General features: G+C 69.8%; 45 protein-coding genes and 1 pseudogene. 21 read left to right on the top strand and 25 right to left on the bottom strand.

All coding sequences use genetic code 11. The features are described from left to right. Positions 1-13: 13 nt before the first annotated feature. Both P3T34_RS00230 and P3T34_RS00225 read right to left on the bottom strand, forming a co-directional pair. Positions 14-451 (bottom strand): helix-turn-helix domain-containing protein, encoded by a 438-nt coding sequence (locus P3T34_RS00230; RefSeq protein WP_280663872.1) that lies wholly within the window; start codon positions 449-451, stop codon positions 14-16. Next, positions 448-978 carry a MarR family transcriptional regulator gene (locus tag P3T34_RS00225; RefSeq protein WP_280663871.1) on the bottom strand — a complete coding sequence of 177 codons (531 nt, stop codon included), beginning with the start codon at positions 976-978 and terminating at the stop codon, positions 448-450. The genes P3T34_RS00230 and P3T34_RS00225 overlap by 4 nt, the downstream gene beginning before the upstream one ends. Positions 979-1,813: 835 nt before the next feature. On the opposite strand from P3T34_RS00225, the gene P3T34_RS00220 reads away from it, so the two are divergent. Then, entirely contained in the window at positions 1,814-2,908 is a 1,095-nt protein-coding gene (locus tag P3T34_RS00220; protein WP_280663870.1) for a hypothetical protein, read from the top strand. Positions 2,909-3,090: 182 nt separating this feature from the next. On the opposite strand, the gene P3T34_RS00215 is transcribed toward P3T34_RS00220, so the two are convergent. From P3T34_RS00215 to P3T34_RS00200, 4 genes are all read right to left on the bottom strand, one after another. Next, complete coding sequence (locus P3T34_RS00215; protein WP_280663869.1) at positions 3,091-3,651, bottom strand: hypothetical protein; 561 nt, start codon at positions 3,649-3,651, stop codon at positions 3,091-3,093. A 567-nt stretch (positions 3,652-4,218) separates the two neighbouring features. Then, positions 4,219-6,366 (bottom strand): M48 family metalloprotease, encoded by a 2,148-nt coding sequence (locus P3T34_RS00210; protein ID WP_280663868.1) that lies wholly within the window; start codon positions 6,364-6,366, stop codon positions 4,219-4,221. After that, complete coding sequence (locus P3T34_RS00205; RefSeq protein ID WP_280663867.1) at positions 6,363-7,211, bottom strand: sigma-70 family RNA polymerase sigma factor; 849 nt, start codon at positions 7,209-7,211, stop codon at positions 6,363-6,365. The genes P3T34_RS00210 and P3T34_RS00205 overlap by 4 nt, the downstream gene beginning before the upstream one ends. Next, a complete protein-coding gene (locus P3T34_RS00200; RefSeq protein ID WP_280663866.1) occupies positions 7,208-7,429 on the bottom strand; it encodes a hypothetical protein in 222 nt (73 codons plus the stop codon). Before P3T34_RS00200 ends, P3T34_RS00205 begins: the two co-directional genes overlap by 4 nt. A 500-nt stretch (positions 7,430-7,929) precedes the next feature. Between P3T34_RS00200 and P3T34_RS00195 the strand changes: the two genes are divergently transcribed. Continuing rightward, complete coding sequence (locus P3T34_RS00195) at positions 7,930-8,322, top strand: hypothetical protein (RefSeq protein ID WP_280663865.1); 393 nt, start codon at positions 7,930-7,932, stop codon at positions 8,320-8,322. Further along, on the top strand, positions 8,286-8,564 hold the full coding sequence (locus tag P3T34_RS00190; protein WP_280663864.1) for a hypothetical protein: 279 nt from the start codon (positions 8,286-8,288) through the stop codon (positions 8,562-8,564). Before P3T34_RS00195 ends, P3T34_RS00190 begins: the two co-directional genes overlap by 37 nt. A gap of 13 nt (positions 8,565-8,577) precedes the next feature. On the opposite strand, the gene P3T34_RS00185 is transcribed toward P3T34_RS00190, so the two are convergent. From P3T34_RS00185 to P3T34_RS00140, 10 genes are all read right to left on the bottom strand, one after another. Next, entirely contained in the window at positions 8,578-8,748 is a 171-nt protein-coding gene (locus P3T34_RS00185) for a hypothetical protein (protein ID WP_280663863.1), read from the bottom strand. 545 nt (positions 8,749-9,293) lie between these two features. Next, positions 9,294-9,812 (bottom strand): ion channel, encoded by a 519-nt coding sequence (locus tag P3T34_RS00180; RefSeq protein ID WP_280663862.1) that lies wholly within the window; start codon positions 9,810-9,812, stop codon positions 9,294-9,296. Positions 9,813-9,868: 56 nt separating this feature from the next. After that, a complete protein-coding gene (locus P3T34_RS00175) occupies positions 9,869-10,450 on the bottom strand; it encodes a hypothetical protein (RefSeq protein ID WP_280663861.1) in 582 nt (193 codons plus the stop codon). Between the two features lie 50 nt (positions 10,451-10,500). Next, a complete protein-coding gene (istB, locus tag P3T34_RS00170) occupies positions 10,501-11,346 on the bottom strand; it encodes an IS21-like element helper ATPase IstB (protein WP_348534602.1) in 846 nt (281 codons plus the stop codon). After that, the gene (gene istA / locus P3T34_RS00165) at positions 11,343-12,992 is read right to left on the bottom strand and encodes an IS21 family transposase (protein WP_280663887.1); all 1,650 of its coding nucleotides are present in this window, start codon (positions 12,990-12,992) and stop codon (positions 11,343-11,345) included. The genes istB and istA overlap by 4 nt, the downstream gene beginning before the upstream one ends. A gap of 551 nt (positions 12,993-13,543) precedes the next feature. After that, the gene (locus tag P3T34_RS00160; protein ID WP_280663860.1) at positions 13,544-13,948 is read right to left on the bottom strand and encodes a DUF6009 family protein; all 405 of its coding nucleotides are present in this window, start codon (positions 13,946-13,948) and stop codon (positions 13,544-13,546) included. Next, on the bottom strand, positions 13,945-15,393 hold the full coding sequence (locus P3T34_RS00155) for a phage/plasmid primase, P4 family (RefSeq protein WP_280663886.1): 1,449 nt from the start codon (positions 15,391-15,393) through the stop codon (positions 13,945-13,947). The genes P3T34_RS00160 and P3T34_RS00155 overlap by 4 nt, the downstream gene beginning before the upstream one ends. Positions 15,394-15,440: 47 nt before the next feature. Then, a complete protein-coding gene (locus tag P3T34_RS00150; protein WP_280663859.1) occupies positions 15,441-16,529 on the bottom strand; it encodes a bifunctional DNA primase/polymerase in 1,089 nt (362 codons plus the stop codon). A gap of 986 nt (positions 16,530-17,515) precedes the next feature. Next, positions 17,516-17,974, bottom strand: coding sequence for a class F sortase (locus tag P3T34_RS00145; RefSeq protein WP_280663858.1), 459 nt, complete (start codon positions 17,972-17,974; stop codon positions 17,516-17,518). A gap of 220 nt (positions 17,975-18,194) precedes the next feature. Next, complete coding sequence (locus tag P3T34_RS00140) at positions 18,195-19,103, bottom strand: ice-binding family protein (RefSeq protein ID WP_280663857.1); 909 nt, start codon at positions 19,101-19,103, stop codon at positions 18,195-18,197. Positions 19,104-20,334: 1,231 nt separating this feature from the next. Here P3T34_RS00140 and P3T34_RS00135 point away from each other — a divergent pair. Together P3T34_RS00135 and P3T34_RS00130 are read left to right on the top strand one after the other, a co-directional pair. Then, positions 20,335-20,583, top strand: a complete 249-nt coding sequence (locus P3T34_RS00135) for a hypothetical protein (protein ID WP_280663856.1) — start codon at positions 20,335-20,337, stop codon at positions 20,581-20,583. 154 nt (positions 20,584-20,737) lie between these two features. After that, the gene (locus P3T34_RS00130) at positions 20,738-22,570 is read left to right on the top strand and encodes an IPT/TIG domain-containing protein (protein ID WP_280663855.1); all 1,833 of its coding nucleotides are present in this window, start codon (positions 20,738-20,740) and stop codon (positions 22,568-22,570) included. A gap of 225 nt (positions 22,571-22,795) precedes the next feature. Here P3T34_RS00130 and P3T34_RS00125 read toward each other — a convergent pair whose 3' ends face one another. Beyond that, entirely contained in the window at positions 22,796-23,296 is a 501-nt protein-coding gene (locus tag P3T34_RS00125) for an IPT/TIG domain-containing protein (RefSeq protein ID WP_280663854.1), read from the bottom strand. A 752-nt stretch (positions 23,297-24,048) separates the two neighbouring features. On the opposite strand from P3T34_RS00125, the gene P3T34_RS00120 reads away from it, so the two are divergent. From P3T34_RS00120 to P3T34_RS00105, 4 genes are all read left to right on the top strand, one after another. Then, positions 24,049-24,318, top strand: a complete 270-nt coding sequence (locus P3T34_RS00120; protein ID WP_348534600.1) for a DUF5988 family protein — start codon at positions 24,049-24,051, stop codon at positions 24,316-24,318. Between the two features lie 260 nt (positions 24,319-24,578). Beyond that, positions 24,579-25,865: a beta-ketoacyl synthase N-terminal-like domain-containing protein gene (locus P3T34_RS00115; protein WP_280663884.1), complete on the top strand. Its 1,287-nt coding sequence runs from the start codon at positions 24,579-24,581 to the stop codon at positions 25,863-25,865. A gap of 92 nt (positions 25,866-25,957) precedes the next feature. Then, complete coding sequence (locus tag P3T34_RS00110; RefSeq protein ID WP_280663853.1) at positions 25,958-32,467, top strand: type I polyketide synthase; 6,510 nt, start codon at positions 25,958-25,960, stop codon at positions 32,465-32,467. A 106-nt stretch (positions 32,468-32,573) separates the two neighbouring features. After that, positions 32,574-33,101: an ATP-binding protein gene (locus P3T34_RS00105; RefSeq protein WP_280663852.1), complete on the top strand. Its 528-nt coding sequence runs from the start codon at positions 32,574-32,576 to the stop codon at positions 33,099-33,101. 59 nt (positions 33,102-33,160) lie between these two features. Here the strand turns inward: P3T34_RS00105 and P3T34_RS00100 are convergent, their stop codons facing one another. Then, positions 33,161-33,937 carry a DUF2637 domain-containing protein gene (locus P3T34_RS00100; protein ID WP_280663851.1) on the bottom strand — a complete coding sequence of 259 codons (777 nt, stop codon included), beginning with the start codon at positions 33,935-33,937 and terminating at the stop codon, positions 33,161-33,163. A gap of 647 nt (positions 33,938-34,584) precedes the next feature. On the opposite strand from P3T34_RS00100, the gene P3T34_RS00095 reads away from it, so the two are divergent. The 4 genes and pseudogenes from P3T34_RS00095 to P3T34_RS00080 all read left to right on the top strand — a co-directional run bounded on the left by P3T34_RS00095 (position 34,585) and on the right by P3T34_RS00080 (position 39,758). Then, positions 34,585-35,973, top strand: coding sequence for an IS21 family transposase (locus P3T34_RS00095; RefSeq protein WP_280663850.1), 1,389 nt, complete (start codon positions 34,585-34,587; stop codon positions 35,971-35,973). 179 nt (positions 35,974-36,152) lie between these two features. Next, positions 36,153-37,343, top strand: a complete 1,191-nt coding sequence (locus P3T34_RS00090) for a hypothetical protein (RefSeq protein ID WP_280663849.1) — start codon at positions 36,153-36,155, stop codon at positions 37,341-37,343. A gap of 215 nt (positions 37,344-37,558) precedes the next feature. Beyond that, positions 37,559-38,876: pseudogene (gene dnaB / locus P3T34_RS00085) on the top strand (replicative DNA helicase); the annotation flags it as partial. Between the two features lie 252 nt (positions 38,877-39,128). Then, positions 39,129-39,758 (top strand): hypothetical protein, encoded by a 630-nt coding sequence (locus P3T34_RS00080; protein ID WP_280663848.1) that lies wholly within the window; start codon positions 39,129-39,131, stop codon positions 39,756-39,758. A 28-nt stretch (positions 39,759-39,786) separates the two neighbouring features. Here P3T34_RS00080 and P3T34_RS00075 read toward each other — a convergent pair whose 3' ends face one another. Continuing rightward, entirely contained in the window at positions 39,787-40,350 is a 564-nt protein-coding gene (locus tag P3T34_RS00075) for an NAD-dependent epimerase/dehydratase family protein (RefSeq protein WP_280663847.1), read from the bottom strand. A gap of 893 nt (positions 40,351-41,243) precedes the next feature. On the opposite strand from P3T34_RS00075, the gene P3T34_RS00070 reads away from it, so the two are divergent. The 3 genes from P3T34_RS00070 to P3T34_RS00060 all read left to right on the top strand — a co-directional run bounded on the left by P3T34_RS00070 (position 41,244) and on the right by P3T34_RS00060 (position 44,410). Further along, the gene (locus tag P3T34_RS00070) at positions 41,244-41,852 is read left to right on the top strand and encodes a hypothetical protein (RefSeq protein WP_280663846.1); all 609 of its coding nucleotides are present in this window, start codon (positions 41,244-41,246) and stop codon (positions 41,850-41,852) included. Positions 41,853-41,982: 130 nt separating this feature from the next. Continuing rightward, positions 41,983-42,726, top strand: a complete 744-nt coding sequence (locus tag P3T34_RS00065; protein WP_280663845.1) for an IPT/TIG domain-containing protein — start codon at positions 41,983-41,985, stop codon at positions 42,724-42,726. A 163-nt stretch (positions 42,727-42,889) separates the two neighbouring features. Continuing rightward, on the top strand, positions 42,890-44,410 hold the full coding sequence (locus tag P3T34_RS00060) for an IPT/TIG domain-containing protein (protein WP_280663844.1): 1,521 nt from the start codon (positions 42,890-42,892) through the stop codon (positions 44,408-44,410). A 456-nt stretch (positions 44,411-44,866) separates the two neighbouring features. Here P3T34_RS00060 and P3T34_RS00055 read toward each other — a convergent pair whose 3' ends face one another. The 4 genes from P3T34_RS00055 to P3T34_RS00040 all read right to left on the bottom strand — a co-directional run bounded on the left by P3T34_RS00055 (position 44,867) and on the right by P3T34_RS00040 (position 47,409). Then, positions 44,867-45,436 (bottom strand): hypothetical protein, encoded by a 570-nt coding sequence (locus P3T34_RS00055; RefSeq protein WP_280663843.1) that lies wholly within the window; start codon positions 45,434-45,436, stop codon positions 44,867-44,869. A gap of 15 nt (positions 45,437-45,451) precedes the next feature. Beyond that, entirely contained in the window at positions 45,452-45,910 is a 459-nt protein-coding gene (locus P3T34_RS00050; protein ID WP_280663842.1) for a hypothetical protein, read from the bottom strand. Positions 45,911-46,116: 206 nt separating this feature from the next. Continuing rightward, the gene (locus tag P3T34_RS00045) at positions 46,117-46,452 is read right to left on the bottom strand and encodes a hypothetical protein (protein ID WP_280663841.1); all 336 of its coding nucleotides are present in this window, start codon (positions 46,450-46,452) and stop codon (positions 46,117-46,119) included. A gap of 156 nt (positions 46,453-46,608) precedes the next feature. Beyond that, the gene (locus P3T34_RS00040) at positions 46,609-47,409 is read right to left on the bottom strand and encodes a hypothetical protein (protein ID WP_280663840.1); all 801 of its coding nucleotides are present in this window, start codon (positions 47,407-47,409) and stop codon (positions 46,609-46,611) included. A 438-nt stretch (positions 47,410-47,847) separates the two neighbouring features. Here P3T34_RS00040 and P3T34_RS00035 point away from each other — a divergent pair, with 438 nt between their 5' ends. Next, positions 47,848-49,002 (top strand): ParA family protein, encoded by a 1,155-nt coding sequence (locus tag P3T34_RS00035; RefSeq protein ID WP_280663839.1) that lies wholly within the window; start codon positions 47,848-47,850, stop codon positions 49,000-49,002. After that, complete coding sequence (locus P3T34_RS00030; protein ID WP_280663838.1) at positions 48,999-50,024, top strand: ParB/RepB/Spo0J family partition protein; 1,026 nt, start codon at positions 48,999-49,001, stop codon at positions 50,022-50,024. Before P3T34_RS00035 ends, P3T34_RS00030 begins: the two co-directional genes overlap by 4 nt. A 1,021-nt stretch (positions 50,025-51,045) precedes the next feature. On the opposite strand, the gene P3T34_RS00025 is transcribed toward P3T34_RS00030, so the two are convergent. Continuing rightward, positions 51,046-52,152: a helicase associated domain-containing protein gene (locus tag P3T34_RS00025; RefSeq protein WP_280663837.1), complete on the bottom strand. Its 1,107-nt coding sequence runs from the start codon at positions 52,150-52,152 to the stop codon at positions 51,046-51,048. A gap of 224 nt (positions 52,153-52,376) precedes the next feature. On the opposite strand from P3T34_RS00025, the gene P3T34_RS00020 reads away from it, so the two are divergent. The 3 genes from P3T34_RS00020 to P3T34_RS00010 are packed head-to-tail and all read left to right on the top strand — an operon-like array spanning position 52,377 to position 56,658. Next, on the top strand, positions 52,377-53,534 hold the full coding sequence (locus tag P3T34_RS00020) for a tyrosine-type recombinase/integrase (RefSeq protein ID WP_280663836.1): 1,158 nt from the start codon (positions 52,377-52,379) through the stop codon (positions 53,532-53,534). Continuing rightward, positions 53,531-56,089 carry a tyrosine-type recombinase/integrase gene (locus tag P3T34_RS00015; RefSeq protein WP_280663835.1) on the top strand — a complete coding sequence of 853 codons (2,559 nt, stop codon included), beginning with the start codon at positions 53,531-53,533 and terminating at the stop codon, positions 56,087-56,089. Before P3T34_RS00020 ends, P3T34_RS00015 begins: the two co-directional genes overlap by 4 nt. Beyond that, on the top strand, positions 56,086-56,658 hold the full coding sequence (locus tag P3T34_RS00010) for a hypothetical protein (protein WP_280663834.1): 573 nt from the start codon (positions 56,086-56,088) through the stop codon (positions 56,656-56,658). Before P3T34_RS00015 ends, P3T34_RS00010 begins: the two co-directional genes overlap by 4 nt. 160 nt (positions 56,659-56,818) lie before the next feature. On the opposite strand, the gene P3T34_RS00005 is transcribed toward P3T34_RS00010, so the two are convergent. Then, on the bottom strand, positions 56,819-57,671 hold an 853-nt coding region (locus P3T34_RS00005), incomplete at its 5' end, for a helicase associated domain-containing protein (protein ID WP_280663833.1).

Here is a 57,671-nt window from a genome sequence, read left to right as displayed (position 1 = left end):
CACCTGAGCCCCCCTACTCCTGATCGGGGACGGCCTGGATCGTGCGCCGGCGGCGGGCGTCGACGTTGCCGACCTTCCGGGGTGCCTCAGCGCGAGCGTCCGGGGTGATCTCGGGTGCCTCCAGCGCCTCTGCGACAAGACGACGGATCTCGGGGTTGGAGGCGAAGAAGTAGCGGGGGTTGACCCGGTAGCGGGTCGGGTCGGGGTTCTCCACCAGGTGGAGGGCCTCCAGGCGGGCCAGGGCGTCGTAGACGGTCGATGTGGACATGCCGCAGTCGTGCGCGATCTCCTCCACATCGGCGGCGATCAGATCGAACACCGCGCCCTGAATGGTCAACCACTCCAGGACGCTGCGCTGGGCCGCGGACAGGTTCAGGGTGTAGACCGGCGGCATACCGAGGGTCTCCGGGTCGAATGGCCCGTGGCCGTATCCGTGGGTGGCGGCGCTCATCGGCTCGTCCCTCCGGTCATGGTGCTGCTGGCGACGCGGCGCGGGCCGAGCGTCTTGGCCGCAGACTTCTCTGCGGCCTTCTTTGCCGCATCGACGGCCTTCTTGTCCGGTGTGATGGCCGGTGGGTCCAGTCTGCGACACGCCTGGACCTGGGCCTCGCCGCTGCCCTCCCAGAACCGGCGCGGGTTCAGCTGGTAGGTGGAGCTGCGAGGCGAGGTCTTCAGCAGGATGTTGAGCTTCACCAGGCGGGCCAGCGCCGTCTTCGCGGTCGTCTCGGTAACGTGGATGGCTGCGGCGGCGGCAGCCGCAGTCGCCTTGACGGCGCCCCCCGCCCCGCCGTTGGAGCGCACCCAGTCGATGGTCGCCCACTCCGCCCCGGACAGCGCCAGCGAGTACAGCGGGGCATCGTCGGTGTAGGCGTTGAGGGTGTAGGAGCCGTCCATGGAGTGCGGCGTCCTGACCTTGGGCGCAGGTAGTACCGCCCCCGTGTCCAGGTTCACCAGGGCGATGTTGCCCCTGCGAGCCATCCCTGCTCCTCACCGTGCTGGTCGCTGTCCGACAACCGGTTCAACGACCGGTCCGCCGTCGGGTCCCTAGCGGCGGCTTTTTCAGACGCTAGCTCCGAAAAACCCGACCTTAGGGGCATGAACGTACAGCATGACCGCCGAAAAACTCAGGTGATTGGCACCATGTCGAGGACCAGCCGTCTCGCTGGTCCCTGCCGTAACGTCTGGTTTTCTGGCCCTAGCGTCTGGTTTTCCAGCCGTTAGCGAGAGCATCACCGCAGGTCAGGGCATATGTCCCTTTCTTTAGTAAAGGCGCGCGTTCGCGACAGGGATCCGACAGCGGGTGTCACGCGAGCCAGGGACTCGGCGCAACTGACCGCTGACCTCAACCAGCTTCACGGCCAGCCACCCACTACTTGCGAGAGCACTCAATGCCTGCCAGCGGACATCAGCCACCGCGCAGCAGCCATCCTTGAGCGGCAGGTGAACCCGCTGCAGGACCCCCATCATTCAGGTGGCGACCCCAGGACCATGTAGCGGGGATCTTTGACACCAAGTCAGGTCTACCGTTATCACCTTCACCGTCGCTCCGGAGTCACCGAGCTGGGTACGGTCCGCAGTTCGGCCGCGCCAGCACCGTCGGAGGGGCCGCCCCAGGACCCCCTGCCCCTACGGCGAGATCGACGGCGCCGCGTGCCATGGACTGAGGGCACTGTCGAACAATGTGACGATCCGATTCCGGACAGTGACGATCCGAATCGAGTCACCTGCTGCCGACTACCCACCAGGCGATCAGCCCGGCCCCCACGCTTGACCCCGCACGGTCAGCGCCGTGCCCACACCAAGGGGGAGGCAGATGATGGGCACCACCCGGCAGGTCGAGCTGCTGCGCACCGAAGTCGGGCAGATCCTGCAGAAGGGACTCCAGGAGCTGCGCGCCGACAACGCGGCTCTGCGCGGCGACAACGCCGCCTTGCGCAGCGAACTCGCGGCCGCCGTCGCCGAAGGCCTGCGGGAGAACCGTGAGGAGCTTCGTCGCACCCTGGGCCGGGAGCAGAAGGAACTGATCGAGGCCCGCAAAGAGATCCGGGACCTACGCCGTCAGCTTGACGAGGCCCGCGCCGGCCGCACCGACCCGTCGGTCGAGGCTGCCTTCGACGGGGACCCGGATCGGGATCCGCTGTCTGCCGACCGCGAAAGCAGCACGGCCTGGGAGCCCGCCACCGGGGCAGCCCCCGACCCGTTGCCGCAGGACGACAACGACCCGATCAGCCCGGAGTCGGCCGCGCCCACCACCGACGTTCGGGACATCGCCCTGGCCAGCCAGACGGCGTCCACTGACCGCACCGCCCAGCCAGCCACACTCGTGAAGGAGACCACTGTGCCCGAGCCGACCAAAGAGCCGACCGACACCGCCGCGGAGGCCGACATGGTCGCCGAACTCGCCGGAGCCGTGAGCGACCTGCTGCCCACCGCCGAGGCCTCCCACATCCAGCTGGCCCCTGCCGAAACGCCTACGCCGGACACCGTGACCGGCAAGGCCCGGCTGGAAGCCGACCTCTTCCGCACCCTGGCAAACGCGGCGTGCGTCAGCGCCGCCGAACTGGTCTGCCACCCTGCCGCCTGGCAGTTCATCGGCTCCCGCACCGCGGCCGCCAGCCCGCACTTCCAGTTCCCTGCCGCCGTCGCCCAGGACAAGACCGACATGGTCACGGTCCTGCTGCCCGGCCCCAGCCTCATGGCCGTCATCAAGGCCCTCTACAGCGCCTACTGGGCCGCCGGCAGCGACCTGACCCACATCGAGGACCGCGCCCTGGCCCTGGCCTACTACACCGCCATCGCCCACGAGGTCCGCAGGACCCAGCCGGTCATCGCCACCACCGAAACCACGGACGCCGCCCGGCCACGCACCCGCATCATCATCGACCAGCGCCCCCACCTCAGCGCCTGAGCCGCAGCCAACGGACACGCCGCCCCCAGGCCCAGTTGCTCGACCGACAGCGGCGGGGGTGGCCTCACCCTGGCTCTGGAGCCAGGTCGCTGCGCTTCTCCTGGACGGCCGTAAGCCCCTGACGGGTGGCCTACGCGCGCGAGGCCGGCGCCGAGCGGCTGCGCCTTCTGACCGGGACGAATTCATTGCTGTCCAGCTTCGGTCGCCGCGGCCGCCTCCAGCTGCTCCAGGTAGTACAGCGCCGAGGTCAGCTGGTCCCGGGTGAACGGCAGGGTGCGGCTGTGGGGGTCCTTGACCCGAGGCGCGAGTAGGCTGGCGGCGGCTTCCGCAGCATCCCGCGCAGCCCAGATTCTGCCGTCCACGCACTCGTCCGGGTCGAGCTGGAACGGCACCAGGTCCTGATGGGCGGCGAGGTTGTCGTTGTCGGCGCCGGTGAGTCCGATCAACCGGTCAGCTGCGAAGCGGATCTCGTAGTAGGCGCGGCGCACCTGGTCCTCGCCGAGGTCGAGTTCGTTCGGGCCGGCCATGTAGGCGCCGTCCTGCTGGTCGGTCCGCTCGATCTCGGCGTCGCGGGCCTGGCCGACCGTACGCCACAGCAAGCCGAGCAGGAACGCCAGGCGCAGCTCTGGGCTCCAACGGCTCAGCTCCTTGACTCTCTCGGGCACCTCGATGCCCAGGGCGTCCAGGGCGGCCCGCACCTGGTGCTCCGTCAGCCGGGGACTTCCTTCATGCCGGTCTGTCATATTTCCATCCTCGGAGATGAATTCAGCCATGGACGAAGACCGTAGATCGTCTTCTGCTAGTCGATCATGACCCCGCCTGCCGATCGGACGCGGGCGGGGGCGAACGGCCGTCAGAACGGCGCCTGGAGGCCCTGCTGGGCATAGACGGGGGCAGATCCGCCCCGCCGCCCCCGACCCTGTGACGCGCGGCAGCCGGGCGGGGACGGCTGCGAGCCGTGTCACCCCGGCTGACCTGCGGCGCGCGATTTCGTCCCCGAGCCGAAATGACCGGCAGGCGCAGTTAGGAATCTTGGACCCCTCGGTGTTCAAGCGGTACGCGGAGACGGTGACATCGAGGCCGAACGCCGACAGCAGTACCTGGACCGGGTGCTGCACCCGGACACCCCGGCCGACTGGGACGACTGATGCAGCCCATCCGTGGGCTGACACAAGCGTGCCAGCCCACGGCACTTGGCCAGCCCCGCGCGGACGCGGACACCATCGCGTGGCCGCCCCTCATCGAAGGCACCTGACCTGCACGAGAACGCTCTATTTCCGGTCAGACCCAGGTTGTCGGCAGTCGCACCGTCAGCAGTCCGTCGCCGGGTGGGCTATGACCGGGACTGTCAGATGTTGTCCGACGTCGATGCGGGTGGTTTCGAGGAAATTGACGGCCTGGAGTTCCGTGACCGTCGTCCGGTAGCGGCAGGCGAGCAGGCTCAAGCTGTCGCCCTGTTTGACGACGATCCGGGTCGACACCGGGAAGGACGGCCAGATAAAGCGCGGGATCGCACCGTACGTCAGATACGGGTTTGTTGTCGGCAGGGTGTACGGCTTGTACGTCGGGGGCGTCCGGTCTGTACCTCCGGGATCATTGGAGTTGTACAACGAGTTCGAGCTGTTGTAGGCGGGAGTCTCGTTCGACCTGTAGACGCCGACGATCCCGATGACGCCCGTGACCACCGCGACCACCACCGTGACGGCACGGATGGTCTCCTGGCGCCGGAGCGCGGCCTCGTCGAGCAGAGGCTTGATGCTCACACCGGTTGTGGCTCCCGGGCCCTGGGCAGTGCCGGCGGCGCCCGCAGTCGCCGCGGCCTGATTGGGGGACCGCAGTAGTGCCGTTGCCGGAGTCTCGGCGGCCGGATCAAGCCCGAGCGACGCGAGGTGCAGTCGCAGCCGGGGCACCTCGGTGGCCGGGTGGTCGATTGCCGCGCTGATCAGGCCCGGTAACTCCTCGGCCGCGGAGTCGGCCGCGATCAGTCGGCTGGGCCCGTTCCACTGGGTTGCCCACCAGGCCCGCCCAGCCTCGGTCAGGTAGTGGCCGATCAAGGCGAGAACGGCGGTAGCCAGTACGGTCTCGTCGGCGGCCGCACCCGATGGCCGTGTTTCGCTGTGGTCGCTCGCCAGCAACTCGACCAGTCGGTGGCCGCAACCGGCTTCCAGGAGGTCGAGGACCGTGCACAGGGTCACGGCCTGCACGTCCGTCAGCTTGCCGGCGGCACGAACCAGGCTCTTCGCCGGGGCGGTGGCTTGCAGCCGGGCCGCTCTGCCCAGCCATTCCTGCCATCCGAGATCCGGTTCGGTCTCGGTCGGGAACATCTCCCGGCGGAGCGCGCGGGACACGCAGTCGCGCTCCTCATCGGTGAACAGCTCTATCGCGGGGGCGTTGTCCATGGTCCGGCCCGTGACACGGCGGACCGGGCGGGTGCGCAGGACGTTCAGGCGCTGTTCAAGCGTCGGGTGCGAGTCGAGCCGGGAGGTCGGCCGTGCGGGCGGGTTGCGCCGCAGTTCGGCGAGCACGTCCCGGTAGTCCGGGTCGCACAGCATCGCCTCGAAGGCGGCGAATGGTTCGTCGGGCACGAATCCGGCGCGGTGCATCGGCTCCAGGCAGCCGATAGAGAACCGGTCCCACGCTGTGGGCAGGGCGTGCGCCGACCGCAGTGCGCTGGCCGTGACCCGGCGGCCGAAGTTCTCCGCCGCGCAGGCGTCGGCGTCAAGCTCCTGGCGGCGCCGGGCCGCGTACGAGACGTTGTCGTAGAACTCCGAGTACGCGGACAGCACGCCGAAAGCCGCCAGGGCGTACAGGGACTGGATCCGGAACAGGCGTCTGATGCTCCGCCTCTGGCTGCCCGATTCGCGGACGGCGCTGAGCCCCAGGCAGGCGTTGTGCAGCGCGACGGAACCGAGGTAGACCCGGGCGCCTAGGCGGGTGTGCCCCCGTGCATAGTGGCCCATCTCGTGTGCGAGCACCGCCCGCAGTTCGTCCACGGACACGCCGAGCAGCAGCGGCAGCCCGAGGTTCAGTCGGCGCTCCCCGGTGGCGAAGCCGAACAGCCTGGTCTCCTCGGACACTGAGGCGCTTGCCGTCGCGAGCAGGCGCAGGGTGGTCGGCGGGCGTGTGCCGACGGCCTCGGCGACCTCGCGCACCGCCTCCCATAGCCGGGGCGCCTGCTCGGGCGTGACCTCGACCGCGGGCCGGGAATCCGGGGCGAGCTTGAGCGTGAACACGCCGTAGTAGATCACCAGCAGGCCGGGGACGCTGCCCGCCGCCACGAACTGCGTCAATATCAGGAGGGCGAAGTTGACGCGGCTCCTGACCGCCAGGATCACCGGGACGAACAGCGCGGCGTCGAGCAGCACCACGAGCAGGATCACTACGTAGATGCCAACCAGCAGCGCGACGGCGCGCAGCGTACCGGCCCGCAGCCCGGTGGGCGTCGATTTCCGGCTCATCGGCTCTCCTTCCCGCGCGGGCCGGGCCCGGACGCGGTGGCCTGGGGGGCGGACCGGGTACGTCGAAGGCGCCGGACCCACCGTGCCCATCGGCTCTCCGGCTGTGCCGGACTGGATGCGACGGTGGCGACGGCCGCGCGGATCCGGCGCTGCGCGGCGTCCTGGTCCTCGAATTCTGCGCGCAGCCAGTCCTCTGCGGCGCGCAGGGACAGGACGATCGGGTCGTCCGGGGCGAAAGCGGGACCGGGCCGGCGCAGGGACAGGGCATCGGCAGACGGCACGGAGACCAGATCCTGGTCTGCGCGGCGCTTGGCGGGGGTCAGGCCCAGGATCTTCTCCAGCAGCCGACGGGCGGTGTGGACGTAGAAGCGGACCGTGCCGTCGGCCAGGCCGAGTTCGCGCGCGACCTGTTTCTGCGGCATGCCGTTCAAACAGTGCATGACCATCACGAACCGCATCTTCCCAGGCAGGGCGTCCAGGGCGTCGATCACCTCGTGCACGTGGTCGGTCAGGTCCGGTGCGGGCCCGGCCACTTCGAGGTCCAGCCCGGAGGGAGTCTGCCGTGACTTGTGGCTTGCGGCCTTCCACAGCCGCTGGCGCATGATCTTGTACACCCAGGCTTCCGGCGACTCGTAGCCTCCGATACGGTGCCAAACGCGGAACGCCTCGACGTAGGCCTCCTGCACGGCGTCCTCGGCGTCCTGCTGATGGCCCAGCATCCTCGCTTTGCGGAGCATGCCCGAGCAGGTCTTGGCGAAGAAGTCCTCGAATTCCGCAGCCTGACCTGCTGACCCGTCCGCAGCCGCGCTCGCAGCCGTGGCGCCGCTGTCGTCCGTGGACTTCATCGGACCGTCCCCTTGCTCAGCGCGCCCTCGGCCGGGCCGTGTGTCCGGACCGCCAGGACGCCGCCGTCGGCCCGGCGGTCGAGCACCGTCGCCCCGGGACCGGCCGCCCGCACCAGCGCCACCAGGCTCCGGTTGCGCGCGCTCTCCCGCAGCGACCAGGCCACCAAGTACAGCACCCGGACCGCGCCGGCCGTCAGGACCAGCATCCACTCACCCATTCGGGATCACACCCTTCAACGTCCGCCTGCCCGCGGTTGCGGGGCAGGTGCTCTCACTGGAGACAGGCGGCGGACCGCAGATTGTTTAGTGCTGACTGGCGGAATTTCTCAGCGGGGCCGGGAGGCGGCGGACGGAAGCCCTCCCCCCGGTGGTGTACCAGGACGGCAGGGGCCGAGATCTCGGCCCAGCACAGTGACTCAACTCAGCCTCCCCTTCGGCAAGATGGTAGCGACGGGGACCCGACGGCGGCCCCTGACCTCAAGGCCATTGACACTCCGTCACGGGACCCCACGGAAGTCCCCGACCCCTACTCGTCGAGCATGTCAGTTCAGTACCGGACCGCGTCCGGTACCCAGCTAAAGCAACGCCATTGCGCGGCCAGCGGCCCTGGCACCACAGGCCGGGGCCGTAACGGTCAGCGAGCCACCGATGTGCGCGAACCTCCGGAAGCGGCGCTCGGGGTACCGGGGGCACCAGCACGCTCGATACGGTGCCTCGCATGGTCACCGACATCGCCGGCGCAGCTGGCCCTCCCCCGCCGCGCGGCACATGGGAACACGCAATCTCCGCGGAGGAGGAGCTGACCCTGTGGCGCCTGGAGACCGTGCGCCGACAGGCGCTGTCCGCGCTGCAGGGCTGCGCGGCGACGGCCCGCTTCGGCGAGGACGAGCAGCAGCAGCTGCTCAACGCCTTCGGCACGCTGGTCTTCACCGCCGTTCAGGACGGCGCCGAGGACGTCCTGGTCGACCACATCGCCGACAGCGCCCGGCCCGGCCCCAGCACCGCCGACCGGGCGCCGGTGCTGGCCCGCGCCCACCGGGCACGGGCCCTGCGGGCCCTTCACGCCGCCAGACCGTGGTCGGCATTGCGTTCGGGCTGCGTGAGGGCCTAGACGCCGAGCAGCGGCGCGAGGTCGCCGAGCGGATGGGCGCCGACGTCGGCGCCCGGTACAGCAACGTGCTCGCCGAGACGCTCCACGCGTGGGCAGTCACCGCCGACAGCGACGCCGGCGTCGACCAGCTGGCCCGCGCGGTGGTGGCCTGCATCGTCACCAGTGCCCCCGGCCTGTCCGAGACGGACGCGCCGGCGCTGCTCGCCCAGATGCGCGCGGCCGTGCACCGGAACGGCGGATAGCGGGCGCCCGCGGTCAACGCGGGTTCTGGCGCAGCAGGATCCGCAGGACGTCGCGGGCGCCACGGCGGCGCTCGGGGGTGCGGCCGAAAGTGGCGGCCAGGGCGACGGCGGTGACGGCGACGGCGTACCAGCCGCTGAACGCGACGGCCATCGGGACGGTGTCGAGCAGAACGGCTGAGGGCATGTGATTTTGTCGGGTCATATGAGAGCCACTGCTCCGGGGTGAACGGGAGCCAGGTCTAGGCCGTTCGTGGTGGAGACGTACTCGACCATGGCGGGTGTTCTTCGGCGAGTTCGGGAGCCATTCCGACGAGATCGGGAGCCACTGATCGGGTGACCTGGTGCGCCTGAGCGGAGTGTCCGTAGGGACCGGGGCCTGAAGCGTCGGTAGCTTGTCATCGCGGGCCCGGGTCGCCTCCCTGACAAGTCGCGGCCAGGGGCTCGCCTCTGGATGTGCCGAAGGGCTGGACCCGTGAGTCCAGCCCTTCGTGCTGCTGGTGGTGTGTCGGCGTACGGCTGAAGAACCGCCTCGCCGTGATCGAACGGCACGCCGACGTCGGCCTGACCACCGGCGAGCCGAAGGCGTTTCACGGACGCGGGTCGCACTCGTCCCAGAATGCCTCCGAATAAGCAGGCCCCAGTCAGGGCCCGACAAGCACTGGTGTGGCGACCTCGACCGGTCATCGTTCGGCGGCCCGCGGAGCCGCTTGCTCGTCAGCGACTGTGCTCCTAGCGGTAGATCCCCTCGGGGGCCTGTCCTGAGGCTCCCCCCGGCTGTCGGTGGCGACTGACGGCGCCGATAATGATCTTGATCGCAAGGCCGAGGACGACGAGATCGGCGATCATCTGCCCGGTGACCACGAGCCGAGCTGCCTCGCTTTTGGCCGTGATGTCGCCGAATCCGACCGTCGAGAAGACCGTTACGGCGAAGTACAACCCGTCAGTGTGCGTCAGCGACCCGCCGAAGTCGCCGGCCGACATCGCGGCCATGACGACATATGTGCTCGCGAACAGCAGTAGGAACAACGGAACGCTGGTGGCCAGGGCTTCGACGGCCCGCAGTCCCGGGAACGGTGACCGGATGATCGAGCGGACCTGAGAGGCGACCAGTCCGATGAATGCCACCAGCCCGATGACCAGCATCGTGACGGCGGGCCATGTCGAGGAGTGGTTCAGGGGGAGCAGAAAGTACAAGGTCACCAGCGCGGTGGCGGATCCCACGATCCGCAGAGCAGCCCACACGATCATGCGGTGCGAGGGTTTGGCCTCCCGCCGGGTGTCCGGCCCGGGGCCGGCGCTGTCAGTCACTGGTCGCGGTGTGTGTTGGAGGACTTCTCACCGACAGCGGCGCGCACCCAATCGTGAGCGCTACCGGGGTCGAGGGAGGCGAGGAACTCCGTGAGCGAGCCGTCCCAGCTGTCTTTCGCACGTTCGGCCGCTGCTGCGGCGACCATCTGCCGGGTGTCTGTGTCCTCGCAGCGAACCAGCGTGATGGCGGCATGGGGGCCGGCTTCCGCGAGGATCCTGTGGGCTTGGTGCTCGGTGGATCCGACGTGTCCTTCCCGCACTTCAGCGGTGCGGGCCCCGACCCTTGCCCCTTTCAGTGTGGAGAACAGACCCATGAATCCGACCGTCCAGGAGAGGGAGATGCGGAGCAGGGCGCTCGCAAAGCCGTTGGCCGTCAGCACACGAGACTGAGTTAGCTTCAGCGAGCCGTCGGTGTTTGCGCTGACCACTGCAGCTGTCGTGCGGCCCTTGCGGGCCTTCCTGCGGAAGCCTCGCCCGAGCGACGCCAGCATGTGTTCGGCGCGGTGGCGGTTGTCGAAGCTGGCGATAACTACCGATTCCTGCCCAGATTGCGCGACCGAGGCGGTCTCTGACGTCATAGGTGCGTCCTTCGTAGCCGAGTGACTTGATGAGTACGTGGACAGGCGGGTCAGTTCGGGGAGGGGAAGAGGGATTCCTGGGTGGCCTGGTAGCGGTAGGACTCGGTGCCGGTCTGGATCAGGGTGCAGCGGAAGGTGATCCGGTCGGCGATGGCCGCGCAGAGGCGGGCGTCGCCGAAGGTCTTGTCCCATTCTGTGAAGGGTGAGTTCGTGGCGACGGCGGTGGCCTTGCGCTCCTCGCGTTCGGTGAAGATCTGGAACAGCAGCTTGGCGCCCTTGCGGTCCAGGTTGAGGTAGCCGAACTCGTCCAGGCAGAGAAGGTCGATCTTGCTGTAGCGGGCGATCACGGAGGACAGGCGGCGGTTTGCGTCGGCCTCGGCGAGCTCGTTCACCAGCGCGCTGGTGGTGGTGTAGCGCACCGACAGGCCGGTCTCGGCGATCGCGGTGCCGATGCCGATCAGCAGGTGGGACTTGCCGGTGCCGGAGTCGCCGATCAGCACCAGCGGCCGACCCTCGCGCACCCAGGTCGGGGACTTCAGATCCGCGACGACCTCCGGGGTGACGTTCGGGTTCTTCGCGAAGTCGAAGTCCTCCAGCCGCTTGGGCCGCGGGAAGCGGGCCAACCTGAGCAGTCGCTGCTGGCGGCGGAGGTCCCGGTCGGTCAGCTCGGCCTGCAGCATGTCCAGCAGGAACTGCTTGTAGGTGGCCTGCTCGCGGCGGGCGCCGGCGGCCAGGTCGATGAACCGCTCGCGGAAGGCCGGCAGGCGAAGCTCGCGGCATGCCTCGTCGATGAGCATGTCCTCCGGATCGCCCGGCAGCGACATCCTGCGGCCGGGGACCCTGCCGTCGGTGTCCTGCTCGTCGTCCTGATCGGTGACGGTGATGGTCGGGCTCATGCGCCGTGGCCTTTCTGGGTCTGGCTGTCGCGGCCGGCGACCGGGCTCAGCAGTCGGTCGTACTTGCTCATGTCGGGCATTCCCTGGCGCGGGTCGGGCGGCAGGCGGCGCGCGTGCAGGGAGATCACCCGGGCCCCACCGTCGGCAGCCGCCGGACCGTCCTGGGCCACCTCGTCCGCGTCGGCCAGCAGCTCGGCGTCGTCCGCGTCGGTGCCCTCCATCGCCTTGCGGGCCTCGATGGCGACCAGGTCGGTGGAGACCGACCCGATCCGCAGGCAGGTCTCCATCGCCGCGACCAGCGCCTCACCGGGCAGCTGGCGGTGCAGCAGCAGCACCTCGATCAGCATCCGGGTGCCCTCGCGGTCGCCGGCCTTCTTCTTCGCCGCCGCCCAGAACGCCTCGTGGACCTTGGTGAAGCCGCCCTCCGCCCGGGCCTGCGCGAGTGCCGAGGCCCCGGCGAACGCGCCCGGCTTGACCAGCAGGATCTCCAGGTAGTGGTCCAGGAAGTCGTGGTAGGTGTAACGCCTGGTCAGCCGCGGGTGGCGGGCGACGACCTTGCGCCCGTCGAACACCCACAACTCGTTCGCCCGCAGCTTGACCCGCACCTTCGCGCCGATGAACTTCGCCGGCACCGAGTAGTAGCACTGCCGCACCGTGATCCGGGAGTTGCGCGCGACCACCGGCGTCAGGTCGATCCCGCAGTCGTAGTCGTCCGCAGGCAGCGGCCGCAGCCGCTCGCGCTCGGCCTCGAAGTCGAACCCGATCGAAGTCGGCCGGCCGTGGATGTGCCGGGCGTCCTCGGCGACGTCGATCGCCGCCAGGCGCTCGTTCAGCTCCGCCAGCGACTCCACCACCGGCGGCGGGACCAGGTGCTTGCGGCGGAACCTCCCGCCCTCGTGCTCCACCCCGCCCTTCTCGTGGGCCCCGTCCTCGCCCGGCGCGCAGTAGAACGCCGAGAACTGGTACCAGGACTTGAACGACGCCCACCGCGCCGACTCCAACCTGGAGCGGCCGAACAGCACCTGCTTGACGGCCGGCTTCAAGTTGTCGTAGCGGATGTGCACTGACGGCACCCCGCCCAGCACCGTGAACGCCTCCAGGTGCCCTTCCAGGAACGCCTCCTGCGAGGCCGTCGCGTAGACCCGGTGCACCGCCTTGCCCGAGTAGGACAGCCGCAGCGTGAACAGCACGCACTTGCGCCGCTGCCCGGCCAGGTCCAGCCAGAAGTCCGCGAAGTCGACCTCCGCCTCCTCCCCCGGCCGCTTCGCCTGCGGCACCATCCCGTCCAGGTGCCGGCGCCCCTCCAGGGCCTCCGCCCGGATCTGCGGGCGCCGCTTGGAGACGTAGTCCCAGACCGTGGTGTTCCGGGCCAGCTCGAAGTCGTGCTCCGCGGCCAGGCGCTCGATGATCCGCGGGACCGTGTGCTTCTGCTTCGACGGCGCGTCCAGGTCCTCGCGCAGCATCGCGTCGATGAAGCCCTTCACCGGCTCCAGCACGCTCTTGCGCGGCGGCGGCGACTTGCGTTTCGGCGGCACCGGCGACTCCAACGCCTTCTTCACCGTGTTCCGCGACACCTTGAACCGCGCGGCGAGCTCCCGCCCCGACAGCCCCTGCTCGCGCTGAGCCCGGCGGATCCTCTCGAACAGCCACTCACGTGACCTGTGCACCAGCGGTCTCCCTGACCTGGACCGTGATCAACAGGCACAGCGTGACGGCCGAACAGCCCAAGCCCTCACGATTACTCCGAAAGCGGCATGTTCCACACCATCACACCTACTGGCTCCCGAACTCACCGAAGAACCACTGGCTCCCCAACAGACCGAATCCGTGGCTCTACTTCACCCCGGTGAAAACACTGGCCCCCTTGGCGGAAGTGGCACTCCAGCCCCCTGATCATCTCATCTCTCAGAACACATGATCGAACACTCAGGGTAATCACTGTGTCGCGGATCACAGCGCCGATGGTGAACCTTCCCCTCCGCCCACCAAGGACACAACCGCTCGGGAATGGTCACCGACCGACCGATGACTGCCCCGCAGGACGTGCAGGGCGATCTCTGCAGCTTGCTGAGCGTGGGTCGCTTCAGTCGCTTAACAATCTATTACACCCGGTCTGAGCTGCAATTATGTGGTGTTCGGGGGTTCAGCGACTGAAGGCTGCTCAGTCGCTGAACCCCGGAGTGCCGAGATTCGGCACTCACACTTTCGGGAGGGTTATCCCCATCTCGCGCATCGCGTCGGAGGGCGGCCCGCCCTCGGAGCGCTCGGTCTTGTAGCCCTTCACCTGGGGGGCCAGGGTGCGGGGGTCGACGGCCTCCGACGGCGCACCGGATGCGTACAGGCCCGTCGGGTCCTGGTCCCGGTCGTGCGGGAGAAGGAAGAAGACCCGGCGCAGGAACGTGCCGGACTGTCGGGAGGCCTTGGCGCTGGCGGCCAGGGTGGCGTATCCGACCATGCGGCCAGCGCGGTGGTAGGCGGGTCGGCCCGCGCGGGTGGGGAGCCGGTCCAGGGCCTGGCGGACGTACTCGAGGGTGGTGGTGTCCTCCAGCCACAGGAGGTTGTCCTCGTGGGCGATCTGCTGGGGTTCGATGAGGGCGCTCACAGGGACTCCCCGGTGGTGAGGTCGATGATCAGGCCGATGCCCGGGTAGTACTTGCGCTGGTTGGAGGTGACCATCTGCTTGGGTGAGGCCAGGCCGAGGACTTCGCGGATCCGTGCGGCGAACGCGCGGGCTGAGACGGCGCTGGTGCCTTCGAAGCCGCACCACTGCTTGTAGGCCGCGTACAGGCCCGCCTGCTCGGCCCGCATGCCGGCGTCGAGTTTGCAGGCCTCGGCGATGAAGCGGGCCATGTGGTCCTCCGTCTCGGCGTAGGCGGTGGTGGCGGTGCGGACCCGCTCCGGGCCGGTGAGGTCCTTGGCGCCTGCCAGGTAGCGCCGGGCCCCGGTGATCAGCCAGGCCAGGATGCCCGCCCCTTCCTCGGTGACGAGGACGTCGGCGAGGTTGTCGACCTTGCGGTCGTCGGAGACGGTCCGCTCGAAGGGGATCAGGCGCATCCGCCGCCAGAACGCGAATCCACCGGTCCCGACCTCGGGGCGGTGGTTACCGAGCAGCCACAGCTTGTGGGTGGGCTCGAAGCTGAAGAAGTCCTGCCGCATCCGGCGGGCCTTGATCCGGTCGCCGCCGGTGAGGAGCTTGACTCGGGCCTCGTCGAAGCGGTCGCCGGCCTTCAGCTCGGAGCAGACGATGACCCTGCGACCGTGCAGTTCGGCGAGGTCGGTGGGGTGGGACTCGAAGGCTTTCGCCATCAGGAAACCGGGCGGCGCCGCGTCCGCGTAGTCCCCCAGGAGCTTGATCATGACGTCGAGGAGCACGCTCTTGCCGTTCTTGCCCTGCCCGTAGAGGAACGGCATGACCTGCGCGCCGACGTCCCCGGTGATGGAGTACCCGAGCATCAGGTGCAGGAAGTCGATCATCTCCCGGCCCTCGGCGTCGTCACCGAAGGTGTCGGCCAGGAAGCGGTGCCAGCGCGGCGTCGGAATCGACTGCGGCGCGATCGGCGTCGAACGGGAGTGGGTGTGACGCGCGGGATCCGGTGGGCTCAGGACGCCGGTGCGCAGGTCCACGACTCCCCCGGGCGTGCACAGCGCGTAGGGGTCGGCGTCCAGCAGAGCAGCGTTGAGGACCATGCCGGGTGCGGCCTTGGCCTGCAGCAGCATCGCGCTCATCCCCGAGGTCGACAACGCCCGGCGGCGGTGGCGGCGGAGCTCGGTGGCGGAGTGGGCACCGCGGGGGTCGGTGGTGGCGATGGACTCGGCCATCTCCCCAGCCGCCCACAGCACGCTGTCGTCCTCGTCGATCTCCCAGCGGTAACCGGCCCACTTGTACCAGCCCAGGCCCGGCACGTGCCGGTAGTCCCGCCCGTACAGGGAGACGAACAGCTTCGCATTGCCGCGGTCGGTAAGGGTGTCCGGCAGCAGGCCGTTGCTGGTCGCCGCGTGGGCGGGCAAGCTCTGCGTGGGAAGGGGAAGCGGCGGCTGGGCGAGGATCTGTTGCGCGGCGACGACGGGGTCGAAACCGGCAGGGGTCGGGTAGGTCACGGACGGCCTCCGGGGTGGAGGGGACGGCGGGCACCTGCGTTCATGCCGCTGCGGACGATCTGCGCGCAGCGGCGGTCCTGGCCCGGGCGGGCACCGGCCGCGGTCTCCAGCAGGGCCTGCTCGGCATCGCCGGCGGTGAGGTAGCCGGCGGCGACCAGGCCGCCGGCGGTGAAGGCAGCGCGGTTGAGCTTCTCGCTGAACGCTGCGCCTTCGGGGAGCATCGCGCAGTCGGCGACCGCCGCGAGGACGCCGGCCAGAGCCCGTGAGGCACCGTCCCGGTGGCCGCCGGCGGCGACCACGGCCTGGCGGCCCCGGGGGGGCACCACGGGGGCGGTGGGGTGTGCGGGCCGGGGCGTTTCGAGGTGACCGGTACGGGCGAGTTCCTCGGCGAGCCAGTCGGGCAGCGGGGCGGGGCGACGGCACGGGCCGATGGCGCTGTAGGAGCCTGCGTCGGTGACGGTGCCGGGCGCGATGATGTAGCCGCCGCCGGCCCGGACGTCGACTTGCCAAGCCAAGGCCCGGTTCGTACCCGACCCGGCGGAGGACAACCAGGGACGGTTGCCGCCCAGGTACCAGATGTGCAGGCCGCCGGAGGGTGTGCGCACCCGCAGGGTGTTCTCATCGCCGGAGGGGTCGGGCTGGCCGCGCAGCGCGGCCAGCAGGGCGAGTGTGTGGAATCCGCTGGCCAAGCCGTGAAGGTCGACGGTGTCGCCTATCGGAATGCCTGGCAGGACACGGTCACGGGCCGGGACGCTCTGGTGGTGGGCGTCGACGTCGATGACGACGAGCCCGGCCGGGCCACAGGACACCGCCACGCCGAAAAACGGGTTGGCGGTCCACCAGGTGTCGATGAGTTGCGGGTCCAGAGTCGCTGCGTGGAAGCCGTGGCACCAGCGGCCGGTCGTCGGGCAGGGGCAGCCGACGTGGGTGTGGCCGGGTTCCTGACACGCCCGGCAGTTGCCTGCGGGGATTTTGCGACGCGCGGCCAGCGGGTGCACCGGCCAGCCGGCCCGGGCGCACCACCGTGCGACGTCGAGCGGGGAAGGGATGGCGTGCGGATCGCCGACAGCACGGCGCGGTGTCACGAGTTCCCCTCCTCAGTCCCAGTCCTGCTGCCGCCCCTGCGTTGCCCAGCGAACGACTGGCAGTCTTCAGTCGCTCGCACATCACCGCAGGTCAGAGGCTACTTGCCCCGGAAGTAGCGACTGAAGCGACTGAAGTTGCGGACACGGTGAAGACAGACTAACGGAGGTGTGCCCAGCCCGTGGAACAGGCGCCACCCGGCGTCAGCTAACCAGCCCAATGCAGGCGCTTGACCGTCGGTCGCTGGATCGGTTGCTCATACATAACTGCAGGTCAGAACGTATTTGAGCTGGGAAGCAGCGACTGAAGCGACGCAGCCTGGGCATGGCACGCCAAACTCGATCCCGGAGCGACCGGAGCACATGGGGAGCGACCCACTCCCTTCAGTCGCTGCTTCGGGAGCCCACAGAAAAGGCCAGGTCAGATGGGTTCTCAAATAGAAAACAGCGACTGAAGCGACTGAAGCTCGACACCTATCACGCGCACACGCGCATGCGGGAATGTCATCATAATTCCAAAACTCAGTCGCTTCAGTCGCTGAATGAGGACCAAGACCGCTGTGACCTGCGCATATGACATCGCTACGTACGCAGCGACTGAAGCGCGTGGGTCGCTCCTTGGCTAGCTGTTCCCCCTCCGTGCCAGGATGGGCAGACCGCCCGGTCCGGTCATGCCCCCACCTGCTGGGCTCGAGGAGCTCACGCCGCATGCCAGTCTCTGGGCGGGCAGCTCGGCTACTGAGGTCCTTCGAGCAGGACAGGCAGGCGGGGTTGGAAGGGGTCATGGAGGCCGCCGCTGACAGGGCCGAGCCGGGTCGGTCGGTTGTTCACCCGATAGTTGCGGGAGAAGCCACCGTGCGGACGACAGGACCGGGCGCCACGGCGCCAGTGCCGCCGATATCGCCGCGTCCAGCACCGCCTTGCGGGCGGTCTCGACCAGCGCCCTCGACTTTGATCATGCCTCGGACAGCCCCGCTCGTGAAAGCAGGCTAGCGGCTGACTGTGAGGTGGGCGGAGACGACGGTGTTGGACCGGTACCCGGTGTGCTTGTCGTAGCCGCCGCCGCAGGTGATGAGGTGCAACTCCGGTCGCGGGGCTGGGCCGTAGACGGTGGCGTCGGGGAACGCGCTCTTCAAGTAGACCCGCACGGCGTCGATGGTGAAGACCGCGGTGTGGTGGTCGCGTCGGGTGACCTCGATCAGGTCTCCCGGATGCAGCAGTCCGAGGAGGTAGAAGACCGCCGGGCCGGTCATGGTGTCGACGTGTCCGATCGCGATGGCGTTGCCGGGCGCACCGGGGCTGGCGCCGTCGCGGTACCAGCCAACCAGGTTCTTGACGGCCACCGGTGGTGTGCTGAGGTGGTGGTCGGAGTCCAGACCAAGGCCGGTGATCGGGGCGTCGACCCGGATCGAGGGGATCTTGATCCGGACCGGTTCCGAAGGCGGCATCGGTGTCACTTCGGGTTCGGGTGCTCGGATCGGTGTGGTCGTCGGGGTTGCCTCGCTCCCGGTCGGGGACTGGCCAGTGGCGGTCGGTGGGAGCGGCTGGGGCGGACCGCTGACCTGGATGCCGTCGTGAAGCAGCCACAGGCCGCCTGCCACCACCGCGGCCATGGCACCCGACACCATCCGTCGGGTGCCACGACCGCGGTGAGGCCGGGGCCATGCGTCAGGACGCCGCATCACGGGTAGCGCGCCGGCGCAGGAAACGGACGCCGAAGCCCGCCGCCACGGCTGCCAGCAGGGTCGAACCACCGATGATCTCGGTTGGATCCATTTCGCGCACACTGCCTCCGCCGCCGGCACCGATCGCGCCAACCGGTCCGCCGCCGCCGGGACGACCGTGCCCGCCAGGCCAACCGCCGCCACCAGGTCCACCGCCGCCACCCGGCCAACCGCCGGTCGGGGTGGCAGTGGGAGTCGGGGTCGGTCCGTTGTCGGCCCTTGAGATGGTGTTGGCGTCCAACGTGACGCCGCCGTTGTGCGCCAGGGCTCGGCCCTCGATCATCGCGCCGGTCTGCGCAGCGATGGACGTCAGCGCCAGGATGTTGCCCCTGAACGAGGAGCGGGTCCCCAGCGTGGCCGAGCTGCCCACCTGCCAGAAGACGTTGTCGGCCCGAGCGCCACCGATGAGGGCCAGGTTGCTGGCCGAACCGGTGGTCAGATTCGAGGCGACCTGGAAGATGAACACCGCGTTGGGGTCACCCTGCGCGTCCAGAGTCAGGGTTCCGGTGAACCCCAGTGCACCGGCGGACCTGTACACGCCCTGCGTCAGCGTCAACCCGGTGAGGTCCCCCGCGACACTGGAGGTCGGAGCCCGCCCGGCGGCGTCGTTGTAGGCGGTCACCAGGTCAGACTGCGCCTGCAGGGCGGCGGCATCGGCCACGTGCCGTGCCCCGTGGATGGCACCGGGTGGAAAGCCGGTCACCGAGGCGCCGGGGCTCAGCCCCAGGTCACCGTTGAGGACGCTCGGGCCGGTGTTGGCGACCGTCGACCCACCCAGGACCGCGTAACTCCCGTCGGTCCCCAGCGGGACCGGCGCTGTCGCAGCGTAGGCGGGCCCCGACAGCAGGGCCACAGCCGTCGTCAGGAGCGCGACCCCGGGAATCAGGGCCAGTCCGCCGTGAAGACGCGCACGGCTGCGCCGTCCGGACGGCCGAACAGGCGGGATGGGGGCATCAACTGCCATGGGGGAAGACCTTCCTGATCATGGACGAGTCCGAGCGCTCCGAGGAGGCGCCGAGTACTGATGACGCGCACGAGCCGGCACCACCAGCCCCGCTCACGCGTCGAGCCTCCGCGGTCGTCCCTGCGGGACAGTGGAACGCCTCGCGTCAACGACGGTGGCGAACTGGAGAAGCTCGTATATGTGCTCATAGCACCACATGGTTAGTGCCTTTTCGGGCAACCACACGCAATTGGCATTCTCGTTTCGCCGACCGCCACTATGCTTCGGGTATTCCCCATTCCGTTGAAATCACAAGCATGTGGGGATTCGGGGCGCCAACGAGCTTGCAGCAATCTCGACTTGTGGCAGTGGCGGCAGGTTTCTGCTTGGGCCATGGACGACGTGGGGGTCATTCTCGGAAAGGGTCGGGAAGTGCTGCACCCTGATGTTTCTCTTGGCATTCGGCGAGGTAGAAGCATGCATTCTCGTGGGTGCGTGGCATCCCCAGCGGCCTCTGTCGTCGTGGCTCTGATGGCCTGTCCGTCATGGTGTCGCTCCTCGGGTCGTGGGCGTTGAGTGGCAGTCAGCCGAGTCCCGGCGCCCGACCGTCGATGGTTGGGCGGCTGGACTTCGACGACTGAAATCACGGCCGTGCCCTTCGGGTCAGGCCGTCGTTAGTCCGGACGAGCGCTCTCGCTGGGGCGCTCCGCGGCACCGCCTGCTCCACACCGCCCGAACCGGTTCGTCCCCCACGGCCCGGGGCGCAGCGGTGATGCCGCCTCCGGGGCGGTCGGCCCGTACACAGCTGACCGCCCCGCACCCACCGACTGTGGTCCGCCGGCCTCCTGGGAATTCCGGTGTCGTTTGTCCGCAGGTCTTACTCCGTATGGGTGACTTTGTGGCGAAAGGCTTGTCCCGGTAATCACCCTCCTGGGTTACTGTTTGTGTCCAAACCGGCGGGCCGCCCATCCTTCTCCGGAGGAACGTGGCAGCCAGCGTGTCCGCTGCCTCTCCTCGCTGGGAGAGAGGCGGTGTCACGCGATGGCCTGCGATGGGCGCCTCCGAAGGGGACTTGGATCCACCAGCCGATGCCCTGCGGGCATCGGCTGGTGCGGCGGCTCACATGCGCCCGGGAGGCGTCATGCGAGCGATCAGTGTCCTGCGGGCCGTGCTGCTGGCCGTCGTGATCTCGCCGACCGCTTGGCTCTGGTTCCCATGGGTGCCGAAATGGCCCCGCCCGTCGCGGGCATGGCCGCAGAATCACCGGCCGCGCCGAACGGCCCTTCATCGGCGGCCGGTCCTGCTGGATGACCACCGGACCGTCACCGCCTCGGGCGGCGGTTCCACGGTGACGCGTGCCTTCACGTACGTCTCCGGCCCCGGCATCTGATCCACGTCCGCCGGTGCCGCGCGACGGCGGTACCGGCGGACGCACCCCTTCAGCCCCGCCCGGACGGGTCCCGCACTGTCCCCGTCCGGGCGGCACCACCCCTCCCTGACGAGCCTCGGCCGACTTCCCCCTTCCGGCCGGGGCTCATTCCCCATTGCACGGGAAGTTCGTGTTGGCGCCTGCTCGGCCCGCGCTGACTATGACGGCCACAGATCGCCCTCCACCTCAACCGGTCCAGCGGGCCGAGCACAGGCAAAGGATCGTTATGACTGCTCCGATGATCAGTACGGCCAGTCCGGCATCGGGATCGGCGGGCACGACGGTATGGCTCACCGGTAGTGGGTTCACAGGCGTGAGCGCGGTGCGTTTCGGTTCGGTGCCTGCGACGTCGTTCACCGTGGTGTCCCCGACCGTGATCTCGGTGACGGCGCCGGCGGGGTCGGGAACCGTTCAGATCACGGTGACGGGGCCGGGCGGGACGAGCAACGGCCTCGCCTTCACCTACGTATCGGCTGCCCCGGTGATCACTGTGAGTACTCCGGCGTCGGGGTCGGCTGGCACGACGGTGTCGTTGACGGGCACGGGGCTCACAGGAGTCACGGCGGTGCACTTCGGCTCCGTGCCCGCGACATCGTTCACGATCGTGTCGGACACGCAGGCGCTGGTGACGGCGCCGTCGGGCACGGGCACGGTACAGATCACGGTGACGTCGCCGGGCGGGACGAGCAACGGCCTCGCGTTCACCTACGTATCGGCTGCCCCGGTGATCAGTTCGGTCAGTCCGGCGTCGGGGTCGGCTGGCACGACGGTGTCGTTGACGGGCACGGGGCTCACAGGCGTGAGCGCGGTGCGTTTCGGTTCGGTGCCTGCGACGTCGTTCACCGTGGTGTCCCCGACCGTGATCTCGGCGACGGCGCCGGCGGGGTCGGGAACCGTTCAGATCACGGTGACGGGGCCGGGCGGGACGAGCAACGCCCTCGCCTTCACCTACGTGGGGGTTCCCCACCTGACGAGCGCGGTGCCCAACGGGGGCCCGACGGCGGGGGGCACGTCGGTGACGGTGACGGGGACCGGCCTGAGCGAGGTCGTCACCGTCACCTTCGGTGCCACGTCTGTGGCGTTCACGGTCGTGTCGGACAGCGTCCTGGTGACGACGGCGCCGGCGGGCTCGGGAACCGTGCAGATCACGGCGACGTCGCCAGGCGGCAGCAGCAACACCCTCCCCTACACCTACCTGCCGGCTCCCGTGGTCACCGCCGTGACCCCCGACCAGGGGCCCACCGTCGGCGGCACCACGGTAACGGTGACGGGCAGCGGCTTCACGGGGGCGACGGGTGTTCAGTTTGGCAGCACGCCAGCGACCTTCACGGTGGTGTCGAACACGCAGATCGTCGCCGCCGCCCCACCCGGGGCCCCAGGCGTGGTCCGCGTCACCGTCACCACCGCGGGTGGAACCGGCTCTGCCTTCTACTACTACCTGGGCACTCCCGTGCTGACGGGCGTCGTCCCCGTGGAGGGCCCCACCTCCGGCGGAACCACGCTCACCCTGACGGGCAGTAGTCTCAGCGAGGCGAGCGCGGTGCGCTTCGGCTCGGTGTCCGCGACGTCGTTCACGGTCGTGTCCGACACGCAGGTGCTGGCGACGTCGCCGGCGGGGTCGGGAACCGAGCAGATCACGGTGACGTCGCCGGGCGGTACGAGCAACGGTGTGGCCTTCACCTACGCACCGGCTCCCCACCTGACGAGCGCGGTGCCCAACGAGGGCCCGACGGCAGGGGGCACCCTGGTGACACTGACGGGAACGGGCCTGAGCGAGGTCGCCACCGTCACCTTCGGTGCCACACCCGCCCCGTTCACCATCCTCTCGGACACCCTCCTGGTGGCAACGGCCCCGGCGGGATCGGGCACCGTACAGATCACCGCCACCGCACCCGGCGGCACCAGCAACACGCTCTCCTACCTGCAGGTGGCCCCGCCGGTCCTGTAGCCCGGTCCCGCGCGCGGGACCGGGGCCGCGGCTCGGGTAGGGCACCGGTGGTCCGAGGCGGCAGCGACAACCCCGCGCATCGCCAGGTGACATGAGAGAGCTCCGACAGCGCCGTAGCGCTGCCGGAGCTCTCTCATGTCCGGGGGGACCGGGTGCTCCTGATCTGTTGCGGATCGTTCACCGCTGGACTGGAGCGGTCTGCGGGGGCCGCAGACTTGGGCTGTCCTACACGTACGTGAAGGCAGCGCCGTTGCTGGTGCCGGCCGCGGTGGTGACCGTGACCTGGACCGCGCCGCTTCCGGGCGGGGAGGTGGCCAGGAGGGCACCGTCGCCGAGCACCGTGAAGGTGGTGGCCGGGGTGCTGCCGAACATCACCGCGGTGGCGCCGGACAGGCCGGTGCCGACGACGAGAACCGGGACGCCGCCCAGGGCCAGGCCGATCGGCGGGACCAGGGCGAGGATGGTGGGCGGGGCAGCCTCCACGTAGGTGTAGGTGGCGGCGTTGCTGGTGCCCGACGGCGTGATCACGGTGACCTGGACCGAGCCGGTGCCGGGCGGGACCGTGGCGGTGATGGCGCCGTCGAACATGACGTGGAAGGTCGCGGCCGGCGTGGTGCCGAACATCACCGCGGTGGCCCCGGACAGGCCGACTCCGACGAGGATCGCGGGGTTTCCTCCGGTCGTCGGTCCCTGCGAAGGCACGAGCGTGAGCAGAATCGGTGCCATTGCGTTCCTCTTTCCGATTTCCGAGCGCGACGAGCCGCGTGGTAGGCCCGCCGGAAGCGCTTTAATTCGAAGCTAGGTCCGGATTCCGGTGACAGCAATGAGCTTTCGGTATCTGACAGGTCATCAGATACTGGACGGCACACATGGCTGTTTGTATGCGCCGGAGTGCGCCGGTGACGACTGGAGAAAAGCATCACGAAAGGACGTTCGGTACCGTCGGACCGAACTTTGAGTCGTCAGTTTTTGATCTGCTACCCCACGTGTCCACCAAGGCCTTGATAAACATCGATCAAGCCTCGTATTTTCACCATGGGGCCAGCCTTCAAAGATCGCTGGACTTTGCGGCTGACATGATCGGGATCGACGGATCGGCTTCGACCTTGAGCGCGTCCGACATGGACGAACGGGCGCCATGGTGGGCATCCGAAAAAGTATCCATAGTCTGCTTGCTATGACCGCCCCACCCGTGCTGAGCTGCAGACTTGGCGACAGGTGCACCTGGGACGATCGAGCACGAAGGAGTTTTCATATTCATGAAATCGGCTGCGGTTTCATCTCGCGCATTGTAGGATCATACCCCCGTGCATGCAGCTGGACCTGCGCGGTGATTCCGATTGCGACATGGCTTCGTCGCGCACTTGCCGCCGATTGCAGCTCATGCTCGGCGCGCGCCCCGATCTGCTCCTTGCACTACCTTTCCGAGCTGTCCTGCGCTCTTCACGAGCCCCGCCCCTGGGCTACGGTAAATCCTGGTGACGACATTTCCCGGGTGGAGATGCTCGGCTTTCTTGCGCAGAGGTTGGGTGAGCACTGTGCCTCGTTTGGTAGTCGTCCTCCTGAGGGGAGGGCCGGATGACCTTCCACGGGTCATGGAAGCTCCGGTCGACGAGGTCGGCCACCGGATGAGCTTTCCTCGCGGCAATGGCTACGAGCATTTCGAATTCTCCGAGGAATACGAGGACTTCGACGGCCGACCAGCCCCCGTCTACCGCTGGTCCTACCGGACTGCCATCGCGGAATAGGGCTGCTCGCGCACGCCTGATCGGCCCGGCAGGAGGACCGCTGCGCTCCCCGGCCGGCCTCCGGTCCCTCCGCCCGGGCCCCGAGCCGGCCCGTCCGCACGGCGGGGCCCCACCCCCTATCTGACACAGAGGTGAGCATCGATGAGTGAGTTCGCAACGATCGCGGCGACGATCGAGCCTTCCCGACGCGCGTTCGGGCGTGTGCTGTGAGACGGCACGCTGCCACGACGGGCAGCACCGGCACGAGCGCGCGCGACACCATGGTCACCGGCATGGGCTTCTGCCTCCCGGGCGACAGCCAGCCGGTATTCACGGCCGACCAGGTGTGGGACGTCGCCTCCCACGGGCGTTCCTGCCTCACCCACAACGGCATCTACTACGGCTCGGTGAACCTGCCCTCGGACGCCCTCGACAGCCGCCTGCCCGACCTGCCGGGGATCTTCTCGCGGCACTACACCGACGCGCACCGCTTCGGACTGGTGTCACTGGCCGAGGCCTGTGCCGACGCCGAACTGGACATCCGCGCCGGCGACCTGGGCGACGCGGCGGTCCTGGCCGGACGCGGCGGCATCGACGCCAACATCCCCAGCTACCTCGCCGTCCTGAACGCCGACGTCAAGACGACCACTCCCCAACAGGCGATGGAACTGTTCGTCAGGGCCCAGCAGGCGCTGACGCCGTCAGACGTCGCGCTGGTCCAAGGGGGAGTCATCCGTACGACCGGCCCCTGCTTCACCGTGTCCTGCGGCTGCGCGTCCTCCGCCGTGCAGATCGGCAACGCCCGCCGCATGATCGCCGACGGTGACATCGACATGGCCGTCGTCACCGGCGTCGACGTCTTCGGCATCGAGGTGATCCACAACGTCCAGCGGCTGCTCCACGGCGCCCAGCGCAGCTACGACGAGATCCGGGTCGACGGCATGCCCGAGCTCCTCCCGTCGTTCGACCGGATCATGCGGCCCTACGACCGGCGGGCCGACTGCGTCAACCACGGCGAGGGCTCGGTGACCCTCGTCCTGGAGAGCCGCGAGCACGCACACCGCCGCGGCGCCCGCACCTACGGCCAGGTCCTGGCCCACGGCATGACCCGTGACGGCCTCTCGAACCCCCTGGCCAGCGACGAGAGCGGCGCCTCCCTCGTCGCCGCCATCCGCACCTGCCTCGGCGACCGGTGGTCCATCGCGCAGGTGCCCTACATCCACGGCGGCAGCGACGGCGACGTGGTGGTGACCGCGTTCGAGTCGAACGCCGCCAGGCAGCTCTACGGCACCGACGTGGCAGACCTGCTGATGACGTCCCAGGAAGCCTGCTTCGGTCACAACGGCGCCCCCGCGGGAGCCCTCGGCGTCGCACTGACCCTGCTGATGATGGAACGCTCGAAGGTCTGCCCCACCGCGAACTGCGAGGAGCCGGCGGAGAACCTCAGCTTCGACCCCGTGCCCGGCACCGTCGCCCGGCCCCTCGACTTCGACTACGCGCTGAGTTGCAACTACCAGATCGGCGGTGTCAAGAGCGCGCTCCTGCTCGGCACCCCGGACGCTGGCTAGCCGCGGCGCCCCACGCTCACGCCCGGAGCTCGCTCCCGACCGCCCATCCCCATCCGACGCTCAGCCCGTTCAGCCGACAAGGAGGACCGTCAGTGAGCCACCAAAACGATCACGCCGGCTCGCACATCGCCGTCGTCGGCATGGGATGCAGGCTTCCCGGCGACATCGACTCACCCGCCGCACTCTGGCGCCTGCTCGTGGACGGACGCGACGCGGTCGGCCACCCGCTGCCCAGCCGCGCCCTGCCCCAGGCACCCGACAGCCCGGCCCACGCCATGCCCCGCTGGGGCGGCTACCTGCGGGACGTCGCCGGCTTCGACGCCGACTTCTTCGGCGTCTCCGGCAAGGAGGCCGAGGTCCTCGACCCCCAGCACCGACTGCTGCTGGAGGTGGCCTGGGAGGCTCTGGAGCACGCCGGTATCGCGCCCGACCGGCTGGGCGGAACCGCCACCGGCCTGTTCGCGGGCCTGAGCTACACCGACTACATGGAGTCCCTCGCCGGGGCGCCCCGCGAGCTCGAAGGCTCGATCCTCACCAACGGCCACTGCGTCGCCGCCGGCCGCATCTCCTACCTGCTGGGGCTGCAGGGACCCTGCGTCGCCCTGGACACCGCGTGCTCCTCCTCCCTGGTCGCGCTCCACCTGGCCTGCCAGTCCCTGCGCGACGGGGAGTGCAACCTCGCCCTGGCCGGCGGCGTCACCCTCATGCTCGGCGCCAGGACCACCCTGTCCTTCGCCCGAATGGGGATGCTCTCGCCCACCGGCCGCTGCCACACCTTCGACGCCGCGGCGGACGGCTTCGTACGCGGCGAGGGCAGCGGCGTCGTCGTCCTCAAGCGCCTTCACGACGCGCTGCGCGAGGGCGACCGCATCCTGGCCGTGGTCCGCGGCTCGGCGGTCAACCAGGACGGCCGCTCCGACGGCCTGGCCGCCCCCTCCGCCTCCGCCCAGCAAGCCCTCTTCCGCCAGGCCCTCGCCCGCGCCGAGACCGACCCCCGCGACGTCGGGATGATCGAGACACACGGCACGGGCACACCGGTGGGCGACCCGATCGAGTTCTCCAGCGTCGCCGAGGTCTACGGCGTGGGCCAGGGGCGCTGCGCGCTCGGATCCGTCAAGACCAACGTGGGACACCTTGAGCCGGCCGCCGGAGTCGTGGGCCTCATCAAGGCCGTGCTCTGCCTGCAGCACGGGCTCGTCCCGCCCAACCTGCACTTCACCCGCTGGAACCCGGACATCGACGCCGAGGGCACCCGCCTGTTCGTCCCGACCTCCCTGTCGCCCTGGCCCACCCAGAGCGCCTCTCGACTGGCCGCGGTCTCCTCCTTCGGGTTCTCCGGGACCAACGCCCACGTCATCCTGGAGCAGGCACCCACCCCCGCTGCGCCCGCCTGCGCCGTGCTGTCGACCGGTCCCGCCGACCTCGCCACCACGGGCGATCGGGCGCGCATCCCCGCCCAGCGCTCCGCCGACCAGCGCACCGCCGCCCGCCGCCACGCCGGCCCCGACGTCATCCTGGTGCCGGCCGGATCCCAGGACGCGCTGCCCGCCGCCGCCAAGCGATTCGCCCACTGGGTCGCGACCGACGGAGCCGACGTCCCGCTGCGCGACATCGCCCACACGCTCGCCCTGCGCCGCTCCCTGGGACGCGGACGACTCGGCGTGGTGGCCACCTCGCACAACGAGCTGATCCGCGCCCTGCGCGCCTTCGAAGGCGGCCACGCCCACCCGGGCGTCGTCCACGGCGCCGTGGGCGCCGGCATCAGCCGACACCCGGTGTGGGTGTTCTCCGGCCAGGGCTCCCAGTGGCAGGGCATGGGTCAGATCTTCCTGCAGCAGGACCCCGCCTTCGCCGAAGCCCTCACCGAAGCCGACGCGCTGATCGCCGCCGAGGCCGGTTTCTCCGTCCTCGACGCAGTGCGCGCCGCGGACCGGTTGGACGGCTGCGCCCGTGTGCAGCCGGCACTGTTCGCCCTGCAGGTCGCGCTGGCCGCCACCTGGCGCGCCCACGGAGTGCAGCCGGCCGCCGTCATCGGCCACTCCATGGGCGAAGTCGCCGCCGCCGTCACCGCCGGGGCGCTGAGCCTGGCCGACGGCGTGCGGGTCATCTGCCGGCGCTCCGCCCTCCTGACGCGCATCGCCGGAGCCGGCGCCATGGCGACCGTCGCCCTGGACAGCGACGCCGTCCAGAGCGAACTGACGGCGCTGGGCGCCACCGACTCGGTGTCTGTCGCGGTCATCGCCGCCCCCGGGTCCACCGTCGTGGCCGGCACCACCGCCGCCGTGCGACAGCTGATCGCCAACTGGCAGGCCCGCGGCGTCCCCGCCCACGCGATCGCCGTCGACGTCGCCTCCCACTGCCCCCAGGTCGACCCGCTGCTCGCCGACCTCAGCGCCGCCCTCGCGGACCTGACCCCGCACGAGCCCGCCATACCCTTCTACACCACCGTCCTGGACAACCCCCGCGACACCCCGCTCTTCGACGCCGCCTACTGGTGCGCCAACCTGCGCCGCCCGGTACGCTTCGCCGCCGCCGTGGCCGCCGCCGCCACCGACCGCCACCAGGTCTACATCGAGGTCTCGCCCCAGCCCGTGGTCACCCTCGCCATCGCGCAGAACCTGTCCGGGCTGCTCCACCACCCCGTCGTCCTGCCGACCCTGCGTCGCCGGGAAGACGAACAGGCCACCTTCCGAACCCAGCTCGCCGCCCTGCACTGCGCCGGCGTCGACGTCGACTGGGCCCACCTGTACGCCGACGGCAACCTCGCCGACGTACCGCCCCTCACCTTCGACCGCCGCCCCCACTGGGCCGACACCGCGCAACTCCCCGCCGGCTCCCGCGGATCCAACGACTCGCAGGGCACCCTGCCGGGGAGGCACACGGTGGTGCCGGGCTCCCAGCTGCGCCACAGCTGGCAGGCCGACGTCGGCATCGACGCCATCGCCTGGATGGCGGACCACCGCGTCCACGGCAGCGCCGTACTGCCCGGCGCCGCCTACTGCGCGCTGGCGCTGACCGCGGCCTGCGAGGTCTTCGGCGCCACGCCGTACGAAGTCGAGGCGCTCGACATCCACTTCCTCGAGCTGATGCAGCTGGCCGAGCACACCCCCCTGAGCACCACTGTCACCCGGCTGGGCACCGACCGCGCCGACTGCGAGATCTTCGGCCCGGGCGAGGACGGAACCTGGGTACGACAGGCCCGCGCCGTGCTGCGGCGCGCCGCCACGCCCGCACCGGCACCGCAGGTGTCCGTGGCCGAGCTGGCCGCACGCCACCCCGTGGCCCTGGACCCCGACGCGCTGTACGCGAGCCTGCGCGCCCGCGGCCTGCAGCACGGGCCTGCCTTCAACGGCATCACCGATCTGCACGCCTCGGCGGGAAACGACAGCTTCTGGGCGCGCGTCGCCGTCCCCGTCGCGGCGCGCACCACACCCCACGCCCTGCACATCCATCCGGTCCTGCTCGACCTGTGCGCACAACTCGTGGTGGCCGGCCTGATCCAGGAACCCGGCCACGGCCTGGTCCTCCCTGTCCACGTGAAGGCCGTACGGATCCTCGGCGACCCCGAAACCGCCGTGTACGCCCACGCCCGCCTCACCCCCGCCGACGCGGACGGCATCATCGGCCACGTAGTGCTGCTGGACGAAGGCGGCAACCCTGTGGTCGACATCGAGTCCCTGCGCTTCGTGCGCCATGGCGCCCCAAGCCGCGACGCCGACGTCGACCGCTGGTTCCTCGAGCCCCACTGGCAGCCCTCGCCGCGCAGCCGAACACCGCAGACAGCTCCGGGGCACTGGCTCGTCATCGGCGAGTCGGACGGCTCGGCCACCGCGCTGGCCCAGGCCCTTCGAGCCGAGGGAGCCACCGCCGACACCCTGGACGCCGAGGTGGGCGCCGACCGCCTGGAAAGCCTGCGGAACTCCCTCACCCGGGACTGGAGCGAACCGTTCGAACCACCGCAAGCCGTCGTCCTGTTGTGCGCGCCCCCCACCGGGCAGCGCGACCCCGGCACCGACGCGCTGCGCCGCGTGCGACGCCTGCTCGCCATCGCCCAGGCCGCCGCCACCCACGCCGAGCCCCCACGGCTGTACGCCGTCACACGCTGCGCCCAGAGCCTGGATGCGGGCCGGCCCACCGACCTGGGACAGAGCGCGCTACGCGGCCTGGTACGCGTGCTGACCCAGGAACACCCCACCCTTCGCGCCACCCTCATCGACACCGGCGCCACGGACCCCGACCTGATCGCCGCCGCCCGCGAACTGCTCTGCGCCGCCCCCGAGGACGAGGTGCTCCTGCGCGACGGTGAGCGCCACGTAGCCCACCTCGCCTACGCCCCGCTCTCCGAGGGCGAACGGACGGCGGCCACCACCCGCACCGTCCGCTACGGCGTCGACCGCTTCCAACTGCGGGCCGGCCGGCTCGGCGACCTCGACGCCCTTGGCCTCGTCGTGACCCCAAGGCGCGCCCCCGGGCCGGGAGAGGTCGAAGTGCGCGTCCAGGCGGCCGGCGTGAACTTCCGGGACGTGCTCACCTCCATGGGCCTGCTGGCCACCGACGAAGGCGCCGGCTACCGCATCGGCTTCGAGTGCACCGGTCTCGTCACCGCGGTCGGGGCCGGCGTCGAGACGGTGCGCGCCGGCGACACGGTGCTCGCCGTCGACCTGCGCGGCGGCGCGTTCTCCACCTTCGTCACCGTTCCCGCCGCCGCTGTGGCACCCGTACCGGAGGGGATCGCCACGGAAGCTGCCGCGGGGCTGCCCACCGCGTTCCTCACCGCCTGGTACGCCCTGCGCCACATCGGCGGGCTGACGGCGGGGGAGCGGGTCCTCATCCACAGCGCCACCGGCGGTACCGGTCTGGCCGCGGTCGCGGTCGCGACCCGGTTGGGCGCCGAGGTGCTCGCCACGGCGGGCAGCGACGACAAGCGCCGCTACCTTCGCGACATGGGCATCCGGCACGTGATGGATTCCCGATCACTGGACTTCGCCGAACAGACCCGCGCCGCCACCGGCGGCGAAGGCGTCGACGTCGTCCTCAACTCACTGTCCGGCCAAGCCATCCGAGCGGGTATGGAGACCTTGCGGCCCTTCGGCCGGTTCGTCGAGCTGGGCGTTCGCGACATCCTCGCCGACACACCGCTCGGGCTGGCGCCCCTGCGGCACAACGTCAGCCTGAGCGCGGTCGACCTCATCGAGCTCCAGAGCACCCGTCCGGACACCTTCGCCGCGGTGATGCGCGAGGTCCTCGCCGAGTTCGGCCAAGGCACGCTCACCCCCCTCCCGTACCGGACCTACGCCCTGGACCAGGCCGCGGACGCGCTGCGCCTGATGGCCGGCGCCGGGCACATCGGCAAGCTGATCCTGACGGTCCCGCAGAAGGGCGACACCACCGCCGTGCTCCGCGAGGCGCCGCCCGCGGTCCGCAAGGACGGCGCCTACCTCATCACCGGTGGGCTGCGCGGGGTCGGCCTGGCGACCGCGTGCTGGCTGGCCCGGCAAGGCGCCCGCCATCTCGTCCTCAACGGACGCACACGCCCCTCCCCGGCCGCCGAACAGACCCTCACCCAGCTGCGCGAGCAGGGCACCCAGGTCACCGTCCTGCTCGGCGACATCGCCGAGCGGGGCACCGCCGAGCGCCTCGTGGGCGCCGCCACCGCAGACGGCCGGCTCCTGCGCGGCGTCATCCACGCGGCCATGGTCCTGGACGACGCCGTGGTCACCAACATCACCGACGACCAGCTGGAGCGGGTCTGGCGCCCCAAGGCCACCGGCGCGTGGCGCCTGCACGAAGCCACCAGCGCCCTGGACCTCGACTGGTTCGTCCTGTACTCCTCCATGGCCTCCCTGCTCGGCAACCCCGGCCAGGGCGCCTACGCCGCCGCCAACGCCTGGCTCGACGCGCTGGCCACCTGGCGCAGCGCTCGGGGTCTGCGCACGCTGGCCGTCAACTGGGGTCCCTGGGGGGAGGTCGGCGTAGCCACGGACTTCGCCGCCCGCGGCTACCAGACCATTCCCACCGCGCAGGGCCTGCAGGCCCTCGCCGCGCTGCTGACCCACCGCCGTGTCCGCACCGGTGTCATCCCCGGTGAGCCGGACAGCTGGATCCCTGCGGCCGGCCGCCATTCCTCGCTGTTCGCCGGTTTCACCGACGGCGGGCCGGCGGGCGGGGCACGGCAGGGCTCCGACCGAGACATCCAGGCCGAACTGCGGTCCACCGAGGCTGGGTTGGCCCGCCATACGGCTCTGGAGAAGTACCTGGCCGAGCACATCCGCACGGTGCTGCGGCTGGGAGGCACCACGTTGGATCCCCAGACCCCGTTGAAGGCACTGGGCTTCGACTCGCTGCTGAGGATCGAGCTCCGCACTCGTCTGGAGTCGGCCCTGCACACCAGGCTCTCCAGCGACTTCGTCTGGCAGCACCCGACGCTGAGTGCTCTGGCCACCGGTCTCGCCGAGCACCTGGGGCTGAGCCTGAGCGGCGGCGACGGCCCGCAGCTGTCGCGTGCGGCGGCCGCGGCCGACCGGGCGGATGCCGGTCCCGGTCGCGACGGGCCGAGCGACACCACCACGTACGACACCCGACCGACCCCGACGATCCCATAAGGCGCGGAACATCAACACCTCTCAGGCCTCCACCGTCCCCTCCACCCGTCCGGACTCCCCGGTTGACCCGCCGCCGACGCCTTCCGCGCAGATCCAGGTGACGCCGATGACCCATTCAGAGCCGCACCGCGCGGCTGAGCACGGCGGCGAGAAGCAGCGCGTCCTGGTCTTCCCACCCCGGCCGGAGTGGGTGGGCCCGGTACGGCGCATGGTCACAGCGGCCCTGAGAGACTGGCGGCTGGAGCACCTTCGCGACGACGCCGAACTCCTGGCCAGCGAACTGGCGACCAACGCCATCCAGCACGCCTTGGACGAGTTCCCGATCAGGCTCGCGGTCGCCCGCAGTGAGACGTCGCTGTCCCTGGCCGCCCGGGGCCACTCGCTCGGGGTGCCCCGCGCCGCCATCGCGCCCAGTGACCAGGAGAACGGGCGGGGGTTGATGCTGATCGAACAGATCGCCGGTGCGTGGCACTGCGAGGCGCATGCGGATGGCAGCAAGACCGTCTCCTGCCGGTTGGTACTGCCGGCCATGGGCGGGGCGGAGTCCGTGGTCCCGCCGCAGCGGCGGCATCCGGCCTCGTCCGCTGCCCAGGAAGGTCCCGGTCCACGGGGCGACGCTCCACCGCTGGTGTAGTGGCCGCACGCGCCGGCGCCCGGTGGGCCCGAACCGGGGCCGACCGGGCGCCGGCTCTGTCACCTGCCACTGCCACGCCCGCGGCGGCGGACGTGGGTCCTCACTTGGGCCGTCGGCGCACCGCGAAGCCGGGGTCGGATCGGGTGCTCACCCTGGTCACCGCGATCGAGCTGTCGCACGAGCTGGTGCAGGGAGACCATGGCCGTGATGGGGGGCAGGCCCGCGACCAGCATGCTGAGGGCGGTGTGGGAGGCGTTGGCGATGCACAGGGCGGCCGCGCCGCTGGAGAAGACGATCATCACGATCCAGGAGTGCCGCAGTGGGCGCCCGTCGATGGCCGCGCGGATGGCCGAGAGGCAACTGACGAACCACGGGCCGTAGATGATGAGCGGCCACAGGGCTGCCAGCCCCTGCGGTACCCGGCCGCACGCGAGGTCGTGCAGCGGATCGTAGGAGAAGATCCAGCCGAGCAGGCAGACCGCGGCAACCGTGACGGCGCTCAGCCCCCCGACCGCGCTGGCGACGATCTGGTTCCACGGGCGGGCCACGCGGCCTGGACGCCGTCGGTGGCGGGAAACCGCCGGAACGTCGATGCAGGCACCCGCTGGTCCATCGCCGAAGGGCCGAGCCTGCTCGACGAAGACTTCCTCGAAGAGGGCCTCGGGCGTCCAGGAGCCCATGGTCTCGACGGTCGGATTGGTGGGCCATGTGCCCACCGCGGCGGTGTCCGCGTCGTACCAGTCGGGGTGTTCACGCGCCGGGACCGGGGGGTAGTGCTCGCGTCTGCTGTAGACGGTGGCGCCGTTGGAGAAGAGGTCGCCTATCGGGTCGTACATGGCCAGCTCCGCATGCTCGTCGCCCCGCGGCACGCGGGTATGGATGTCCGGTCCTGTACCCGCGAGGTCATGCCCGTGCCGGCATCGTGTCGACGCCGCACTGTGCGGCAAAGTCCTGCTCAAGTTGACGGATCGTCCGCAGGAGGTCGGCCAGGAGGCGCGAGCAGTGAGCCAGGACCACCCGCTCGCCGTTGCAGGTGAGATAGCCGGTCCGCACATCGCCTGCGGCATTCCGTCTGTCAGGGACGAACAGCCACTTTCCGAAGCTGCAGATCGGTTCTCGCGACCAGGCGGCCAGGTCGTCTGCGGGTACTGAACTCATGCCCCATCAACGAGGAGTTCAACGTCGGGCATGTGCGGCATCCGGGCGTCGTTCGATATTCAATTTCTTTGTGCTCCGGAGGTTCCCCAGGCGATCTCTCGGATCGTGATCCTCCCCCCCTGCGAGAATGCCCGTCGTGGTTCCCTGACATCGACGGATCCCGCGTCAGTGATGCTCTCTCAAATTACCCAGTACATATGGTCGAGAGTAAACCTTTCTTCAGAGTGATCTGTCCTGCTTCATGCTACGTTTCCCCATTGTGCTGGGGGGTCTTCACGAATTCGAGACCTTTCATGCGGATGAAGTTCGGCTGTTAGGGGTTTGGATGCTCAGCACGGAGGAATACGAAGAGGCGTGTGACCTGCGCAGACAGGGCTGGTCCGTCTCGGCGATCGGCCGGCGCCTGGGCCGTGACCGCAAGACGGTGAGGTCCTACCTCACCGGTCAGCGGATTGCGGGCACCCGGGCGAGCGGTGACAACGAGTTCCTGCGGTACGCGGCGTATTGCCAGCAGCGGCTCAACGACGACCCGCACCTGCAGGCGACCGTGCTTCAGGCCGAGGTCGCGGCGCTGGGGTACACCGGGGGCTACTCGACCTTCACCCGTGCCATGCGCGAGCACCTGACCCGTCCGCGCTGCCGGCTCTGCCAGGACGACTACGGGTACGGCGCGGCCGGCGAGCACCAGGTCACCGAGGACGTGCGCTTCGACTGGCTCGAACTGCCCGCCCCTCCGGCCCACTGGCACTGCGGCAGCCGCGCCCACGTGCTGCTGACCTCGCTCACCCTGTCGGGCCGCTGGCGCGGCACGCTGGCCGAGAGCCGCGAACTGCCTCACTTCGTCGAGGCGATGGACCAAGCGATGCGATGTCTGGGCGGCACCGGCCGTCGCTGGGTGTTCGGCCGCGTGCCGCCCGTGTGCTCCGCGCGATCCGGCAGGCTGACCGCCGCCTTCACCGACGTGGCGCGGTACTACGGCACCACGATCGCCATCCGCGCGAAGGGCGACCTGGACAACCGGGAGCAGGCTCACCGCTCCCTCACCCAACGCTGGTGGCGCACCATGCCCAGCGCCATGGGCGTGCAGGCCGCACAGGCCAGTCTCGACCAGCTCGCCCAACGGGGCCAGGACCGCACCCTGCCTGCCCATGCCCCCAGGCCCCTGCTGGCCCTGCCCGCGCGGCCCTTCCCCGCCCGGGTCTGCACCCGGCGCACCGTTGACTCCCAAGGGCTGGTCAGCTTCCGCGGCAACTTCTACGCGGTTCCGCAGGACCTCGCCGGGGCAGTGGTCGAGGTCCGCCAGCGGCTCGACGAGCCGCACCTGTCGATCACCACCACCGCCGGCGGCGCGGTCATCGCCCGCCATACTCTGGCGCCGCGCGGGGCCGCGCTGACGGTGGCCGGCCCGTGCCTGGTCGCCACCATGGACCGCACGGCCCGCCCGACCCGAACCGCCCGCCGGCGCTGTCCCGGCGGCAAAAGTCCCCGCCCACGCTCCAGGGAGGCGCTGGCCGAGGCCGCGGCCCTGTGCGGGCACGACACGCAGCAGGGCGACACGGCGCTCCTCCTCACCGTGCCCGAGGCCGGCGGTCACCAGCATTGCTCCCCCGGTTCGACGGCGGGCCCGTGCCCATCGCCGGCCGACAGGGGCGCCGGTTGCGACAAGCGCGCACGGCACCTGACGGCACGCCCCAGGCGGCATGAGACGTCGTGACCTGGCGGGGAGACTCCGACGCGTCGAGCGGACCTCGCGCTCGCCGCTGATCCCCGCGGCGCCCCTCACTGACAGGAGAACCCCGTCGACTCACGGCCTCACGTCCATCGAGCCCTGCGCCGCTCTCGACACCACCGGGCCGCTGGCGGTCGGTGCCGCCTCGGCGGGGCGGTGAGCGCGTGAAGGAGATGTCGGACGCGGAGTTCAGCCAGTCCACCGTCCAAAGGGCGTGGGAGAGCCCGGAGGAGGTGGTCATCCCCTTCGCGCTCGCGCACTCGCCGGACCTCCAACCGGAGGACTACGGCGTGCTGATCCGGCTGCTGCTGCGGGACCCGGACCAGCCGTCGGGGATTCTCACGCTCGCCGAGGAGTTCAGGCGCAGCGGCTGGAAGATGGGCGCCAGCCGGCTGCGCGGCGTCCTGGGGCGCCTGAAGCAGGCCGGCCACGTCAGCCACGAGCGGGACGGCTATGACGAGACCACCGATCGCCCGGCCTGGGTCTTCCGGGTCTACCGCAACCCTGCCAACAACCCGCACTACGTCGCGCTCGGGGTGGCGGCTGCGGCGCAGGTCAGGCCGTCCGGTCGGATTTCGACACCTGGGGACCGCGAGACGGTCCCCGACATGGTGGAATCCAACGTCTGTGCACTTCAGGCCGATGCTGCGGTTTCCGACGTGTCGCAGAGCGATGACGCGGTCTGCGACACGTCGGAGACCGATATCTGTGCAGGCCAGGCCGATGGTGCGGTTTCCAACACGTCGCTCCCCCACCCCCCACACCCCCCAGGGGGAGGAGGAACTACCTCCCCCTTCCGCAGTCATCACGCACAAGGCCACGCGTCCGTGCCACCGCAGTTTCGACATGGATGTGACACGACGTCAGCATCGACGCCAACCGTCGACCGCGCGCCGGATCCGCAGCGAATCCAGGCGGCGACGGACTTCCTGCGGCGCCTGCCCGGGAGGTGGGCCTTCGGAAAACTCGACGCGGCCAAGTTCGCCCCGGAACTGCTGGCCAGCGCCCAGGACTCCGGTTGGCAACTGGACCTGTCCCTGCGCTCGTGGCTGATCCGCAACGAGGAAGGCAAGAGCGCCCCGCGCGCCCACCGCGCGCTCCTGCAGCACCGCGTGCGCAACCTCGAGCTGCGCGAGGCCGTCTTCGCCGACGGGGGCGCCGACACCGGCACCGACCAGCCCGCCCCCGCCCGTCCCCCGGGCTCGGACCGGCTGCCGGACTGGTGCGGCATCTGCAACCACGGCGAACAGCCACTCAGCCTGATGATGCGCACGGTGGTGAGCGCGGACCTGGACAGCGACCTCGTCGAGCTGTGTCCGCGATGCCACCCGGGGCGGGCGCGCACCGCGCGCTGACGCGCGCACCCGGTGCCGCAAAGCCCCCACGACGCATCGCGTCGCCGCGCAGGACCCTCACACTAGGAGCTCTGATCATGACTATCCCGCAGCAGCAGCAGAGGGACATCACCGACGGCGACCTGGCTGCCCCGGGGGTGCCCGAAAGCCCGTACGGGGACACCGGCCGTGGCGAGCGGGGCCGGCAGGAGCCTCTCGCCGAACTGGGCGCCCTGGAGCGGGTGCCGCCGCACGACCTCCTCGCCGAGATGGCCACGCTCGGCGCGATGTTGCTGTCCCGAGACGTCATCAGCGACATCATCGAGGTCCTCAACCCGGGGGACTACTACCGCCCCGCACACACCACCATCCACCGCGCGATCCTGGACCTCTACGTGAAGGACGAGCCTGCCGATCCGATCACCGTGGCGGCCGAGCTGGCCCGATGCGGTGACCTTGCCCGGGTCGGAGGCGCTGTGTACCTCCACCGCTGCGTTGACAACGCGATGTCGTGTGGCAGCGCCAGCTACTACGCCGCCATCGTCTCCGAGCGGGCCGTCTTCCGGCGGCTGGGCGAGACCGGTGTGCGAATCGCCGGCATGGGATTCGCCGGCGAGGGAAACGCCGCCGACGCGGTCGACGCGGCCCAGGCCCAGCTCTTCAACGTGGTCGGCCACCGCGCGATGGATGAGATCCGCCCGCTGCGCGCCACGGCGGAGCCGCTCGCGGACCGTATCCAGGCCCGCAAGGACGCGAAGGGCGGGCTCCAGGGCATCTCCACCGGCTTCGCGGACGTGGACTTCCTGACGAAGGGCCTGCGCGGTGGGCAGTTCATCATCATTGCCGCCCCGCCCCGCGGTGGGAAAGTCGACGCTGGCCGTCGACTTCACCCGCGCCTGCTCGATCAACAACAAGATCCCCTCGGTGCTGTTCTCCCTGGAGATGAGCCGCGAGGAGATCGAGGAGCGGATCATGTCCGCACACGCTCGCATCCCCCACCACCACCTCAAGTCCGGCGAGATGAGTGCTGACGACTGGTCCCGCTTCGCGCGCCACTACCCCGCCTACGAGAGTGCCCCGCTGTTCATCGACGACAGCGATCACCTGAGCGTCGTCGACATCGCCGCGAAGGCGAGGTGCATGAAGCGCCAGCACGACATCGGCCTGGTCGTCATCGACTACATCCAGCTCATGAAGTCCGTGGGACACAACCCCGAGTCGCGCCAGCTTGAGGTCTCCGGCATCTCCCGCGACCTCAAGCTGCTCGCCAAGCAACTGGACGTCCCCGTGGTGGGACTGTCCCAGCTCAACCGCGGCCCCGAGCAGCGCACCGACAAGAAGCCGGTGATCTCCGACCTGCGGGAGAGCGGCTCGCTGGAGCAGGACGCCGACATCGTCATCCTGCTCCACCGCGAGGACATCTACGACAAGAACTCCCCTCGCGCCGGGGAGGCCGACCTCATCGTCGCCAAGCACCGCAACGGGCCGACAGCGACGATCACCGTCTCCTTCCAGGGTCATTACAGTCGCTTCGCCGACATGACCCGGGACTGACCCTGGTGGGAATACGGCATCCCGATTAGCCCATCTGGGGGGCTTTCATGGTATCTGGCATACCTGCTTGGCATATTCCCCGAAGGTTGCTCTACAGGCGAGATGTACGTCCAAGTCGGGCCGCTCAAGGATCCCGCCGAACGATGGCGTGATCGCCGCGGCCCGGCATGGTGCGGGGCTTCGGCCCTGACGGGCCCGGTACCCGACAGCATCTCCACCCGACCTGCAGTTCCCAGCGGAGAACGGAGTCACATGCCACTGCCCACCACTGGACGCCGCCGCCCCATGACGCCCGAGCAGGCGGCGTCCATGCACCCCGGACTGTGGCTGGCCGGCACTCTCGGCCGCCAGCGACGCGACGGAGCCGTCATCCGATGGGCCACCGACCCGAAGCACCTCGTCACGGTGCCCTGCGGAGTCCGCTGGGATGCCATCGCCATGTCGCACAGCACCGGCGCTCGCGTGCTGGAAGAGCTCCTGCGGGCCCCCGAGCCGGAGGAGATCGGACCGGTCCTCGCCGACAGCCGCTTTGACCGCTGCTACTGGCTGATCCCCCTGGGATCCTTCCCGACCTGCAAGGCCATGCCCTCGGAAGTACGTCTGCTGCTGCCAGGCCAAGGCCTCGAGGTGCCCGACCCCGACCCTGCTCCCACGTACGACCCCGGGTCTGCGGGGGACGTCCTCCAGCCGGTCACCTGGGAGCACTGGCCCGCGACCAATGGCACGCTCACCCCGCCCAGACGACTCGTCAGCCTGCTCACGGGCCTTCGCCAGACCCGCACGTCCCACTGCCTCGCGGCCACGATCCGCCGGCCAGGGGCAGGCCCGCGACGGTCCCTCCCCCCTCGCACCCACCCCCCGCAGCGCAAGAGCACCAGCTGAGCGTCGAGATCGCCACGACCGCGCCCTGTCACCCGCTGGAGGGCGTGCACCAACCAGTGGATCTGTACTGCTGAGCGTGGTTGTGGGCGGTCGTGGCCGACTCCGAACCAGCACAGCGAGAGCTCCCGCCGGCCGCCTCCGCGCGCGTCACCTCCAGACAGGTCCTCGGCTTCCGGGGACGTGGCGCGGCACGGCTGGCAGGGGGCTGATCACTGACGGCGAACTCGGTGGCGATCTGGTAGATCGGGCCGGAGAGCAACTGGGCGTTGCCGTTGTGCACGACGTACCCGATGAACTGGATTCCCCCGACGAACCCACCGGGCCGCTGGGTGACCGGCCGATCCGCGGAGCCCGCGTACCCGGCGAGCTCCGAGCAGTCGAAGAGCGCGAAAATGTCAGGATGCTCTCTGAAGATACGGTCGACCAGAAGGGCGTCGGTGATCTCACCCTCGTAGTACGGGTAGTCCGAAAAGAGCCCGAACTGACTCTCGCTGAGGGTGTCCAGAATTACCGGATCAAGCCCGTGGCTGCCACAGATCGACGCGATCACGCTGCCAATAAATCCACCGCCGCCGGCGATGATGACCTTCACTCGACACCTCACGCTCATCCGATGCAAATGTGCCCGACTGGGGATGCCGAGTTGTGGGCATTGAGCTCCGATGGCATCTCGCGTCACCATACTCGATGCATAAGGTCTTAGAACTTTCATTATCGATCGTCAAACCACTTAGCGGATAGTCCGGTGGTTGAACCCGCCGCTGATTGACAAGTCGATACCGAACTTCTCGCAGCGGAATTCCCCCGGCCGTGACTCCCCAGGCTGTGTACGGGATTGAGCATCCGCGGCACACTCGATCCCGCCCTGCCCACGAGAGCAACCGGGACCACCGAAGGAGCCGCGAACGCTTCTCGCCGAGCTCCTCCCGGGCCCACACCGGGCCAAGTGCCGTCAGCCAAGCCGACGGAACGCGCCCCCACCACCCCCACACGCCCCGGCTCTACGCCCTGGACCTGCCGGTCCGTCCACCTGGACACGCGATCGAACTTCGACCGGATGTTGCAGTCCGATCGGCGCCGATCCCCGCCACCGCCGACGCATTGAAGAAGACCAGGCCCGGCGCCATGGACGACGCACGCTCCGCCAATCGGGTGATGTGGCGTCAAGGCTCTTGCCAGCATCGTCACCCCGATGGGTTACTGGTTTCATCCAATCCGGTGGGCTGCCCATCCTTCTCCGGGAAGTGGCGGCTGGCCTACCGTGACGATCCCGTCTGATCGTGTAGGCGGTGGCGCAGCTCTGGCGCCGCGGTGGGCGCCCTCCCGCGTTGAGGACGTGAATCCACCAGCCGGTACCCCCTTCGGGGGGCTCTGGCTGGTGCGGCGGCTCACGCCACCTCTCTGGGGGGCGTCATGCGAACTGTCCGCACCCTTCGATCCATCATCGGCGTCTGTGCCCTGACCGCAGGGCTGGCCGGGGTCCCCGTGACCGCGCGCGCCCTGACTCCGGTGCTGTGTAACGAGACTTCTCTGGTGAACGCGATCAATGCGGCCAATGCGGCCGGTGGGGACTCGTTGGCACTGATGCCGGGCTGCACCTACACGCTGACCGGGGCGCACGGCAGCGAACCCGCCGGCCCTGTGGGACTGCCGCCCATCACCACCCCGATCACCTTGCTGGGGCTGGGGAGCACCATCACCCGTGCCCCGGGCGCGTCGGCCTTCCGGATCCTTCAGGTCGAAGGGGCGGCCAATGTGCCCGAGACCAATGGCCGGCTGAGCATGGCGGGGGTCACCATCCGCGGGGGCAGTGCCGCGGCTCCCTATCCGGGAGGTGGTATCGCCAACCTGGGCGGCACAGTCTCCCTGATCTCCAGCTCTGTCACCGGCAACACCGCTGTCGCCGGGGGCGGCATCTACACCGACAACGGCGCTGTATCGCTGACTGCCAGCGGCGTCACCGGCAACACCGCCGCCACCAGTGGCGGCGGCATCTACGTCAACTCCGGTCAAGTGACCATGCTGGCCAGCACCGTCAGCGGTAACGCTCCGGACAACTGCGCCCCGTCAGCCAGCGTGCTCGGCTGCACCTGACGGGTCCGGCCAACGCAGATCGGCCGAATGCTCCACCAGGCAAGCCCCGTGACCCATCGGCGGCCAGTGCGGCCGTGCGGTCCCGGTTCGTCATGCCCACGCACACACATCGCACTACGGAGGCAGCACCATGCCCATTTCTCCCAACCAGGGGTCGACCGGAGGCGGGACCTCGGTCACCATCACGGGTACGAGCCTCAGCGGCGCCACCGCCGTGCACTTCGGCGCGAACCTGGGCACCATCACCGCCAACACGGCGACCTCGGTCTCCGTCACCTCCCCGGCCGGGGCCGGCACGGTCCCCGTCACCGTGACCACGCCGGGCGGGACCAGCAACCCGCTGGCGTTCTTCTACGTCGGCGCGCCGTTCAAGTCCGCCCTGAGCCCCCTCAACGGCGTCACCGCGGGCGGCAACACGGTCACCATCAACGGAACCGGGTTGTCCACGGCGACTGCCGTGCACTTCGGCACCGCCTCCGCGACCCCGACCGTGGTCAGCGACAGCCAGTTGACCGTCGTCGTGCCGGCGGGCGCGGCGGCCGGGGCGGTGGGTGTCAGTGTCACCACCGCGGGCGGCACCAACAACGGGCTGTCGTACACCTACATCGACCCCCCCACGGCCACCTCCATGCTCCCGACCTCTGGGCCGGTCTCCGGCGGCACCGCGGTGACCATCACGGGCACCAACCTGACGACCACCGAGTCGATCACCTTCGGCGGTGTCGCGGCGCCGTTCAGTGTCATCTCCGACAGCGAGGTCGTGGCCGTCACCCCGCCCGGGACCGCCGGTGCGGTCGACGTGACCCTCACCTCCGTTGGTGGCAGCATCACCGGCACCGGCACGTTCACCTACGTCGCCGGCCCCGGCATCTGACCGGGCACCCGGGCCGCTGACGCCCGATCAGCGCGACGATCGCTGAAACGCCGACCGGGCCGGGCCGCTCCTTCCCTGCCCGGTCGGCGCCTGCTCGACCTGCCACGGCCCGCACCTGTCCCCCGGCCAGCCCGAGGACAGACCCCTCGGAAGGAGTACCCGCGTGCCCGCTCCAATCGTCAGCTCCGTCTCCCCGACCTCGGGATCCGCCTCGGGCGGGGGCACCGTCACGGTGACCGGTACGGGGTTCACGGGTGCTACGGCCGTGCGCTTCGGCGCTGCGGCGGCAGCATCCTTCACCGTCAACTCCAGCACGCAGATCACCGCGACCACACCTGCGGGGACCGGCACGGTGCAGGTCACCGTCACCACCCCGGGTGGCACCAGCAGCCAATTCGTCACCTTCACCTACACCGCCACATCCGTGGCTACGCTCGCCTCGGTCAGTCCGAGTTCGGGTCCGGCGGTGGGCGGTACGACAGTCGTTCTGACCGGCACAGGGTTTACCGGTACTACTGCTGTGCGCTTCGGCGCTACGGCGGCAGCGTCCTTCACCGTCAACTCCAGCACGCAGATCACCGCGACCACACCTGCGGGGTCTGGCGTTGCCCAGGTCACGGTCACCACGTCCGGGGGCACCAGCAACGCAGTGTCCTTCACCTACGTGTCGGCACCGCTGCCGGTCCTTACCTCGGTCAGTCCGGCTTCAGGCCCGGCAGTCGGCGGCACCACGGTCACCTTGACCGGCACGGGACTGGCCACCGCCAGTGCGGTACGGTTCGGCGCCACTGCGGCAAGCTCCGTCACCGTCGTCTCGGACACCCACATCACGGCCGTCGCCCCGGCCGGCTCCGGCACCGAGCAGGTCACCGCCACCACATCCGGCGGCACCAGCAATGGGATCCCCTACACCTACTCCGCGGCCCCCACCCTGAGCGGCGTCGGCCCGAACCAGGGACCCACCTCGGGCGGGAACACCGTCACCCTGACCGGTGCCAACCTCGCCGGAGCCACCGGGGTCACCTTCGGTGCAACCCCAGCGACCTCCTTCACAGTTCTGTCGCCGACCCAGATCACCGCCGTGGTCCCCGCCGCGATCGCCGGGCCGGTGGATGTCACCGTTATCACCCCGGGCGGCACGAGCACACTCGTCAGCTCCTACTTCTACGTCAACACTCCGTTCCTCGCCGGCGTCACCCCGGCCTCAGGTCCGCTGTCGGGTGGGAACACGGTCAGCCTCACCGGTGCCCACCTCATCGAGGCCACTGCGGTGCACTTCGCGACCACTGCTGCCGGTGCCTTCACGGTGGTCTCCGACACCCAGATCACCGCCGTGGCCCCTGCGGGAGCCGCCGGGCCGGTCGCCGTCACCGTCAGTACCGCTGGCGGGACGAGCAACCCGGCCTCCTACGGCTACCTGGCGGTACCCACCATCGCAAACCTCAGCCCGGACCAGGGGCCCACCTCGGGCGGGAACACCGTCACCCTGACCGGTGCCAACCTCGCCCAGGCGACCACCGTGTTCTTCGGCACCGCGCCCGCCGCGTTCACTGTCGTCTCCGACAGCGTCATCGTCGCCGACGCCCCGCCCGGACTCGCCGGGACGGTCGACGTCACCGTCGTCACTCCCGGCGGCTCCAGCGCCGCGGACGCGTACACCCGAGTCGCTCCCCCCTCCATCTGACCGGGCACCCAGGCCGCCTGCCCGGTCGGCGCCTGCTCGACCTGCCACGGCCCGCACCTGTCCCCCGGTCAGCCCGAGGACAGACCCCTCGGAAGGTGTACCCGCGTGCCCGCTCCAATCGTCAGCTCCGTCTCCCCGACCTCGGGATCCGCCACGGATCTTCGTCCGCAACGTCCGCGAGGCCCGGCTCCTCGTCGACGCAGGCCTGGATGCCGCCCGGATCACGCACTTCGACCTGCCCGACTTCGAGCAGGACACCTGTGCTGATGGCACCGACAACGGACCGGCCGCCTGCCCCGTGGTGCTTCACATCCGTAGAAGCACGGGGCGGCCACGTCGTTGCTCTCACCGTCGCCGTTGTCGGTGAAGAGCAGGATGGCGCTGATGAGGACGTAATGGCACCCTCAAGCAACCGTGCTCTCGTTCAGTTGCGCACGAGCCGACTGGCAGTCATGTTCAGCTTGCGGTCGGGGCGACGTGTTCCAGTAGGTGCCTGTGGTAGTTCGTGCGGTCTTGCAGCAGAGTGATGCTGACGACGATGCGGTTGCTGTCGAGTGGGAGGAAGACGGGGCCGGCGAGGGGCAGGGCGGTCACCCGCAGTCGGAATCCCCCCAGAGGCAGTCCCGTGCTCTGCTCGTGATCGCGCAGTACGTCCCTGAGGCGCGGGGTGCCGCGGGTGGGCTTACCGGCTTGCGCGACCTCGCGCTTTCGCTCCGCGCTCCACAGCCGGAGCGCGCCGAGATTCTCCCCGACGACGTGGCCAAGCGGGCCGTCCGGCAGCGGCTGATGCTCGGAATTCGCCTGTTCGGTGAAGGGCAGGGCACGCTCCCACCAGCGCTGCCATTGCGCATCGAGCTCGCTGTCGGCCTGTAGCGCAGAGGCGATGACCACTGCCTGCGGGGGGTGGACGGCCGGCAGGCCGAGCGGATCGGCGATGCCGAGCGCGTCGCGGACGGCCAGCACGAAGGCCAGGTCATGGGAGTAGTCCAAGACCACCGACCACGGCGTGCTCGACATCGCTACCATGCGGTAATTCCCCGATCAGAAGATGAATTCGTGGTCGCTGGGACCACCGCTGGAGCAGGTCTCCCCGTCCCACAGCAACACGTCGCTGGAGGGCACGACACCGGCGGTCTCATACCCCGGCCCACCGCCGTGCACGTCCCACTCACCGTGCCACTCCTCGTCCACTCCAAGGCCACCGCCCCATGAGTAGGAGTCCGAGCCCCAGTTGTCGGACCTGTTGACCTGCCAGTGGTAGGCGACGGCGCCCTGGTCGAGGTCGAAGCCCGTCTCGATCTCCGAGACGTAGCCGCCGTCCGGGTGGATCCAGAGGTAGGAGTCGCCGCAGCTCCCCTCGACAGAGTCGTCGGGATGGATCTTCGATGTGTACGGGCTGCCGTCCCGGTTGATCGCCGAGGCGGTGGGCACCGCGTGCTGGCTGCCGTTCGGATCGGTGACCACCTTGAAGCCGTGCGATTCTGCGACCTTCCGGTCCACGCCGCTGACGGTCAAGTCCCCGTCTTGGGCCCCCTGCCCGAGACAACGCGGCAGACGCGAGGACGCTATCCCCGGCGATCACCACACCTGCCACACCCGCCACATGGCGACACGGTTGGCGCGTTCGTACAGAGGTATGGCCGGTTCCGCCCGGCTCGCGACCCGGCCCTCGAACGGACGGGTCGGCGGGCGAAACCGACCGAAGCTCAGCTCGACCGGCTCGCCGAGCTCGGGCTCGACTGACGCCGACCGGCTCGGGCCCAACACCCGCCCAGAAGCGCTTTCTGGGCGCGGACCAGGCCGATCACGGCGATGATGACGCTCACGATGGCCGAGGCAATGAAGCCGACCGGCTCGCCGGTGATGACCTCCAAGGTGGTCAGAGCACCGACAGCGAGGACGGCAAGGCAGACGAACATCGCCCACCGCAGGGAACTGCGCCGCGCCACGGCCGCCTTCGCCAACTCCAGTCCCGCCAGTCCCTCCCGCTCCCTGCCGCTGTTCGACAAGTGGCAGCCGAGGCTGCCCGCGAGCTGCGCCACAAGCGGTGCCCGCCGAAGAGGATCGTCAGTGCGTGTAAACGGGGCGGTCAGACGGTCTCGGAGCGGTTGCCGTCATTCGATCGGCGGCCACCCTCTGACGCCGAGCTCCGCCCAGCTTCCCCTCCACGCGCACCACCGGCTCCAATGTCGCGCGGGTCAGATCTGCCGGTCCAGGTCGGAGAACGTCAGACCGCCGGCGCCCAAGGCGCGGCGGGCAGGCCGGGGAGCCGGGACGTCATCGCCGGGAGGCTGGCGGAAATCCGCACCCTGCTCGACCGGCAGCAGCCTGCGCCCGCCGGACTGTCCACGCGGCCCGGAACTGCCGCCGGGCAGCGAGAACCACCCGCTCGCGCTCCGCCTCCCCGAGTGCCCGCCTGTCGGAAGCGGGCACGACGATTCGGCGGGCGAGCTCCTCCCCGGCCGGGCCGCATCGATCCGGCCGTCCCTGCGCTGCAGGGCCCGCACCGCGGTCAGGGTCCGGGCCCCGGCGACCGTGCCGGTGTGCCGGGCGCGCCAGCGTTTCAGCGTGGCCGTGGTCAGGCCGTCCAGGTCCTCGGGGATCTGGTCCAGGCTGTTCAGGAACTGCGCGAACATCCGCAGGTGGCCCCAGTACGCCCGCGCCCACGACGACGACCTGAGCCCGGTCGACGAGAACCAGCTCACCCTCCCGTAGCCCAGCCTGACGGAGGACCACGTGCACCGCATCATCGCTCCCAGCCCCGACAGCCCGAAGCAGCCAAGGCTGGCCGACAGCCCCGCTCGTGGACGGCGGCGGGGTGGCCTGGTCCACGACGCCGGACCCCGCGCTTCCGTTTCATGGGCAGGGGCCAGCGCTCCGGGTCTGCCGCGCTGGTCGAGGGCCCGGGTCAGATCACGGTTCGCCTCCCGCGCGGCAACGAGCTCGGCCCGGGCCTCCTCCAATACGGCGGTGAGCTCGACGCTCTTCTGCTCCAGCATGGTGATCGTCCGCTGCAGCTCGTCGATGTCGGTCGGGGCGCCCAGGCCCGACTCTCGCCAGGCATGCCCGCAGGGCCTGCGACAGCCGCTTCTCCAACTGCTCGATTAGGGCGCTCAGCCGGGTGTTGCGGGCCTGGGCGTTGGCGAGGTTGGCTTGGAGCGAGGCCGGGCTGACCGGTGAACCGGCGGCCGGGTCCTTCCCGGCTGAGCCTCGTCCGGCATCGCCTGGGGTGACGGCACGATGCCTGCCTGCGGTGCGTGTCTGAGCTGGATGGGACGGGGGAGGGTGGAAACGGCGTTTCCACCCTCCCCCCGCTGCGGCCCCGTGTCTATGTCCTCAGGCTCTGAATTGCGAAGTGCTACGCCGGACGGTTCTTGACGGAGCGACACGCCGAGGTGATTTGCCAATCCGCCTCGTCGCGTCAGTATGCTGACGCCATGGCATCCCCATACTTGGGAGGTGAGCGGGAAAAGCTAACGTCGAAGCTCCCCGCATCCCTCCGTCAAGACCTCAAGGTCCGCGCAGCGCAGTTGGGCATCGACGTCCAGGACGCCGTCGCCGACGGCATTGCTACTTGGCAAGCCCACACCGATCTCCTGCCGACCATCGACACCGCAGGCGCTGACTCGTTCGGAACGTGGCTTCCTGAGGGCCTCTACGACGGCTTCAAGGAGGACTGCGTCGGTCGCGGGGTCTCCTACATCCAAGGGCTCGCCCAAGCCGTCCGACTCTGGTTGGATCGGCACGCAACCGACGAACCCCAGACCATTGACCAGCCGGTTCGGCGAATCATCATGGCCAATCAGAAGGGCGGCGTCGGCAAAACCGCCGTGTCGGCCGGCGTCGCTCAGGCATTCGCTGAGGACGGCCAACGTGTCCTCCTCATTGACTACGACCCGCAGGGCCACCTCAGCCACCAGCTCGACATCCCCGCCATCGACGCGGGTGAGGAGAGCCTGGTGACGCACATGCTCGAGCGCGACAAGGCCCGCAAGACCATCCAAGAATTGGCCGTCATCATTCCCGGGGACCGGTTCGGAGGGCGCCTGCACGTCCTCCCGGCGGCTTTTGACGCCTTCCTGCTCGACGCCGGCCTCGCCATGTTCCGTGGGCCCCGGCACGCCGTCCTCGAACGCGCCCTCGCCGCAGCCGAGACCGACTACGACGTGATCGTCATCGACTCCCCGCCCAGTCTCGGCCTCGCTATGGACGCGGCGCTCTTCTATGGTCGGCAGCGCAAGGACGAGGTGGACGGCAGGTCGGGGGTCGTGATCCCCGTGGAGGCAGAGGACAGCTCCGCCAAGGCATACGGCATGCTCGTCAAGCAGATCAACGCGCTCATGGCGGACTACGACCTGATGCTCGAACAGCTGGGCCTTGTCGTCAACAAGTACGACTCGCGCCGTGGCTTCATTGCCACCTCGTCGCTGGAGAAGTGGCAGAGCCTCGGCACCCCCCGAGTCCTCGCCATCAACAAGGACCTGCGCGAGCAGCGCGAGGCAGTGCGTGTCACCAAGCCATTGCTGGATTACGCGCCTGAGAGCGAGCAGGCTCACGTCATGCGCCAGATCATGCGGGAGCTGACGTCATGAGCAGCCGTTCCAAGGCCGCCCTGCTTGGTGGCTCCAGCACCTTCGACGCGGTTGCCCCGCAGCCCGTCAGCGCGCGGGGTCGAGCGCTCGCGGCCCTCGATGGAAGGCCCGTGGACGCCGAAACTGCGCTGGCGGCGGCCACTGGGCGGGCCCGACTCGACCAGCTCGCGCACAACCCGTTCAACCCCCGCGAGACGCTCACCGAGATCAAGGAGATGGCCGACAGCCTCGAGGCCCGAGGCATCATCCAGCCGGTGACCGTCGTGACCCGGTCGGCCTTCCTGAACGCGCACCCCAAGCAAGAGGGCCGAATCGGTGCCGCTGACTACGTCGTCCTCGACGGAAACCGACGCCTGGCCGGCGCCAACCTCGCGGGCCTCGACGACCTGCCCATCCACATCGACGACAGCCAGGCGCAGACCGCGGACGACATGCTGGAGTCAGCTCTCGTCGCTGCCGTTCAGCACGTCGAGATCGAACCGCTCGACCAAGCCAAGGCCCTCGAACGGCTGGTCACTGTCCACGGTTCGCAACGACAGGTCGCCAAGCGCCTCGGCAAGTCCCACGTCTGGGTATCCCAGCGCCTGGCGCTCCTCAACCTGACACCCGAGCTCCAACAAGCCGTTGAAGCAAAGGAAGTCCCCGTCGAGGTCGCCCGTGCCGCCGGGCGGCTGCCGCAGGAGCAGCAGGGCCAGGCAGTCGAGGAGGCGCTGGAAGAGCGACGCACTCCCAGGAACCTTCGTACGGCCGCAGGTGGAAACGCCGTTTCCACCCCACCACGGCGATCGCGAGATGCTTCGACCGAGGGTGGAAACGGCGTTTCCACCCCAGCCCTCAACGAGGGCGAGATTCCGCCGGCGGATGTGCCGAAGCAGCGTCCCGACGCCTCGGCGCAGTTGACTGACGCGCGCAGCCGAGTCAGCCAACTGGGGGCCACCGCGGTGGATTGGGCCGCGACCCTTCGGGCTGGATGTACCGAAGAGGAGCTGGAGACGCTCCTGGAAGAACTTATGGCTCCCTGACTGGTTGGTCGGGGTGACTTCTGAGAGGGCGAGCAGCGGGGCCGGGCATCTGTCCGGGCCCCACCGCTCGTTCCGATCGGGCAGTGGCGGCAGTACGCCCACTCTCCCGCCCGGCTGACGGTGGCTATGAACGCTGCACTCCGCGCGCATCTATTGGCTCGGATCTCACGTTGGCGCGAGCTGCCCGCAAGGCAAGATCAAATTGAAATTCCGGCAAAGCGGGCAATCTCTCACGAAATCCGACCTCCAGAATGGGCCCTTCAAGGGCCTGCTGGACGAGTGCCGGTATGGCGCGATGGTCGAGGTGCTGAAAGGCCGCCAGGCAGCCGAACAGGGATTTCCACCCCCCTGGGCGGCCTTCGCAGCGACATGAAACACCCCAGGCGATACGGTGCTGCCCCTGAGAGGACGTCGACTGCGCCGCCCCGCCCGAGGGCTTCTGATCGACCTCGCTCCACGCCCTGCTATCCGCCCGGTGCGAGATGGAGCACGCGGCGGCGTATTCCGGTGCCTGTGACGCCCCAGCCGGTCGGGCTGCGGACAGCTCCTGGCGGGCGAACATGTGGCGGCCCGCCCGCCGCCGAGCCTTCGTTGCCGATGGCCTGGTAGTCCGCGATGTCGAGCATGGCGTCGAACGTCCGGGTCGCCAAACGCCACCCCGGGCAAATCCGATGGCCTCGACAGCCTGCAGGTGGCAAGACTGCTCTGGTGAATACCCTGTCGCCGTCGCCCGGCCCGCTCCCTCTGTCAGTACCGGACCCGCGCGCCCACGACGTCGTTCTCGACTATGCGGGCATGCACGCCCTGGTTGCCGACCTGGTTCTGCCCGGCGACGCGTCGATGTATGTCATGAGCGCGATGGAAACCTCTCGCGAGCTCATCCGGCACTCCTACTACCGGTACGAGTTCGCCACCGTCGCCGTCGCGCATTCCCTGTTCGCCCTGGAGCACGTCCTTGCCGAGCGTCTGGCCCTCAACAAACCACTCCAGGACCTGATCGAGCGGGCCACGGACGCAGGGCTCATCGCGGCGGAACTCGCCGCCGAACTCGACCGCAGCCGACTGCTGCGCGACAAGCCGCCGCCCGCGCGGCGGCGAGCTCCTGGTCCTCCTCGATGCCGATCGCTGACAGCAGGTCCTGCTGCTCCTGGTCGAGCTCGGCCCAGCCGGCCCGCTGCGCCTTCGCCCACCGGCCGAGCTGCTCGCCCTCGAACACCGTGTCCACCGGCAGCACGGTCCAGTCGACGCAGCCGTCGGACTCCAGCCACCACTGCCGGGCGACCGCGTAGGTGCGCTGCCACACGATCGGCCACGCCGGGCACCACCACGGGTCGATCTCCTCCAACGCGGCCCGCCGCCGCGGGGTGAGAGCCCCCGCTTCGCCCACCGGCACCTGGGCCGCTGAACGCAGTTCTGACAACCACGTGCCAATCGCATAGCCACCCACCGATGCCCGTGCTGGGCAGGCCAGAGAGCCACCGTGGCCCTTCGCCCAGACGCGCGCCCAGTCGAGGCCAGCCTCGAACCGCGCATCGCTGACGGACCAGATCATCCCAAGGTCATCGAGCATCATCACCCGGTGTCGTGCCAGTTCACCGCTTGAATGCTCGGTACGCCGGTCCGAGAGCCATTTTCCGAGCGGGAAATTACCCGACTCGCCGACCATCGCAGAATAGGGAACATCGAGTCCGCCGGTCTCGTCGAACCACCGCCGGGCATGGCCGATCCCCTCACGCCAGAACTGACTCTCACTCGTCAGCACCCGCGAGGAGACGAACAGCGCCAACACGTCCGCATCGACCGGCACCTGGAACCGCACCGGCAGCGTGAACGCCCCCGCCCCACCATCCCCTGACCCACCCTCACCAGGCAAGGCAGCCGCCTCGGCACCGCGCCCGGTGGTCCGCCTACCCGACTTCTGCGGCACCGCCAGGGCCTCCACCACCCGGGCGTCGTGTGACCTCAAGGCCGACAAGATTCGAACAAGCGGACCGTAGCTGTCCGACTCCAGGATGTCCCCGGGCTGCTCCCCGGCCTTGAGGAAGACCGGCACGATCAGGCTCGCGGTCTTTCCCTCGCCGGGCTTCATCCGCAGGGCCCGGCCGATGGCCTGGACGATATCGACCATGCTGCCCCTGCCCTGGAGAAGCACCGAATCCGCATTCGGCATCGATATTATCTAGAGCTGGCCTTGGCGTTGGTGACGTTTGGTCTGGGGCTGAGCTGCGGTGATGGGTGCCGGTACAGGGCTCTGCCGGCGCGTGAGGCACGTTTGGTGTGGATGTCACCTGCGGGGATGAACACCCCGGTCAACCACCGGCTGAGTAGGGCAGCGGTGGCTAGGGTCCCGGCATGGATCCATGGTTCACGGCGGAGCGGGCGATCGACCCGGCCACCGGCACGGTGCGGTGGGTGGTCGCGGACAGTGCGACGTTGGAACTGCATCTGGAGGCGACGGCGTTCATCGCCTCGCTCCGCTCCCGTGGGCTGTCACCGAACACCGAACGCGCCTACGCCAGCCGCATCGCGCTGTACCTGAACCACTGCGCCGGGAGCCGGCTGGATTGGCGGGCTCCGAGTTTCCTGTCCCTGTCGGGCTTCCAGCGGTGGCTGGTGACCGAGCCGTTGCCGCCCCGCGGCGGTGGCCCGCGGCAGGACAGGCCGGTCTTCCGATCCCAGAACACGGCGAACGCGGTGATGACGGCCATCGCCGCTTTCCTGCGGTTCTGTGTCGCGAACGGCTGGGTCGCCCCCCGAGTGGCCGGCCTGCTGTCACAGCCCAAGTACCTGGTCCACGTCCCCGCCAGCTATGACGCGGGGGAGGGAGACCAGTTCCGCACCGTGGGTGCGTCCGCGTTCCGCTTCCGGATAACCGAGCCCGGCTACGAGAACCTGACCCCCGATCAGATCGCCCACATGATCAGCATCGCCGCCCGGGCCCGGGACCGGTTCCTGATCGCCCTACTCGCCTGTACCGGGGTGCGGATCGGTGAAGGGCTCGGGCTGCGCCGCCAGGACATGCACCTGCTCGCCTCCTCCCGCGCGCTCGGCTGCACCACCAACGGCCCGCACATTCACATCCACCGGCGCACCGACAACCCTAACCGGGCACTGGCCAAGGCCCGCAAGCCCCGCACGATCCCCGTCACCGCGGACCTGACCGCCCTCTACACCGACTACAGGTACGAGCGCGACGCAGTGCCCCAGGCCGCCGACGGCGACATGGTGTTCGTGAACCTGTTCCGGCCACCGCTCGGGCGGGCGATGTCCTACCCCAACACCAAGGACATGTTCGACCGCCTCGCCCGCGCCGCCCGCCACCCCGCGCGCCCGCACATGCTGCGCCACTCCGCCGCGACCACGTGGCTTCGCGACGGCGTGGACCGCGATGTCGTGCAGTACCTGCTCGGCCACGTCTCCCCGCTGTCGATGGAGCGCTACCGCCACGTCGACGACACCGAGACCCGCGCCGCGGTCGAACGCCTCGAAGCCCTCCGGGAGCACCAGTGACACCACCGCCCGCCGCCGAGCAGCTGTACCTCCTGCCGATCCGGCCGGACGCGCCGCCTCTACCGGTATCGAGGCCCGCCCCGGACCGGGCGGTGCTCCCGCGCGGAGCGGACCCGGCCGCCTGGGCCGCCTGGCTCACCGAGCACACGGACCCCGTGTGGCGGGCAGGGGAGTGGGACCCAGAGCACTGGCTGTTCACCGGCCAACTCGACAACCCCCGCACCACCGCATCCGTCTGCCGCACAGCCGCCTGCGACCTCACCGTCAACGCCCGCAACGTCTTCTGCGCCATGTGCACCGACCGCCACAAGGCATCCGGCCTGGCGGCCGAGGAGTTCGCCGCCACCTACGTGCCCCAACGCGACAAGGCCCCCAACGGCCTGACAACCGCCCGCTGCGCAGTCACCCGAGACGGCGTGCGGTGCGTGCGCCCCAAACACTGCCGCAACCTGTGCTGCACGCACTACAGCACCTGGCACTACCACCAGCGCCGCGGCAACGAGGACCGCTGGTGGAGCCACATCGCCATCCCCTTCACCGACGAGATCCCCTGCCTGGTGCCGGCCTGCCCCAGCCACGCCTTCACCGCCGGAGGGCTGTGCGGCTTCCACTCCCGCCTGTGGACCCGCGACAACCGAACCACCCGCACCCCGGCCGCCACATGGGCCAAGAACCAGCCGCCCTACACTGCCGCCCACCAGTTCAGCCTCGTGCCCCTGGCCGACCTGGTGCGCCGCGAAGTCCTCTACGCCCTGCAGCAGGCCGACCAGTGGGCCCACGTCTTGAACCCGAGCAGCGTCCGCAGCCTGGTCCGCGACCACACCGACGCCACCACCCTGCTCTGCGACGAACCCCGCCCCCTCTCAGCCCCCAAGGACGCCGCCTACCAGCGCACCCTCAAGCACGTCCACACCGCGCTTCGCACCGCCTTCGACGACTTCACCGGCCAGGCCCCCAACGAGGACATCCTCGACCTGCGCAGAATCGGCCTACGGGCCGTCAGCGGCCAAGCCCCCCGCCAACTCCACGCCACCATCGACCTCGCCCAGAGCATCCACCAGACCTGGCTGCGCCGCCTGCTGCGCTTCTGGGCGAGCACCGAACGCCCCCGCACCGACGACTTCACCCGCACCCTGCGCGCCACCACCATCGCCTCCCGGGCGCTGGCCCAGCGCCCGGGAGCCGGCCACGACCCGACCACCCTGCGCTTCGCCGATGTGAGCGCCGTCATCGACGCCTTCCGCACCGCCCTCAAACTCGACGGCACCCCCTACAGCTCCGCCCACCGCAACGCCCTCACCGGCCGCTTCTTCCAGCTCATCGACTACGGGCGGCGCGCCGACATCCTGGACGACCTCGCCGGGACCTTCAGCAGAGATGCCGTCCACCACACCGTCGGCCGCGACGACGAGAACGAGGACGAGATCGGCAAGGCCATCCCCGAATCGGTCATCCGCCAACTCGACGCCCGCCTCGACACCATCGGCCACGGCGACGTCACAGGCCGCCGCGACATCCCCGAAGCCGACCTCCACCTGCTCTACCGCACCGTCTACACCGTCCTGCGCGACACCGGCCGCAGGCCACTGGAAGTCGCCTCACTATCCCGCGACTGTCTGGAGACCGACCGCGGCCAGACCTCCCTCATCTGGGACAACCACAAACGCCGCCGCCACCGGCGCCGCCTGCCCATCACCGCCACCACCGCCCAGGCCATCCGCGAATGGCAAGAACGCCGCAACCACCTCGACCTGCCCGCCTCGGGTGACGGCTTCCTCTTCCCCGCCCTCACCGACAAAAGCCCGACCGGCCACCTCTCCTCCAGCTACATCAGCGAGACCCTGCGCCTGTGGGTCGCCTCCATCCCCCGGCTCGACGCCGAGGGCGTCGACGCCCACGGCACCCCGCTGCCCTTCGACCGCACCCTCATCTACCCCTACGCCTTCCGCCACTCCTACGCCCAGCGCCACGCTGACGCCGGCACCCCCGTCGATGTCCTGCGCGAGCTCATGGACCACAAGTCCATCGCCATGACCCAGCGCTACTACCACGTCTCCCTGAAGCGAAAGCAAGCCGCCGTCACCGCCCTCAGCGCCCACGTCGTCGACCGCCACGGACAGGCCGCCCCCGCCTCCACCACTGCCTACCAACTGCGCCAGGTCGCCGTCCCCTACGGCGGCTGCACCGAACCCAGCAACGTCAAAGCCGGCGGCAGCTCCTGCCCGATCCGCTTCCAGTGCGCCGGCTGCGGCTTCTACCGCCCCGACCCCTCATACCTGCCTGCCATCGAACAGCACATCAACGAACTACGCGCTGACCGCGAAACCGCCCTCGCGATGGACGCCGCCGAATTCGTCGTCACCGCCTTCACCGCCCAGATCACCGCCTTCGAACAGGTCGTCACCCGCATGAACAGGTACCTCGCCGCCATGCCCGCCCACGAACGCGCCGAACTCGAAGAAGCCAGCACCGTCCTGCGCCGGGCCAGAGCGGGCACACCCCGCCAACTCCTGCCCCTGACCGTCGTCAACCACACCCCCACCGGACCGCAGTGAACCCCCACGGCAACCCAGCCCCCCTCGCCCAGGCCCGCGCCCGCATCAGCGCCGACAAGCGCCAGCGCGCCCTCGACGCCATCACCACCCTCGAACGCGACAACCACCCCGTCACCCACACCACCGTGGCCCGCACCGCCCGCGTCTCCACCTGGCTCACCTACACCGACCCCATCCGCCCCCACATCCAAGCCGCCCAGCACCGCCAAGCCGCCAGAGCAATCCCCACCCAACCGGCAACCACCCCGGCCCCCTCCACCACAGCCGCACCGCGCACCGAGCTCGAACTCGCCCGCCAGGAGATCAAGCAGCTACGCCAAGACCGCGACCAGGCCCGCACCGCCGTACGCCACCAGCTCGGACGCCAACTCGACGCCCTCAGCACCCACGACCTCACCGCCCGCGTCGACGAACTCACCCACCACAACCACCAACTCGCCGACCAACTCCAACAAGCCACCAGCCACAACACCGCACTCCAAGAACGCGTCACCACCCTGGAAGACGACCTGACCGCCGCCCGCACCAGCCTCCGCCGCATGATCCGCAACGAGAACCTCAACAGCTGAAACTGTGAGGACCGAGGCCGATCGAGGCGATGCCAATACGGTGTCTCGGCACGTCAACAGGCGATTCCGCGCCGGGGACAGCCCCGCCGATCCAGGGCCGGACCCGCCCGAGTACGTACCTTGCCGCCACCACCACGTCGGCGACCACGACGTCGCCCAACTACGCCCACTCCACCCCGAACTCGGCGAGCTGCGCGAGCTGACCCGGCGTCAACTTGGACCGTCGGGCCTTCTGATTGTTGAGCCAGGTGCCCAGCGCTACCTGTGACACCACGACCTGGTCCTCACCTCCGGACCCGGCCTCCACCGTCTCCAGCTGCTCCTTGTGCGGGCGACGGACGTTGGCGTGGCGCTCCCGCTCCACGAACTGCGCCAGCGCCGCCAGACCCTGCTGGAACCGGTCGGTGCGGGACACCGTCGGCTTCGCCTCGGCGGCCTGCTTCGCGGCCACCAGCTCCTGGTCCTCCTCGATCCCGATCGCCGCCAGCAGGTCCCGCTGGTCCTCCTCCAGAGTCGGCCACCCGGCCCGCTGCGCGAGCACCCACCGGCCGAGCTGCTCCCCCTCGAACACCGTGTCCTGAGGCAGCGCGGTCCAGTCGACCTGCCCGTCGGTCTCCAGCCACCACTGCCTGGCGACCGCGTAGGTGCGCTGCCACACAATGGGCCAACTCGGGCACCACCAGGGGTCGATCTCCTCGAGCGCGGCCCGCCGCTCCGGGGCGAGTGCCCCTGGCTCCCCGGCCGGCACCTGCGCCGCGGCCCTCAGCTCCGAGAGCCACGTGCCGATCGCGTAGCCGCCGACGGAGGCCCGAGCGGGTGCCGCCAGGCTGCCGCCGTGGCCCTTCGCCCACACGCGGGCCCAGTCGAGGCCGGCCTCGAACCGGGCGTCGGAGACGGACCAGATCATCCCGAAGCCGTCCAACTGCTCGACCCGCCATGTCGCCAGCTCACCGGCCGCATTCTCGGTACGGCGCTCCGACAACCACTTTCCCAACGGGTAATTATTGTTCTCT

The organism is Kitasatospora sp. MAP12-44 (assembly GCF_029892095.1).
Taxonomy (GTDB): Bacteria; Actinomycetota; Actinomycetes; order Streptomycetales; family Streptomycetaceae; genus Kitasatospora.
The sequence above is the reverse complement of the archived record's forward strand: the minus strand, read 5'-3'. Positions and strand labels throughout refer to the sequence as shown.

Excerpts from the sequence above, each read along its gene's own strand:
- P3T34_RS00210 (WP_280663868.1), bottom strand. The coding sequence starts at position 6,366 with ATGAGCCGGAAATCGACGCCCACCGGGCTGCGGGCCGGTACGCTGCGC.
- P3T34_RS00115 (WP_280663884.1), top strand. The coding sequence starts at position 24,579 with ATGGTCACCGGCATGGGCTTCTGCCTCCCGGGCGACAGCCAGCCGGTA.
- P3T34_RS00035 (WP_280663839.1), top strand. The coding sequence starts at position 47,848 with ATGGCATCCCCATACTTGGGAGGTGAGCGGGAAAAGCTAACGTCGAAG.
- P3T34_RS00180 (WP_280663862.1), bottom strand. The coding sequence starts at position 9,812 with ATGATCGTGTGGGCTGCTCTGCGGATCGTGGGATCCGCCACCGCGCTG.
- P3T34_RS00105 (WP_280663852.1), top strand. The coding sequence starts at position 32,574 with ATGACCCATTCAGAGCCGCACCGCGCGGCTGAGCACGGCGGCGAGAAG.
- istB (WP_348534602.1), bottom strand. The coding sequence starts at position 11,346 with ATGAGCCCGACCATCACCGTCACCGATCAGGACGACGAGCAGGACACC.
- P3T34_RS00205 (WP_280663867.1), bottom strand. The coding sequence starts at position 7,211 with ATGAAGTCCACGGACGACAGCGGCGCCACGGCTGCGAGCGCGGCTGCG.
- P3T34_RS00030 (WP_280663838.1), top strand. The coding sequence starts at position 48,999 with ATGAGCAGCCGTTCCAAGGCCGCCCTGCTTGGTGGCTCCAGCACCTTC.
- P3T34_RS00135 (WP_280663856.1), top strand. The coding sequence starts at position 20,335 with ATGCGAGCGATCAGTGTCCTGCGGGCCGTGCTGCTGGCCGTCGTGATC.
- P3T34_RS00195 (WP_280663865.1), top strand. The coding sequence starts at position 7,930 with ATGGTCACCGACATCGCCGGCGCAGCTGGCCCTCCCCCGCCGCGCGGC.
- P3T34_RS00080 (WP_280663848.1), top strand. The coding sequence starts at position 39,129 with ATGCCACTGCCCACCACTGGACGCCGCCGCCCCATGACGCCCGAGCAG.
- P3T34_RS00175 (WP_280663861.1), bottom strand. The coding sequence starts at position 10,450 with ATGACGTCAGAGACCGCCTCGGTCGCGCAATCTGGGCAGGAATCGGTA.
- P3T34_RS00020 (WP_280663836.1), top strand. The coding sequence starts at position 52,377 with ATGGATCCATGGTTCACGGCGGAGCGGGCGATCGACCCGGCCACCGGC.
- P3T34_RS00145 (WP_280663858.1), bottom strand. The coding sequence starts at position 17,974 with ATGCCGCCTTCGGAACCGGTCCGGATCAAGATCCCCTCGATCCGGGTC.
- P3T34_RS00055 (WP_280663843.1), bottom strand. The coding sequence starts at position 45,436 with ATGGTAGCGATGTCGAGCACGCCGTGGTCGGTGGTCTTGGACTACTCC.
- P3T34_RS00025 (WP_280663837.1), bottom strand. The coding sequence starts at position 52,152 with ATGGTCGATATCGTCCAGGCCATCGGCCGGGCCCTGCGGATGAAGCCC.
- P3T34_RS00100 (WP_280663851.1), bottom strand. The coding sequence starts at position 33,937 with ATGTACGACCCGATAGGCGACCTCTTCTCCAACGGCGCCACCGTCTAC.
- P3T34_RS00220 (WP_280663870.1), top strand. The coding sequence starts at position 1,814 with ATGATGGGCACCACCCGGCAGGTCGAGCTGCTGCGCACCGAAGTCGGG.
- P3T34_RS00215 (WP_280663869.1), bottom strand. The coding sequence starts at position 3,651 with ATGACAGACCGGCATGAAGGAAGTCCCCGGCTGACGGAGCACCAGGTG.
- P3T34_RS00065 (WP_280663845.1), top strand. The coding sequence starts at position 41,983 with ATGCCCATTTCTCCCAACCAGGGGTCGACCGGAGGCGGGACCTCGGTC.
- P3T34_RS00040 (WP_280663840.1), bottom strand. The coding sequence starts at position 47,409 with ATGCTGGAGCAGAAGAGCGTCGAGCTCACCGCCGTATTGGAGGAGGCC.
- P3T34_RS00125 (WP_280663854.1), bottom strand. The coding sequence starts at position 23,296 with ATGGCACCGATTCTGCTCACGCTCGTGCCTTCGCAGGGACCGACGACC.
- P3T34_RS00185 (WP_280663863.1), bottom strand. The coding sequence starts at position 8,748 with ATGCCCTCAGCCGTTCTGCTCGACACCGTCCCGATGGCCGTCGCGTTC.
- P3T34_RS00095 (WP_280663850.1), top strand. The coding sequence starts at position 34,585 with ATGCTCAGCACGGAGGAATACGAAGAGGCGTGTGACCTGCGCAGACAG.
- P3T34_RS00225 (WP_280663871.1), bottom strand. The coding sequence starts at position 978 with ATGGCTCGCAGGGGCAACATCGCCCTGGTGAACCTGGACACGGGGGCG.
- P3T34_RS00200 (WP_280663866.1), bottom strand. The coding sequence starts at position 7,429 with ATGGGTGAGTGGATGCTGGTCCTGACGGCCGGCGCGGTCCGGGTGCTG.
- P3T34_RS00230 (WP_280663872.1), bottom strand. The coding sequence starts at position 451 with ATGAGCGCCGCCACCCACGGATACGGCCACGGGCCATTCGACCCGGAG.